Annotated in this window: 54 protein-coding genes and 1 pseudogene (1 of these 55 running past the window's edge); 19 read left to right on the top strand and 36 right to left on the bottom strand. The window is 70.1% G+C overall.

Annotated elements, in window-relative coordinates; translation table 11 throughout:
- Together BIU99_RS14630 and BIU99_RS14625 are read left to right on the top strand one after the other, a co-directional pair.
- Positions 1-312, top strand: partial view of a glycoside hydrolase family 30 beta sandwich domain-containing protein gene (locus BIU99_RS14630; protein ID WP_071261920.1) — the end only. It extends 1116 nt beyond the left edge of the window; the window shows 312 of its 1428 coding nt (coding positions 1117-1428); its start codon lies beyond the left edge, outside the window; its stop codon occupies positions 310-312.
- An 83-nt stretch (positions 313-395) separates the two neighbouring features.
- A complete protein-coding gene (locus BIU99_RS14625; protein WP_064293958.1) occupies positions 396-965 on the top strand; it encodes a dihydrofolate reductase family protein in 570 nt (189 codons plus the stop codon).
- 58 nt (positions 966-1023) lie between these two features.
- On the opposite strand, the gene BIU99_RS14620 is transcribed toward BIU99_RS14625, so the two are convergent.
- The 3 genes from BIU99_RS14620 to BIU99_RS14610 are packed head-to-tail and all read right to left on the bottom strand — an operon-like array spanning position 1024 to position 3616.
- Positions 1024-2196 carry an acetyl-CoA C-acyltransferase gene (locus BIU99_RS14620; RefSeq protein ID WP_071261918.1) on the bottom strand — a complete coding sequence of 391 codons (1173 nt, stop codon included), beginning with the start codon at positions 2194-2196 and terminating at the stop codon, positions 1024-1026.
- Entirely contained in the window at positions 2193-2885 is a 693-nt protein-coding gene (locus tag BIU99_RS14615; protein ID WP_175116649.1) for a 3-oxoacid CoA-transferase subunit B, read from the bottom strand. The genes BIU99_RS14620 and BIU99_RS14615 overlap by 4 nt, the downstream gene beginning before the upstream one ends.
- Positions 2886-2890: 5 nt before the next feature.
- On the bottom strand, positions 2891-3616 hold the full coding sequence (locus BIU99_RS14610) for a CoA transferase subunit A (RefSeq protein WP_064293955.1): 726 nt from the start codon (positions 3614-3616) through the stop codon (positions 2891-2893).
- 196 nt (positions 3617-3812) lie between these two features.
- On the opposite strand from BIU99_RS14610, the gene BIU99_RS14605 reads away from it, so the two are divergent.
- A complete protein-coding gene (locus BIU99_RS14605; RefSeq protein WP_071261915.1) occupies positions 3813-4562 on the top strand; it encodes an IclR family transcriptional regulator in 750 nt (249 codons plus the stop codon).
- Positions 4563-4730: 168 nt separating this feature from the next.
- Here the strand turns inward: BIU99_RS14605 and BIU99_RS14600 are convergent, their stop codons facing one another.
- Positions 4731-5600, bottom strand: a complete 870-nt coding sequence (locus tag BIU99_RS14600; protein ID WP_071261914.1) for an aldo/keto reductase — start codon at positions 5598-5600, stop codon at positions 4731-4733.
- A 137-nt stretch (positions 5601-5737) separates the two neighbouring features.
- Entirely contained in the window at positions 5738-6628 is an 891-nt protein-coding gene (locus BIU99_RS14595; protein ID WP_071262156.1) for a LysR family transcriptional regulator, read from the bottom strand.
- A gap of 89 nt (positions 6629-6717) precedes the next feature.
- Between BIU99_RS14595 and BIU99_RS14590 the strand changes: the two genes are divergently transcribed.
- Complete coding sequence (locus BIU99_RS14590) at positions 6718-10191, top strand: bifunctional proline dehydrogenase/L-glutamate gamma-semialdehyde dehydrogenase (protein WP_071261913.1); 3474 nt, start codon at positions 6718-6720, stop codon at positions 10189-10191.
- Between the two features lie 203 nt (positions 10192-10394).
- Here the strand turns inward: BIU99_RS14590 and BIU99_RS14585 are convergent, their stop codons facing one another.
- Positions 10395-11399 (bottom strand): aldo/keto reductase, encoded by a 1005-nt coding sequence (locus BIU99_RS14585; RefSeq protein WP_071262155.1) that lies wholly within the window; start codon positions 11397-11399, stop codon positions 10395-10397.
- 133 nt (positions 11400-11532) lie between these two features.
- Between BIU99_RS14585 and BIU99_RS14580 the strand changes: the two genes are divergently transcribed.
- Entirely contained in the window at positions 11533-11964 is a 432-nt protein-coding gene (locus tag BIU99_RS14580; protein ID WP_071261912.1) for an NUDIX domain-containing protein, read from the top strand.
- A gap of 10 nt (positions 11965-11974) precedes the next feature.
- Entirely contained in the window at positions 11975-13075 is a 1101-nt protein-coding gene (locus BIU99_RS14575) for a hypothetical protein (protein WP_071261911.1), read from the top strand.
- Here the strand turns inward: BIU99_RS14575 and BIU99_RS14570 are convergent.
- A complete protein-coding gene (locus BIU99_RS14570; RefSeq protein ID WP_071261910.1) occupies positions 13072-14229 on the bottom strand; it encodes an acyltransferase in 1158 nt (385 codons plus the stop codon). The two genes, BIU99_RS14575 and BIU99_RS14570, sit on opposite strands and share 4 nt — an antisense overlap.
- Positions 14230-14318: 89 nt before the next feature.
- Here BIU99_RS14570 and BIU99_RS14565 point away from each other — a divergent pair, with 89 nt between their 5' ends.
- Complete coding sequence (locus tag BIU99_RS14565; protein ID WP_071261909.1) at positions 14319-16055, top strand: right-handed parallel beta-helix repeat-containing protein; 1737 nt, start codon at positions 14319-14321, stop codon at positions 16053-16055.
- Positions 16056-16114: 59 nt separating this feature from the next.
- On the opposite strand, the gene BIU99_RS14560 is transcribed toward BIU99_RS14565, so the two are convergent.
- The 3 genes from BIU99_RS14560 to BIU99_RS14550 all read right to left on the bottom strand — a co-directional run bounded on the left by BIU99_RS14560 (position 16115) and on the right by BIU99_RS14550 (position 21769).
- On the bottom strand, positions 16115-18199 hold the full coding sequence (locus tag BIU99_RS14560; protein WP_369808439.1) for an ABC transporter ATP-binding protein: 2085 nt from the start codon (positions 18197-18199) through the stop codon (positions 16115-16117).
- Positions 18200-18201: 2 nt separating this feature from the next.
- Complete coding sequence (locus tag BIU99_RS14555; RefSeq protein WP_071261908.1) at positions 18202-19938, bottom strand: ABC transporter ATP-binding protein; 1737 nt, start codon at positions 19936-19938, stop codon at positions 18202-18204.
- Positions 19939-20203: 265 nt separating this feature from the next.
- Complete coding sequence (locus BIU99_RS14550; protein ID WP_071261907.1) at positions 20204-21769, bottom strand: molybdopterin-dependent oxidoreductase; 1566 nt, start codon at positions 21767-21769, stop codon at positions 20204-20206.
- A 90-nt stretch (positions 21770-21859) separates the two neighbouring features.
- Here BIU99_RS14550 and moaA point away from each other — a divergent pair, with 90 nt between their 5' ends.
- Together moaA and BIU99_RS14540 are read left to right on the top strand one after the other, a co-directional pair.
- Entirely contained in the window at positions 21860-22927 is a 1068-nt protein-coding gene (gene moaA, locus BIU99_RS14545) for a GTP 3',8-cyclase MoaA (RefSeq protein ID WP_064293946.1), read from the top strand.
- Positions 22920-23177 carry a MoaD/ThiS family protein gene (locus BIU99_RS14540; protein WP_064293945.1) on the top strand — a complete coding sequence of 86 codons (258 nt, stop codon included), beginning with the start codon at positions 22920-22922 and terminating at the stop codon, positions 23175-23177. The genes moaA and BIU99_RS14540 overlap by 8 nt, the downstream gene beginning before the upstream one ends.
- A gap of 45 nt (positions 23178-23222) precedes the next feature.
- Here the strand turns inward: BIU99_RS14540 and BIU99_RS14535 are convergent, their stop codons facing one another.
- The 5 genes from BIU99_RS14535 to BIU99_RS14515 form a co-directional block, all read right to left on the bottom strand.
- Entirely contained in the window at positions 23223-23660 is a 438-nt protein-coding gene (locus tag BIU99_RS14535) for a BLUF domain-containing protein (RefSeq protein WP_217635012.1), read from the bottom strand.
- Between the two features lie 152 nt (positions 23661-23812).
- The gene (locus tag BIU99_RS14530; protein WP_071261905.1) at positions 23813-24364 is read right to left on the bottom strand and encodes a hypothetical protein; all 552 of its coding nucleotides are present in this window, start codon (positions 24362-24364) and stop codon (positions 23813-23815) included.
- Between the two features lie 36 nt (positions 24365-24400).
- Positions 24401-27013 carry an excinuclease ABC subunit UvrA gene (locus tag BIU99_RS14525; RefSeq protein WP_071261904.1) on the bottom strand — a complete coding sequence of 871 codons (2613 nt, stop codon included), beginning with the start codon at positions 27011-27013 and terminating at the stop codon, positions 24401-24403.
- Between the two features lie 83 nt (positions 27014-27096).
- Positions 27097-27600 (bottom strand): GNAT family N-acetyltransferase, encoded by a 504-nt coding sequence (locus BIU99_RS14520; RefSeq protein ID WP_071261903.1) that lies wholly within the window; start codon positions 27598-27600, stop codon positions 27097-27099.
- Entirely contained in the window at positions 27593-27868 is a 276-nt protein-coding gene (locus BIU99_RS14515; protein ID WP_071261902.1) for a DUF1778 domain-containing protein, read from the bottom strand. The genes BIU99_RS14520 and BIU99_RS14515 overlap by 8 nt, the downstream gene beginning before the upstream one ends.
- Positions 27869-27933: 65 nt before the next feature.
- Between BIU99_RS14515 and BIU99_RS14510 the strand changes: the two genes are divergently transcribed.
- Complete coding sequence (locus tag BIU99_RS14510; RefSeq protein ID WP_071262154.1) at positions 27934-28500, top strand: dihydrofolate reductase family protein; 567 nt, start codon at positions 27934-27936, stop codon at positions 28498-28500.
- A gap of 78 nt (positions 28501-28578) precedes the next feature.
- Here BIU99_RS14510 and BIU99_RS14505 read toward each other — a convergent pair whose 3' ends face one another.
- The 13 genes from BIU99_RS14505 to BIU99_RS14445 form a co-directional block, all read right to left on the bottom strand.
- The gene (locus BIU99_RS14505; protein WP_064293939.1) at positions 28579-29007 is read right to left on the bottom strand and encodes a molybdenum cofactor biosynthesis protein MoaE; all 429 of its coding nucleotides are present in this window, start codon (positions 29005-29007) and stop codon (positions 28579-28581) included.
- Complete coding sequence (moaCB, locus tag BIU99_RS14500) at positions 29000-29992, bottom strand: bifunctional molybdenum cofactor biosynthesis protein MoaC/MoaB (protein WP_071261901.1); 993 nt, start codon at positions 29990-29992, stop codon at positions 29000-29002. The genes BIU99_RS14505 and moaCB overlap by 8 nt, the downstream gene beginning before the upstream one ends.
- A complete protein-coding gene (gene glp, locus BIU99_RS14495) occupies positions 29989-31224 on the bottom strand; it encodes a gephyrin-like molybdotransferase Glp (protein WP_071261899.1) in 1236 nt (411 codons plus the stop codon). The genes moaCB and glp overlap by 4 nt, the downstream gene beginning before the upstream one ends.
- A gap of 58 nt (positions 31225-31282) precedes the next feature.
- Positions 31283-32422 carry a ThiF family adenylyltransferase gene (locus BIU99_RS14490; RefSeq protein WP_064293936.1) on the bottom strand — a complete coding sequence of 380 codons (1140 nt, stop codon included), beginning with the start codon at positions 32420-32422 and terminating at the stop codon, positions 31283-31285.
- A 37-nt stretch (positions 32423-32459) separates the two neighbouring features.
- A complete protein-coding gene (locus BIU99_RS14485) occupies positions 32460-32837 on the bottom strand; it encodes a VOC family protein (protein WP_071261898.1) in 378 nt (125 codons plus the stop codon).
- Between the two features lie 47 nt (positions 32838-32884).
- Positions 32885-33478 (bottom strand): TetR/AcrR family transcriptional regulator, encoded by a 594-nt coding sequence (locus BIU99_RS20370; RefSeq protein WP_071261896.1) that lies wholly within the window; start codon positions 33476-33478, stop codon positions 32885-32887.
- The gene (locus tag BIU99_RS14475; RefSeq protein ID WP_071261895.1) at positions 33471-34307 is read right to left on the bottom strand and encodes an alpha/beta fold hydrolase; all 837 of its coding nucleotides are present in this window, start codon (positions 34305-34307) and stop codon (positions 33471-33473) included. The genes BIU99_RS20370 and BIU99_RS14475 overlap by 8 nt, the downstream gene beginning before the upstream one ends.
- 66 nt (positions 34308-34373) lie before the next feature.
- The gene (locus tag BIU99_RS14470) at positions 34374-34904 is read right to left on the bottom strand and encodes a PspC domain-containing protein (RefSeq protein ID WP_197478992.1); all 531 of its coding nucleotides are present in this window, start codon (positions 34902-34904) and stop codon (positions 34374-34376) included.
- A 1-nt stretch (position 34905) separates the two neighbouring features.
- Positions 34906-35229, bottom strand: a complete 324-nt coding sequence (locus BIU99_RS14465) for a PadR family transcriptional regulator (RefSeq protein WP_071261893.1) — start codon at positions 35227-35229, stop codon at positions 34906-34908.
- 40 nt (positions 35230-35269) lie between these two features.
- Positions 35270-35527, bottom strand: a complete 258-nt coding sequence (locus tag BIU99_RS14460; RefSeq protein WP_064293931.1) for a DUF6510 family protein — start codon at positions 35525-35527, stop codon at positions 35270-35272.
- On the bottom strand, positions 35527-36255 hold the full coding sequence (locus BIU99_RS14455; protein ID WP_217635011.1) for a ferredoxin reductase: 729 nt from the start codon (positions 36253-36255) through the stop codon (positions 35527-35529). The genes BIU99_RS14460 and BIU99_RS14455 overlap by 1 nt, the downstream gene beginning before the upstream one ends.
- Complete coding sequence (locus BIU99_RS14450) at positions 36252-36845, bottom strand: sulfite oxidase-like oxidoreductase (RefSeq protein WP_064293929.1); 594 nt, start codon at positions 36843-36845, stop codon at positions 36252-36254. The genes BIU99_RS14455 and BIU99_RS14450 overlap by 4 nt, the downstream gene beginning before the upstream one ends.
- Positions 36846-36934: 89 nt before the next feature.
- Positions 36935-37630: an HAD hydrolase-like protein gene (locus BIU99_RS14445; protein WP_231884265.1), complete on the bottom strand. Its 696-nt coding sequence runs from the start codon at positions 37628-37630 to the stop codon at positions 36935-36937.
- Between the two features lie 287 nt (positions 37631-37917).
- On the opposite strand from BIU99_RS14445, the gene BIU99_RS14440 reads away from it, so the two are divergent.
- Both BIU99_RS14440 and BIU99_RS14435 read left to right on the top strand, forming a co-directional pair.
- Entirely contained in the window at positions 37918-38799 is an 882-nt protein-coding gene (locus BIU99_RS14440) for a sugar phosphate isomerase/epimerase (RefSeq protein ID WP_071261890.1), read from the top strand.
- Positions 38796-39848: a Gfo/Idh/MocA family protein gene (locus BIU99_RS14435; protein ID WP_071261889.1), complete on the top strand. Its 1053-nt coding sequence runs from the start codon at positions 38796-38798 to the stop codon at positions 39846-39848. Before BIU99_RS14440 ends, BIU99_RS14435 begins: the two co-directional genes overlap by 4 nt.
- A gap of 29 nt (positions 39849-39877) precedes the next feature.
- Here BIU99_RS14435 and BIU99_RS14430 read toward each other — a convergent pair whose 3' ends face one another.
- A complete protein-coding gene (locus BIU99_RS14430; RefSeq protein ID WP_254773626.1) occupies positions 39878-41026 on the bottom strand; it encodes an ROK family transcriptional regulator in 1149 nt (382 codons plus the stop codon).
- A 207-nt stretch (positions 41027-41233) separates the two neighbouring features.
- Between BIU99_RS14430 and BIU99_RS14425 the strand changes: the two genes are divergently transcribed.
- The 4 genes from BIU99_RS14425 to BIU99_RS14410 all read left to right on the top strand — a co-directional run bounded on the left by BIU99_RS14425 (position 41234) and on the right by BIU99_RS14410 (position 45091).
- Positions 41234-42733 (top strand): glycoside hydrolase family 36 protein, encoded by a 1500-nt coding sequence (locus BIU99_RS14425; protein WP_071261887.1) that lies wholly within the window; start codon positions 41234-41236, stop codon positions 42731-42733.
- Between the two features lie 95 nt (positions 42734-42828).
- Complete coding sequence (locus tag BIU99_RS14420) at positions 42829-43791, top strand: helix-turn-helix domain-containing protein (protein ID WP_071261885.1); 963 nt, start codon at positions 42829-42831, stop codon at positions 43789-43791.
- Positions 43792-43942: 151 nt separating this feature from the next.
- Positions 43943-44704 (top strand): alpha/beta fold hydrolase, encoded by a 762-nt coding sequence (locus tag BIU99_RS14415; protein ID WP_071261884.1) that lies wholly within the window; start codon positions 43943-43945, stop codon positions 44702-44704.
- Positions 44705-44713: 9 nt separating this feature from the next.
- Positions 44714-45091: a RidA family protein gene (locus BIU99_RS14410; RefSeq protein ID WP_071261883.1), complete on the top strand. Its 378-nt coding sequence runs from the start codon at positions 44714-44716 to the stop codon at positions 45089-45091.
- Between the two features lie 104 nt (positions 45092-45195).
- On the opposite strand, the gene BIU99_RS14405 is transcribed toward BIU99_RS14410, so the two are convergent.
- The 7 genes from BIU99_RS14405 to BIU99_RS14375 form a co-directional block, all read right to left on the bottom strand.
- Entirely contained in the window at positions 45196-46263 is a 1068-nt protein-coding gene (locus BIU99_RS14405) for a LacI family DNA-binding transcriptional regulator (RefSeq protein ID WP_083397383.1), read from the bottom strand.
- An 86-nt stretch (positions 46264-46349) separates the two neighbouring features.
- Positions 46350-47234 carry a sugar phosphate isomerase/epimerase gene (locus tag BIU99_RS14400; RefSeq protein ID WP_071261882.1) on the bottom strand — a complete coding sequence of 295 codons (885 nt, stop codon included), beginning with the start codon at positions 47232-47234 and terminating at the stop codon, positions 46350-46352.
- Positions 47231-48328: a Gfo/Idh/MocA family protein gene (locus tag BIU99_RS14395; protein ID WP_071261881.1), complete on the bottom strand. Its 1098-nt coding sequence runs from the start codon at positions 48326-48328 to the stop codon at positions 47231-47233. The genes BIU99_RS14400 and BIU99_RS14395 overlap by 4 nt, the downstream gene beginning before the upstream one ends.
- Positions 48329-48380: 52 nt before the next feature.
- Positions 48381-49214 carry a sugar phosphate isomerase/epimerase gene (locus tag BIU99_RS14390; RefSeq protein WP_071261880.1) on the bottom strand — a complete coding sequence of 278 codons (834 nt, stop codon included), beginning with the start codon at positions 49212-49214 and terminating at the stop codon, positions 48381-48383.
- A gap of 2 nt (positions 49215-49216) precedes the next feature.
- The gene (locus BIU99_RS14385; protein ID WP_083397382.1) at positions 49217-50161 is read right to left on the bottom strand and encodes a carbohydrate ABC transporter permease; all 945 of its coding nucleotides are present in this window, start codon (positions 50159-50161) and stop codon (positions 49217-49219) included.
- Positions 50158-51132, bottom strand: a complete 975-nt coding sequence (locus BIU99_RS14380; protein WP_079000544.1) for a carbohydrate ABC transporter permease — start codon at positions 51130-51132, stop codon at positions 50158-50160. Before BIU99_RS14380 ends, BIU99_RS14385 begins: the two co-directional genes overlap by 4 nt.
- Positions 51132-52394, bottom strand: a complete 1263-nt coding sequence (locus BIU99_RS14375; RefSeq protein WP_071261879.1) for an ABC transporter substrate-binding protein — start codon at positions 52392-52394, stop codon at positions 51132-51134. Before BIU99_RS14375 ends, BIU99_RS14380 begins: the two co-directional genes overlap by 1 nt.
- 184 nt (positions 52395-52578) lie before the next feature.
- Between BIU99_RS14375 and uxaC the strand changes: the two genes are divergently transcribed.
- From uxaC to BIU99_RS19480, 3 genes and pseudogenes are all read left to right on the top strand, one after another.
- A complete protein-coding gene (gene uxaC, locus BIU99_RS14370; RefSeq protein ID WP_071261878.1) occupies positions 52579-53997 on the top strand; it encodes a glucuronate isomerase in 1419 nt (472 codons plus the stop codon).
- A 5-nt stretch (positions 53998-54002) separates the two neighbouring features.
- Positions 54003-55463, top strand: coding sequence for a mannitol dehydrogenase family protein (locus BIU99_RS14365; RefSeq protein ID WP_071262147.1), 1461 nt, complete (start codon positions 54003-54005; stop codon positions 55461-55463).
- 80 nt (positions 55464-55543) lie between these two features.
- Positions 55544-55685 (top strand): annotated as a pseudogene (locus BIU99_RS19480) (bifunctional D-altronate/D-mannonate dehydratase); the annotation flags it as partial.

Below are 55685 nucleotides of genomic sequence, written 5' to 3'. Positions count from 1 at the left end.
CGCTGGGGCTGGGCGCAGAACTCGCTCGTCGTCGTGGATCCCGACACCCGGGCCTTCCGCTACACGCACGAGTACTTCCTCATGCGGCACCTGGGGCACTTCCTGCAGCCGGGAGCGCAGCGGCTCGCAACGATGAGCTGGACCGGACACGAGAACCTGCTCGCCTTCCGCAACCCGGACGGCGGCGTCGTGCTCGTGATGCAGAACGACCTCGGCGAGCCGCTCCCCGTCCAGATCGTGGTGGGCGACGACGTCATCACGCCGACCCTGCCGGCCGACTCCTTCGTGACGCTCGTGATCCCGCCCGCCTGACCGTCGGTGCCGGAGCCACCCCTTGTGGGCGGTCGCCTCTGCGGCCTAGCCTCTCGCGTACCGGCACCGGCGACGGAGGACACATGGGCAGGCTCATCTATTCGGCGATCAGCTCGCTCGACGGCTACCTCGCCGACGAGGAGGGACGCTTCGACTGGAGCGCCCCGGATGCCGAGGTGCACGCCTTCGTGAACGAGCTCTCCCGGCCGATCGGCACCTACCTGTTCGGCCGACGCATGTACGAGATCATGACGTTCTGGGAGACGGCGGACGAGCTGCCGGACGAGCCTCGCGAGATCGCCGACTTCGCGGCTCTGTGGCTCGCGGCCGACAAGGTCGTGTACTCCACGTCGCTCGATGCGGTCTCGACGGCACGGACCACGCTCGAGCGATCGTTCGACCCGGAGGCCGTTCGCCGGTGGAAGGCGGAATCGGACCGCGACCTCAGCGTCGGCGGCCCGCACCTCGCAGCCGAGGCGATGGCAGCGGGGCTCGTCGACGAGGTGCAGCTGTTCCTCTCACCGGTGATCGTCGGTGGCGGCTTGCGTGCGCTGCCGGCCAACCTCCGGCGACGCCTGGAACTCGTCGACGAGCGTCGCTTCGGGGCCGGCGTCGTCCACCTACGCTACACCGTCACCGGCGAGCCCGTCTGAGGTGAGACAGTCTGTCGCGGGGATACCCCGGGAGCGACCAGATGCCTCATCTCACGGATCAGACGGCCTCGAGGATGATCGCGGAGCCCTGGCCGCCACCACCGCAGATACCGGCGGCACCGATCGAACCCGAGCCGGCGGCGGCGAGACGACGGGCGAGGTGGCCGACGATCCGCGTACCGGAAGCGCCGATCGGGTGACCGAGGGCGATCGCGCCGCCGTTCGCGTTCACGATCGCGGGATCCACGCCGAGCTCGTTCGTGGAGTGGACCGACACGGCGGCGAACGCCTCGTTGATCTCGACCGCTGCGAGGTCGCCCGTCGTGCGGGAGGTCTTCGCGAGGGCTGCGACGATCGCGTTCGACGGCTGGGCGTGCAGGCTGACGTCGGGTCCGGCGACGAGCGCGTGCGCGACGACGCGTGCGATCGGGGTGAGTCCCCGTGCCGCAGCGGCTTGCTCGTTCATGAGCACGACTGCAGCCGCTCCGTCGGTGATCTGGGAGGAGTTGCCCGCGGTGATCGTCCCCTCGCCGCCGAACGCGGGACGCAGCCCGGCCAGCGACTCGGCGGTGGTGTCGGCGCGCAGTCCGTCGTCGGTGCTCACGACGGTCGGACCCTTGCGACCAGGCACGGAGAAGGGTTCGATCTCCTCGGCCTGGACGTCCGCAGCTGCTGCGAGCCGCTGGTGCGACCCGGCCGCCCAGGCGTCCTGCTCCGGGCGTGCGATGCCGAGCGGGCCGTTGCGCTCCTCGGTGGACGAACCCATCGACCGGTGCTCGAACGCATCGGTCAGGCCGTCGTGGTCGAGGGTGTCGACGAGCTCGATGGCGCCGTAGCGCTTGCCGGCGCGCGAGCCCGACCAGGCGTGCGGGGCGAGGCTCATCGACTCCTGGCCGAGCGCGACGACGACGTCGACCTCGCCGGCGTCGATGAGACGCGTGCCGGTGACGATCGCCTCCATGCCGGAGAGGCACACGGCGTTGACGGTGATGGCGGGGACGGTGAAGGGGATGTCGGCCCCGACGGCGGACTGCCGGGCGGGGTTCTGGCCGGCGGCGCCCTGCAACACCTGGCCGGCGATGACCTGCTGGACGTCGGCGGCGTCGACCCCCGCCCGGGACAGGGCTGCGCGGATGGCGTGGGCGCCGAGCTCGGTGGCGGGTACGGACGCGAACGCCCCGTTGAACTTCACGAACGGGGTGCGGGCGTACCCGACGATGACGGTGCTCATGCGTGTGCCTCCTGAGGCGTGGCGGGTGCTGTCGGCACCTCGCCGGTGGTGGTGGGGTCGAGTTCGACGGAGAACTCCGCGCCCGTCAGGGTGCGCAGCTCGGCGACGCTCGTGTCGGGCGCGAAGGCCCGCAGGACGAGCGCCCCCTCGACGATATCGAAGACGGCGCGGTCGCTGATGATGCGGTCGACGACACCGACGCCGGTGAGCGGGAGATCGCACCGCTCGACGATCTTCGGGCTGCCGTCCTTCGCGACGTGCTCGGTGACGACCACCACCCGCGGGGTCCCGGCGACGAGGTCCATCGCGCCGCCCATGCCCTTGACGAGCTTGCCCGGGATCGTCCAGTTCGCGAGGTCACCCGCACCCGAGACCTGGAGCGCACCGAGGATGGCCAGCTGCACGTGGCCGCCGCGGATCATGCCGAACGAGGTCGCCGAGTCGAAGTAGCTCCCGCCCTCGAGGAGCGTGACCGTCTGCTTCCCGGCGTTGATGAGGTCGGCGTCCTCCTCGCCCTCGATCGGGAACGGACCCATGCCGAGCAGGCCGTTCTCGCTCTGCAGCGTGACGTGGACCCCCGGCGGGACGTGGTTCGCGACGAGCGTCGGGATGCCGATGCCGAGGTTCACGTACTCGCCGTCGCGGAGTTCGGTCGCCGCGATCGCGGCCATGTCGTCTCTCGTCCACATGATGATCAGGCTCCTGCCGGTGTCGTGGTGGCGGCCGCCGGGCGGACGGTGCGCTGTTCGATGTCCTTCACCCGCGGCGTCGCCGTGACGAGCCGCTGGACGAAGATGCCGGGGGTGACGACGCTGTTCGGGTCGAGGTAGCCGTCCTCGACGACCTCCTCGGCCTCGGCGATCGTCAGCCGGCCGGCGGTCGCGACGATCGGGTTGAAGTTCCGCGCGGTGTGCCGGAAGACGAGGTTGCCCTCGCGATCGGCGCGGAACGCGTGGACGAGGGCCACGTCGGCGACGATGCCGCGCTCGAGGACGTAGGTCTCCCCGTCGAACACCTCCGTCGGCTTGCCCTCGGCGACCGGGGTGCCGACGCCGGTCTTCGTGTAGAACCCGGCGATACCGGCGCCGCCCGCGCGCAGCCGCTCGGCGAGCGTGCCCTGCGGGGTGAACTCGACCTCGAGCTCGCCGTCGAGGAACTGCTTGGCGAAGAGCTTGTTCTCGCCCACGTACGACGCGACGACCTTCCGCACCTGTCGGTTCTCGAGGAGGATGCCGAGGCCTTTGCCGTCGACGCCCATGTTGTTGGAGACGATCGTGAGGTCGGTGGCACCCGTGTCCCGCAAAGCCTCGATGAGGTCGGTCGGGTTGCCGCTCAGGCCGAACCCGCCGACCGCGATGGTCGCTCCGTCCCGGACGACCTCGTGCAGCGCCTCGGCGGCGCTCGACCAGTGTTTCGTCATGTCACTCCCTTGTGGATGGCGTGCCGGCTTGACCACATGGTGGTGCAAGCCGATCGTCTCTCCTGTAGTCAGTCACAGCCGTCCTGCGGTGTCAAAGGTGGCATCGGGCCCGATCCCGGATTCGCTCATGACGTGGTCCCGGCTGCGGCGTAGGCTCACCATGTGGACAAGCTGATGGTGAGACGTGGCTGAGGGGATGCGCGGCGCCCAGGTCGTCTCGCGCGTGAGCCGGATCCTGAAGATCGTGTCGGAACACCCCGGTGGTGCGTCGTCTTCGGCGGTGGCCGCGGCTGCCGGGCTCACGAGGCCGACGGTGCACCGCCTGCTCGCCTCGCTCGCTGCCGAGGGCTTCCTCGACCACGACGTGCGCGCCGCCCGGTGGCACCTCGGTCCCGAGCTGTTCCTCCTCGGATCGCTCGCGGCGGAGCGGTACGACGTCGCCGAGCTCGCGCGGGAGAGCGTGCGGATCCTCGCGCACGAGAGCGGCGAGAGCGCGTTCCTGTCGGTGCGCCGTGGCTTCGAGACCGTGTGTCTGCTGCGCGAGGAGGGGAGTTTCCCGGTGCGCTCGTTCGTCCTGACGGAGGGTGTCCGCTTCCCGCTGGGGGTCGCGTCGGCGGGGCTGGCGATCCTCGCGTTCTCGAGCGACGAGGAGGTCGACGACTACCTGGGTCGCGCCGACCTCGTCGAGCGGTGGGGCGAGGCCCACGCCGCCGACCGCGTGCGCGAGCGGATCCGCGAGACGCGTGAGCGCGGGTACGCGGTGAACCCGGCGCTCATCCTCGAGGGCAGCTGGGGGATGGGTGCAGCGGTCTTCGATGCGGCGGGGAAGCCCGCCTGGGCGCTCAGTCTCACCGGGATCGAATCCCGGTTCCGGCCTGAGCGCCAGGCGTTCCTCGGTGGCCTGCTGCTGGAGCAGGCGCACGAGCTGTCGAAGCGGCTCCGCTGAGCCGGGTGGTCGGTCCCTGAGCTGCGCTGCACTTCGACAAGCTCAGTGACCGGCGGTGCGGTTCCTGAGCCTGTCGAAGGGCAGTGACCGGGTGGCCCGGTCCCCGAGCTGCACCACACCGAGCCTGTCGAAGCGCGCACTTCGACAAGCTCAGTGACCGGCGTCCGGCTACTCCGAGACGGCGGACAGCTCCTCGAACTCGTCGTCGGTGAGCTCGATCGTCGCACCCTGCAGGTTGTCCTCGAGGTGCTCGATGCTCGACGTCCCCGGGATCGGGAGCATGACGGGCGAGCGCTTGAGCAGCCAGGCCAGCGCGAGCTGCGACGGGGTCGCGTCGTGTCGCTCGGCGAGCTGCGTGAGCGGGCTGTCCTCCTTGCTGAGGGCGCCGGTCGCCAGCGGGAACCACGGGATGAAGGCGACGCCGTGTTCGGTCGACCAGTCGAGGAGGTCCTCCGAGGAGCGGTCGGTGAGGTTGTAGAGGTTCTGCACCGACGCGATCGGAGCGATCTGCTGGGCCGCCTCGACCTCGGCGACGCTGACCTGGCTGAGGCCGATGTGCCGGATCTTGCCCTCGTCCTGCAGCTTGCGCAGCTCGCCGATCTGGTCCTCGAACGGCACGGTCGGGTCGATCCGGTGCAACTGCAGGAGGTCGATGCGGTCGACGGCGAGACGGCGGAGGCCGAGCTCGACCTGCTGGCGGAGGTAGGCGGGCACGCCGGTGGGCGTCCACTCGCCGGGACCCTGTCGCGTCTGGCCGACCTTCGTCGCGATCACGATGTCGTCGTAGGGGTGCAGGGCGTCGCGGAGAAGGGTGTCGGTGACGTCTGGGCCGTAGGCGTCGGCGCTGTCGAAGAAGTTCACGCCGAGCTCGGCGGCGCGCTTGATCAGGCGGATGGCGCCGTCGCGGTCGTCGGGCTCGCCCCACACACCCTCGCCGGTCAGCTGCATCGTGCCGTAGCCGAGTCGGTTGACGGTGAGGTCGCCGCCGAGGGCGAAGGTGCCGGCGGCGGTTGCGGGGCGTGTGGTGGTGTCGGTCATGCGGGTGCTCCTTCGGAGGAATGCGGAATTCCAGCCAAGCACCGGCGGCTGGGAGGCGCACCCCCCTTGCGTTCGGTCCCCGACCCTGTCGACGGGGTCCCTGAGCTTGTCGACCGGCGATCATCGCCCGCGGGCTGTCAGGCCGCCGCGGCCTCGAGCGCGGCGCGGAAGGCGACGATCGCCGGGCGAGTGACGCCGGCCTCGCGCGCGGAGGTGAAGATGGTGCGTCGCGGGAGGTCGGGCAGGTCGACGAGGCGACAGCTGGCCGGCTCGCCCGCCCACTGGAGGTCGGGGATGAGGGCGACCGCGTTGCCGGACTCGATCAACCGGATCTGCGCCTGGAGGTCGGCGGTCTGGTAGCGGACGTCGGGCTCGAACCCCGCACGGCGACACAACTGCTCGGCGAAATGCCGTGACGCCGCTCCGTGCGGCTCCATCACCCAGGGGAGGTCGGCCGCATCCTCGATGCGCAGGACCGGGTGGATCTCGTTCGCGACCGGCGGGCACGCGAGTCGGATCGGGTCGGTGGCGAGCTGACGGCGGTCGAGCCCGGGGTGCCGCGGGGCGGCGTGGGCGGGGTACTGCTCCGCGACGACGACGTCGAAGTCGCGCGCCCAGGTCTCGGCCAGGGCGGTCTCCGGCTCGTGCTGCACCATCTCCACGCGGACGTCCGGGTGGTCGCGGCGCATGGCGCTGAGGGCCGCCGGCATGAGTGCGAGCGCCGCCGACTGGAAGACCGCGACGCGGATGGTGCCCGACACGGTCGTGAGGGACGCCCCGAGGTCGGCTTCGGCGCGCTCGAGCGTGTCGAGGAGCGCGTCCGTGTGCCCCACGAGGATCTCAGCCTGCGGGGTGAGCTGCACCCGTCGACCGACCTTCCGCAGGAGCTCGACACCGGTCTCCTGCTCGAGGACCGAGAGCTGCTGCGACACGGATGAGGGGCTGAAGTTGAGCGCGGAGGCGACCTCGGCGATCGTGCCGCGGATCTTGAGTTCGCGCAGCAGGCGGAGCCGTCGGACGTCCAGCACGGTGCCCTCCAAAACCATCGGCTCAACCGATGGATATCGTTCGAAAACCTTCGCTGTATCTTATTGGTCCAGACGCCGATACTGGCACCATGACCGACACTCTTGCATCGACGCAGCAGCTCGACCGCGATGCCCTCGCCACCGAGGCCATCGCCCTCGTCCGCCGCTGGCTCCAGACGGCCTCGACGATCCCTGCCGACGCCTCCGCGCAGCAGCTCGCCGGTGTGTTGAAGGACCCGACCGGCCTCGAGTTCACGGTCGGCTTCGTCGACGGCGTCGTGCGTCCAGAGGACCTCCGCGTCGCGGCCCGCACCCTGCAGACGATCGCCCCGAAGGTGCCCGCGTTCCTCCCCTGGTACTTGAAGGCCGCCGTCCGCTGCGGTGGTGCGTTCGCCCCGATCCTGCCCGGCGTCGTCATCCCGATCTCCCGCAAGGTGCTCCGCAACATGGTCGGCCACCTCGTCGTCGACGCCACCGACCAGAAGCTCGGCCCCGCGATCGCGAAGATCAAGACGCCCGGCACCCGCCTCAACGTCAACCTGCTCGGCGAGGCCGTCCTCGGCACGGGCGAGGCGGCACGTCGTCTCGAGGGCACCCACAAGCTGCTCGCCCGCCCCGACGTCGACTACGTGTCGATCAAGGTGTCGTCGACCGTCAGCCCCCACTCGGTCTGGGCGTTCGATGAAGCGGTCGAGCACGTCGTCACGAGCCTCACCCCGCTGTTCGAGCGTGCCGCCAAGGCGAGCCCTGCGAAGTTCATCAACCTCGACATGGAGGAGTACAAGGACCTCGACCTCACGATCGCGGTCTTCACCAAGCTCCTCGACCTCCCGCAGTTCCGCGACCTCGAGGCCGGCATCGTCCTGCAGGCCTACCTGCCCGACGCGCTCTCCGCGATGATCCGTCTCCAGGAGTGGTCGGCCGGTCGTCGTGCCGCGGGCGGCGCCGGCATCAAGGTGCGCATCGTGAAGGGCGCCAACCTCCCCATGGAGCAGGTCGAGTCGTCCCTCCACGACTGGCCGCTCGCCACCTGGTCCACCAAGCAGGACTCCGACACCAACTACAAGCGCGTCGTCGAGTACGCTCTGCACCCCGACCGCATCGACAACGTGCGCATCGGCGTCGCCGGCCACAACCTCTTCGACATCGCCTTCGCCTGGCTGCTCGCCAAGCAGCGGGGCGTCGAGCGCGGCGTCGAGTTCGAGATGCTGCTCGGCATGGCCCAGGGCCAGGCCGAGGCCGTGAAGCGCGACGTCGGCGAGCTCCTGCTCTACACGCCGGTCGTGCACCCGCAGGAGTTCGACGTCGCCATCGCGTACCTCATCCGCCGCCTGGAGGAGGGCGCGAGCCAGGACAACTTCATGTCCGCCGTGTTCGAGCTGAGTGAGAACGAGACCCTCTTCGCCCGTGAGCAGCAGCGGTTCCTCGCGTCGCTCGCGGAGCTCGACACCACCGTCCCCGCGCCGAACCGGCAGCAGGACCGCACGAAGGCCGCCGAGGCCTCGCCGGTGGACGCGTTCGAGAACACCCCCGACACCGACCCGTCGCTCCCCGCGAACCGCGTCTGGGGACGCGACATCCTCACCCGCGTCACCGAGTCGCGGCTCGGCAACGACACCGTCGCCGCGTCCATCCTCGACAGCGTCGAAGCTCTCGACGCCGTCATCGACGGAGCGACCGCAGCGGGCGCCTCGTGGGGGTCGCTCTCCGGCGCCGAGCGTGCGGTCATCCTGCACCGCGCCGGCGACGTCCTCGAGCAGCGTCGCGCCGACCTCATGGAGGTCATGGCGTCCGAGACCGGCAAGACCCTCGACCAGTCCGACCCCGAGGTGTCGGAGGCGATCGACTTCGCCCACTACTACGCCGAGCGCGCCCGCGAGCTCGATCACGTGGACGGCGCGACCTTCACCCCCGCGAAGCTCACCGTCGTCACCCCGCCGTGGAACTTCCCCGTCGCCATCCCCGCCGGCTCGACCCTCGCGGCGCTCGCCGCCGGTTCGCCCGTCATCATCAAGCCCGCCCGTCAGGCTCGCCGCAGCGGTGCCGTCATGATCGAGGCGCTGTGGGAGGCCGGTGTGCCGCGCGAGGTGCTCCGCTTCGCCCAGCTGGCCGACAACTCGCTCGGTGAGCGCCTGATCGCCCACCCGGCGGTGGAGCGCGTCATCCTCACCGGTGGCTACGAGACCGCGGAGCTGTTCCGCTCCTTCCGCCCCGAGTTGCCGCTCCTGGCCGAGACGTCGGGGAAGAACGCGATCATCGTCACCCCGAGCGCCGACCTCGACCTCGCGGTGAAGGACGTCGTCGCGTCGGCCTTCGGTCACGCCGGCCAGAAGTGCTCGGCCGCGTCACTCGTGATCCTCGTCGGTTCGGTCGCCTCCTCGCGCCGCTTCCGTCACCAGCTCGTCGACGCCGTCACGTCGCTGAAGGTCGGCTACCCGGTCGACCCGACCACGCAGATGGGCCCGATCATCGAGCCGGCGAAGGGCAAGCTGCTCGGCGGCCTGACGACGCTCGGCACCGGTGAGTCGTGGCTCGTCGAGCCGAAGCAGCTCGACGACAGCGGCAAGCTGTGGAGCCCAGGCGTCCGTGCGGGCGTCGCGCGCGGCTCCGAGTACCACCTCACCGAGTACTTCGGCCCGATCCTCGGGATCATGACGGCCGAGACCCTCGAGGAGGCCATCGCGATCCAGAACGAGATCGACTACGGCCTCACCGCCGGGCTGCACTCCCTGAACCCGGCCGAGCTGCGCCTGTGGCTCGACGGCATCCAGGCGGGCAACCTGTACGTGAACCGCGGGATCACCGGCGCGATCGTGCAGCGTCAGCCGTTCGGTGGTTGGAAGAAGTCCGCGGTCGGCGCGGGCACGAAGGCCGGTGGCCCGAACTACCTCATCGGCCTCGGCTCGTGGTCGAGCGCCGAGAGCACGGCTGAGCGCACCGTCGGTCGGTCGGCGGAGCGCCGTGGTCCGAAGCCCGCTGTCGCCTCGTTGCTGCGCGCCGCTGACGCGGTGCTCACCGCCGACGAGTTCGCGTTCCTGCGTCGGTCGGTCGCGAGCGACGCTGCCGCGTGGGCGGACGAGTTCGGGGTCGCGAAGGACGTCTCGAAGCTGACCGCCGAGCGCAACGTGTTCCGGTACGTGCCTCGTGAGGTTCACGTGCGTCTCGTCGACGGTGGTTCGGTCTCGGAGCTCCTCCGCGTCGTCGCCGCCGGTGCGACCGCAGGCGCGACCGTGCACGTGTCGTCTGCCGTCGCGCTGCCGCCGAAGCTCGTCCCGGCCGTCGAAGCCATCGCCGGTGGGATCACCGTCGAGAGCGAGGACCGCTGGTACGTGACCGCCGCCTCACTCGTCGGGACGAAGGCCGGCGCGCGCGTCCGGATCATCGGCGGGACGACCGAGGGTGTCGCCCACGCGACCTCCGGCAGCCCCGACGTCGCGATCTACGCGGGCGACGTCACCGAGGCCGGCCGCATCGAGCTGCTGCCGTTCCTCCAGGAGCAGGCGGTCTCGATCACGGCGCACCGCTTCGGCACGCCGAACCACCTCTCGGACGACCTCATCTGACCCGACTCCGCGCGGTTCACAACGCAGGAACGCCCCGGCGTGTCATCCCGACACACCGGGGCGTTCTGTATGCCACGCCGATGTCTTCCTGAGTTGTGAACCTGTCTCAGGAGAACCCCGGCGGGTCGAGTGGGTGCGGGGGCGACGCGCCGGAGCTTTCCTGAGTCGGGGACAGAGCGGGGGATCGATCGAAGGAGCGGTGGCTAGCGCAGGGTGCCGTGGACGGCGAACTCGTCGATGCGCGCGAGTTCGGCGTCGTCGAAGTCCAACCGGTGGATCGCCGCGTAGTTGCCCTCGAGCTGCTCGACCGAGCTGGCGCCGATGATCGCGGACGTGACGGTGTCGCGACGCAGCACCCACGAGAGCGCCAGCTGCGCGAGGGTCTGGCCGCGTTCCTCGGCGATCGCCTGCAGGCCGCGGGCGCGCTCGAGGTAGGTGTCCGTGATCGACTCCTCGTTGAGGAAGTGGCTCGTCGCCGCACGCGAGTCCGACGGGACCGTGCCGCCGAGGTAGCGATCGGTCAGCATGCCCTGCGCCAGGGGGCTGAACACGACGGCACCGAGACCGAGGTCGTCGAGGGTGTCGAGCAGGCCGTCCTCGACCTCGCGGGAGAACATCGAGTAGCGGGGCTGGTGCACGAGCAGCGGGACACCGTGCTCACGCAGCGCGGCCACCGCGGCGATGGTCTGCTCGGGGGAGTAGTTCGAGATGCCGGCGTACAGCGCCTTGCCCTGCTTGACCGCCGTCGCGAGCGCACCCATCGTCTCCTCGATCGGGGTCTCCGGGTCGGGGCGGTGCGAGTAGAAGACGTCGACGTACTCGACACCGATACGGCCGAGGCTCTGGTCGAGCGAGGACAGCATGGTCTTGCGCGAGCCCCACTCGCCGTAGGGGCCCTGCCACATGTAGTAGCCGGCCTTCGAGATGATGATGATCTCGTCACGGTGGGCGGCGAGGTCCTCGGCGAAGATGCGGCCGAAGGCGGTCTCGGCGGAACCCGCGGGCGGGCCGTAGTTGTTGGCGAGGTCGAAGTGGGTGATCCCGAGGTCGAAGGCGCGGCGCACGATGGCCCGCTGGACCTCGATGCTGCGACCTTCGCCGAAGTTGTGCCAGAGACCGAGGGACAGCGCAGGGAGGCGCAGTCCGCTGCGGCCCACGCGGCGGTAGGTCATGTCGTCGTAACGGGTTTCGGCTGCTTCGTAGGGCATGGTCTGCGCTTTCATCATCGAATCGTCGTGGTGCCGGAGGCAAGCGTACCGTGATCGTTCACGGCCGGGCCGGTGCGGCGTCGAGTAGCGTGAGCACGTGTCGTCCACCACGCTTCCACCCGCTGGAGAGCCAATGCCGCACCCGCGCTCCGGATGCGGGGTCGCGATCGTCCGCGAGGGTCGGATCCTCCTGCTCGAGCGCCTCCGCGAGCCCGAGGCCGGTTCCTGGGGCATCCCCGGCGGGAAGGTCGACTGGATGGAGCACCTCGAGGACGCCGTCCGCCGTGAGGCTCGGGAAGAGACCGGGCTCGAGCTCGGCTCGATCGAGCTGTTGTGCGTCGTCGACCATTTCGAGCAGGCGCTGCACCAGCACTGGATCTCGCCGGTGTACCTCGCGGAGGACACCGTGGGCGAGCCCGAACTCCGAGAGCCGGAGAAGCACGGCGGTCTCCGGTGGTTCCCGCTCGACGCGTTGCCGGAACGGGTGACCGTGTCGACGGTGGCGGCGGTCGAGGCGATCGCGCGGTCTCGGGGATCCAGGCGCCCGGGCGGCGCCCACTCGTAGACTCGGGCGCGTGACCGATCATCCGTCGTCCGACGCCCGCAACGACTTCGTCACCTTCGACGCGCTCCGTGCGGAGGCCGTCCAGCAGCCGGTTCGACGCGGAGCGGGCGCGTGGGGGTTCTTCGGCACGGTCGCGATCGTGATCGGCGCCCTGTTGATCCCGGTCGCCCTCGTGAGCACTTGGGCAGACACGATGCTCCGCGACACCGACGTGTTCGTCGACACCCTCGCCCCACTGGCCACGGACCCCGCCGTCCAGGCCTTCGTGGGGGACCAGGCGCTCGCCGCGCTGGAGAGTCAGGTCGACCTCGACGCGGCGGCTGCGGTGCCGGCCGATCTCGCGGCGACCCTCTCGCTCCCGCCGGCGATCTCGGAGGTGCTGGGTGCGATCGGTGGCGACACTGCGGATGCGCTGCGCGAGGTCCTGCGCCGGAACGTCGCCGAGTTCGCGGCTTCGCCCGCGTTCGCGACCGCCTGGACCGAAGCCCTCCGGGTCACGCATGAGCAGCTGGTCGCCGGCGTCTCCGGTTCCCAGGGGGCGGTCATCGACGTCTCGGCCGAGCAGGGCTTGGGTGTGCAGTTGGGGCCGATCGTCTCCGCGACCCGCTCGTGGCTGGTCGACGCGGGATTCGGCTTCGCGGCCGCCATCCCGGACGTCGACCGCGTGGTCGACGTCGTCCCGGCGTCGCAGGTCGCACCGGTACTCGGTGGAATCCGGGTGATCGAGACGGCGGCTGGTTGGTCGCCCTGGCTCGCGATCGGGCTCCTCGCACTCGGGGTGATCCTGCTCTGGCTGGGCCGCCGCAACCCGAGCCGGACCGTCGCCGGAGCGGCGATCGGTGTCCTCCTCGCAGCAGGCCTGACGCTCATCCTGCTCGGCGCTGCCCGACTCGCCCTCGTCTTCGCGGTGTCGGTCGCGATCCCCGGCGGCGTCGGGGACGCGGCGGCGTCGCTCCTGCTGGGCCCACCCACCGATGCGGCCTGGTCCGTACTGTGGGTGTCGCTCACCGTGGCGGTCCTCTCCTTCGTCAGCGCCGCGTTGCGGCTCCCCGAGCGCATCGCGCGGGGTGTCCGGGCGGCGCGGCGTCCGCTGGCGGGCACGAACGTCTAAGCGCCGGTGGCCCATCCGTCCGCATGGACGGCCCGGCTCGTCCGCGGTGCTGCGAGTCTGCGATGCCACGGCACCTCTACGAGCGTGTGGAGCAGCCAGGACGCGGCGAGGATCGAGCCGAACCAGACCAGGCTGATCGGGGCCCGGAGGAGGAACGGCATGCCGTCGACGGTGCTCGGCGGGATCGCCTTCGCCAGCAGGATGAGCACGAAGACGTGCACGAGGTACGTGGAGAACGAGAGCTGCCCCAGGATGCGCGCGGGGCGACTGCGCAGCACCGCGGTGGAGCGCGGGCTCGCGACCGCCAGGCCTCCGACGATGATCGCCGCGAAGGTGATCGCGGCCCAGGCTCGTGGTGCTCCGGGTTCGAGTGCGATCGCCGCCACCACCAGGCCGCTGGCGCCTCCTGCGGCGACCCACGCCGCTCGTCGGGTGACCGGGAGGGCTGCCGTCCACTCCGCCAGACAGATGCCGAGCGCGAAGCAGCACAGCACCCGGACGGCCGGGGTCGCCATGCCGTTCATGGCCGACGGGGCGATGGCGGCGGCGATCGTCGTCGTGGAGACGAGCCCGACCGAGAGGGCGATCATCGGGACCGGGCCGCGCATCCGGTCGCGGAGGGCGAGGGCGAACACCGGGAACAGGATGAACGCGAGGAATTGGGCCGACAGCGACCAGGCGGGTGGGTTCCACCAGAGTGCGTCGCCGAACCATGCGCGGGTGAGGGTGAGTTCGGCGAGGAGGCCGATGGGCGGGAACGCCCCGTCGTCCGTTGAGACACCGACGATCGCCCCGCCGACGCAGAGCAGCACGAAGGCGAGGAGCACGGTCACGTGTGCCGGGTATATCCGCGCGAAGCGGTTCCGGAGGTAGCGACCGTAGATGGGCCAGGTCCAGCGCCGATCCTGGTAGGCCCGGGCGATCGTGTACCCGCTCAAGACGAAGAACACGTCGACGGCGAGTCCGGTGTGGGCCATCGGCGCGAGCCACGAGAGCTCGGGGAGCACGGAGAACAGCCAGTCCGCGGAGTGTGAGCACACCACCCACCAGGCGGCGACGGCGCGGGCACCGGCGAAGGCGGTGTGGTCGACGCGGGGTGCCGGTCGGCGGTCGCGTCGGGGGTTTCCGGTCGCGTGGTTCTCCGGTGACGGCATGGTGCTCCTGGATGATCGGACGGCGGTGGTCACGCCGGATCTCCACTCTAGGATGCTTCTGTACCTCATGGTTCTGTACTGTGTGGACTGTGGACAGGACATCACGAAGCGACGGAACAGCTCGGTGGCGGAGGACCGGAGCTGAACCCGGACCGGTCCCGGAACCCGAACCGACGCCCGTCGAGCCCGAACCCGAACCCGATCCCGCACCGTCGGCACCGACCGGGAACGCCGACACCCAGACCGGCCCGCCCGTCGAGCTCGTCCTCGAAGGTCCCGGGATCGACCCGACCGGTGCCTCCGTCAGCACCGCCGCGGTCCTCGCCTGGTTCGCGGCCGTCCCGGCCGGCAGCACCGTGGTCGTGCGCGGCGGCGACGTCATCGCCGTGGACGCGACGATCAGGATCGACCGTCGCCTGCACCTCCGCGGGCGCGGCGAGCTCCGGTTCGTCGGAGGTGTCGAGGCGGCCCCGGCGCTGAAGCTCATCGTGTCGGGCAGCTCGGTGACCGGCGTCCGGGTCAGCTACGCGGGCCCGACGGCATCGAGCACGGGTGAGCGCAACACCGGGATCAGCATCTGGGCGAGCGACGTCCTGATCGACGGCGTCACCGTCGACGGGTTCCAGAACGGCATCGCTGTGCAACCGTCAGGTGAGTTCGAGGGCGTCGTCATCTCGGCGTGCCATGTCCTGAACATCGTCGGCTCAGGCGGAGGTCGAGGCTCCGCCTCGTCCGGGGGCGAGGATCGTGGCGACGGCATCACGGTCTGGGGTGCGCGTTCGGCGGTCGTCGGCAACATCGTCTCGGCCGCCCCCGGCACCGACGCACGGGTCGGCATCCACGCCGAGAACCTGCCCGACTTCGCGGTCGACCCCGGGTCCTGGGCCGACTCGATGGTCACGATCGAGGGCAACGTCGTCACCGGGCCGTTCCGCCGGTCCATCGCCGTGGAGGGGATGGCCCACACCGTCGTGACCGGTAACACCGTGTCCGACGCCACCTGGTGGGGACTCGCCGTCATCGACACCCGATCGGTCGCCCTGGTCGCGAACACGGTGCGCTGGACGCGGACGGCCGACGACGACCAGGGGTCCGCCTGGGGGCCGAAGCGCTGCCCGGTGATGATCTACCGCGATGCGCAGGGAACCGTGGTCTCCGGGAACGTCATCGAGATCCGCGGCGTCGCTGCTGCGGGCATCATGGCCCAGGCGGCGACACCCCCGGGCGGTTCGACCACCGTCATCGGCGCCGTCGACGCGCTCATCACCGACAACGTGGTCCGGATCGGCGGCGGCACCTGTCCGATCGGGATCGCGCTCGATCGGACCGGACAGCCCGTCGTCTCGGGTAACCGCGTCGCCGTCACGCTCGCATCGGGCTCGGTGGGCGGTGTCGTGTCGTACCTCGCCCAGGACGCGGTGGTCTCCGACAACTCCATCACCGGGGCCGCGACCTCCAACGGGTTCGGGGTGCTCCACCAGGGTGCCGGCTCGATCGTGGTCATGGGGAACCGCATCGACCGCGTCAGAGTCGCGGTCGCCGTGAACAACTGCACCGGTGGCGCGACGATCATCGGCAACACCGGACGCGAGTGCGAGTACGGCCTCGACACCTTCGGAACGACCGGGCCATCCGTGGTCCAAGGCAACCGTTGGGAGTCGGACAACACGGCACACGCGAACGCGCAGCCGAACACGAGCTACCTCTCCACCCGGCACATGGGTCTCGCGCGGCCGTACGGTGGCCAGTCCGGCGACATCCTCGTCGGGAACGGAAGGCTGTGGGTGAACGATCAGGGCACCTGGCGGTCGGCCACCCTCGGCTGAACGCGCGTCAGGCAGGCCCCGATGATCGGGAGCCCGCCTGACGCGGGGTGGGAGCCGACTCAGCTGCGCGGGGCGTGTGCCGTGTCGGACCCGCTGGCGACGGCCGCCTCGTCGATCGCCGACTGCTCCTCGCCGCCGCGGAACTGCGTGCGGTAGAGCTCGGCGTACGCGCCGTCGACCTCGAGGAGCTGCGCGTGCGAGCCCTGCTCGACGATCCGTCCGTTCTCCATCACGAGGATCGTGTCCGCGTCGCGGATGGTCGACAAGCGGTGGGCGATGACGAAGGAGGTCCGGTCGGAGCGCAGTGCCGCCATCGCGTGCTGCACGAGCAGCTCCGTCCGCGTGTCGACGGAGGACGTCGCCTCGTCGAGGATGAGCAGCTTCGGCTTCGCGATGAACGCACGGGCGATCGTGATGAGCTGGCGTTCACCGGCCGAGACGCTGCCGCCGTCCGCGTCGAGGACGGTGTCGTAGCCGTCGGGCAGCTGGCGCACGAAGCGGTCGACCATCGTCGCCTCGGCGGCCTCGACGACCTCCGCGTCGCTCGCGTCGAGTCGGCCGTACCGGATGTTCTCGCGGATCGTCCCATCGAACAGCCAGGCGTCCTGCAGCACCATCCCGACCTGCGACCGCAGCTCGGCGCGCGTCAGGGCGGTGATGTCGACGCCGTCGAGCAGGATGCGACCGCCCGTGAGCTCGTAGAACCGCATGACGAGGTTCACGAGGGTCGTCTTCCCGGCCCCGGTCGGCCCGACGATCGCGACGGTCTGACCCGGCTGCGCGGAGAAGGAGAGGTCCTCGATGAGCGGCTTCTCGGGGTCGTAGCTGAAGGAGACGCCGTCGAACTCGACGTGGCCGTCGGTGTGCTCGGGCAGGTGTGCGTCCGCGGTCTCCGGGTCCTGTTCCTCGGCGTCGAGCAGCTCGAAGGTGCGCTCGGCGGACGCGACGCCCGACTGCAGCTGGTTCGCCATGCCGGCGATCTGGCTGAGCGGCTGCGAGAACTCACGCGAGTACTGGATGAACGCGGTCGCGTCGCCGAGGGTCATCTGGCCGGAGGCGACCCGGAGGCCGCCGACGACGGCGATGAGCACGTAGGACAGGTAGGAGACGAAGGTCATCGCCGGCATGATCATGCCGGACACGAACTGCGCGCCGAACGCCGCCCGGTAGAGCTTCTCGTTGCGCTCGTCGAACTCGGCGAGCATCTCCTTGTCGCGGCCGAAGACCCGCACGAGCTCGAGGCCTGAGAACGACTCCTCGATGTGCCCGTTGAGCGAGCCGGTGTTCTTCCACTGCGCGGTGAAGAGCTTCTGTGACCGCGAGCCGATGACCCCGGCGATCAGCGCGGACAGCGGCAGTGCGATCAGCGCGATGAGTGCGAGCTGCCACGACACGATGAACATCATCGCCGTGATGCCGAGCACCGTGAGGGCCGACTGCACGAGTTGCGAGAACGCCTGTTGGAGGGCGGTCTGGATGTTGTCGACGTCGTTCGTGACACGCGACATGAGGTCGCCGCGCTGACGGGTGTCGAAGTAGCTCAGTGGAAGGCGGTTGAGCTTGCGCTCGATGTCCCGCCGGAGGTTGTAGACCACGCGCATGACGAGCCCGTTGAGGATGTACCCCTGGGCCCAGTTGAGGATCGACGCGACGATGTACATGCCGAGCACGATGATGATCAGACGGCCCAGCAGGGTGAAGTCGATCCCCTGCCCCGGGGTGATGTCCGACTTCTCGAGCATGTCGGCGTACTGGTCGTTGCCGGATGCGCGTGCCTGGTCGACGACCTGATCGAGCGTCGCGCCGGCCGGGAGCTGCGACCCCATCACGCCGTTGAAGATCGCGTCCATCGCGAGACCGAGGATCTTCGGGGCGATGACCGTGAGCACGACCGAGAGCACGACGAGCCCGACGACGATGCTCATCTTGACCTTCTCGGGGGCGAGGAGGCCGACGAGTCGCTTCGCGGAGGGCCAGAACTGCTCGGCCTTCTTCGACGGGGTGCCGCCGAACATGTCGCCGTCGGACTCACCCGGGGTGAACTCCGGTGCGAGCGCCTCCTCCTCGACCGCGTTCAGCTCGGGAGCCTGAGCGGTGTCCTTCGAGGTGCCGGAGGAGCGCTTGTCACGTGGTGAACGGGCCATGGTCACGCCACCCCTTCCACAGCGAGCTGCGATTGGACGATCTCGCGATACGTCTCGTTGGAGTCCAGGAGTTCGTCGTGGGTGCCGCGGCCGACGATGCCGCCGTCGTTCATGACGATGATGTGGTCGGCCTCGCGGATCGTCGCGATGCGCTGCGCGACGATGATGACGGTCGCGTCGGCGGTGCTGTCGCCGAGGGCTGTGCGGAGTCGTGCGTCGGTGGCGACGTCGAGGGCCGAGAACGAGTCGTCGAAGAGGTAGACCAGGGGCTTCGCGACGAGGGCCCTGGCGATGCACAGACGTTGACGCTGGCCGCCGGAGACGTTCGTGCCGCCCTGGGCGACGCCGTCGTTCAGCATCTTCGGCTTCGCGCGGACGAAGTCCTCAGCCTGTGCGACGTCGAGGGCGCTCCACAGCTCGTCGTCGGTGGCGTCGGGACGTCCGAATCGGAGGTTCGAGGCGATCGTGCCCGAGAACAGGTACGGCTTCTGCGGCACGATGCCGACGACCCCGGCGATCTGCTGCCGGGTGAGCTGCGAGACGGGGACGCCGTCGATGGTGACGTGGCCCTGCTGCGGGTCGTAGAGGCGCGGGATGAGCGAGAGGAGCGTCGTCTTGCCGGAGCCGGTCGAGCCGACGATCGCGGTGGTCTTGCCGGGCTCCGCCGTGAACGTGACGTCCGACAGGACCGGTCGCTCCGCGCCGGGGTAGCCGAAGGTGACGCCGGTGAACTCGACCCGTCCGACCGACGGCACGCGGATGTCGGTGCTCGTCGGCACGGTGAGGCTCGGCTCGGTGTCGATGACGCTCTGGATGCGCTCGGCGCACACGACCGCGCGAGGGATCATCATGACCATGAAGACGCCCATCATCACCGAGGTGAGGATCTGGAGCAGGTACTGGAGGAACGCGGTGAGGGAACCGACCTGCATCTGGCCGGCGTCGACCCGCTGGCCACCGAACCAGAGCACGGCAGCCGTCGCCAGGTGCAGGACCATCATGATGACCGGGAACATGAGGACGAAGATGTTGCCGACCTTGATCGACACGCGCGTGAGCGCCTCGTTCGCACGGTTGTACCGCTCCGACTCGAACGGCTCGCGGACGAACGCCCGGACGACGCGGATGCCGATGATCTGCTCGCGCAGCACACTGTTGATGCCGTCGATGCGGTCCTGCATCTGGCGGAACAGCGGCATGAGGAGGTAGACCAGGAACCCGACGATGATGAACAGCACCGGCACGGAGACCCACACCAGCCACGACAGCCCCGCGTCCTCGCGGAGCGCCATGATGATGCCGCCGACGCACATGATGGGTGCGGACACCATGAAGTTGAGGGTCATGAGGACGAGCATCTGGACCTGCTGGACGTCGTTCGTGCCGCGGGTGATGAGCGTCGCACTGCCGAAGCCGCCGATCTCGAGTGCGCCGAGCGAGTCGACCTTCCGGTAGAACTCCCGGCGCAGGTCGCGGCCGATGGCCATGGCGGTGCGGGCGCCGAAGTAGACCCCGCCGATGGCTGCGGCCACCTGGACGAGGCAGACGAGCAGCATCGTCATGCCGGTGGACCAGATGAAGTCCGTGTCGCCACGGGAGACGCCCTGGTCGATGATCTGGGCGTTGAGGCTGGGGAGGTAGAGGGCCGCGATCGTCGAGATGAGCTGCAGCACGAACACCGCGACGACCCAGGCCGCGTACGGCTTGGCGTGTCGGAGGGCGAGGGCGAGGAGGGCCACGTGAGGTCCTTTGTGGTTCATGTCCGCGGCGGAGCGGCCGTGCGGACGGAGGGGGGCGGAACTGGGCTGGCGCGAGACCAGTGCCTCCGACGGCAGCGCGAACCGACGGAGACCATGAAGGACGTGCCCGAGTGACGATACTCCGAGCCGGTGACACGGTGGGGTCCCGGTTCGGAATCGTGATGATCACGTCGGCGCACGCGTCGCGCGTCGGCCCAGGCTAATATACCTGTCGTCCAGAACCCGAATCGTGCGGGCGACGTGGTCAGCCGACGCCCACGCTGATGGTGTGCCATCCCTCCGCGCCGTCGGGGACGACGTCGACGGGGGTCTCGCTCTGCGTCTTGCCCGCGGCGTCGGTCGCGCGGACGGCGATGGTGTGGTCACCGGCCGGGGCGTCCCACTGGAGGACCCACTGCACCCAGGTGTCGTCGGAGATGGCGGTCGCGAGCGTCGTGTCGAGCCAGTCGCCGTCGTCGATCCGGACCTGGACGCGGTTGACGCCCGTGTGCTGCGCCCAGGCGACGCCGGCGATCGCGACGTTCCCCGCCGCGACACGTCCACCGTCACGCGGCACGTCGATGCGTGACTCCGTCTTGATGGGCCCGCGCTCCGACCAGCCGCGGTCGGTCCAATAGGCCCGAGCGTCCGCGTAGCGGGTCACCTCCAGCTCGACGACCCACTTGGTGGCGGAGACGTACCCGTACAGGCCCGGGACGACCATGCGCACCGGGAAGCCGTGCTGCAGCGGGAGCGGTTGCCCGTTCATCCCGACGGCGAGGAGGCTGTCGCGGTCCTCGTCCTGCAGGACCTCGAGCGGGGTCCCGGCGGTGAACCCGTCGATGCTCCGCGACAGGACCATGTCGGCACCGGCCTTGGGTTTCGCGCGCGCCAGCAGCTCGCGGATCGGGTACCCGAGCCAGAGCGCGTTGCCGATGAGGTCGCCGCCGACGGGGTTCGAGACGCAGGTCAGCGTGATGATCGACTCCTGCAGCGGGAGGGCGAGGAGTTCCTCGAACCCGATCTCGACCTCCTGCTCGACCATGCCGGTGATCTTGAGGCTCCAGGTCGAGGGGTCGATGTTCGGCACCTGGAGGGCGGTGTCGATCCGGTAGAAGGAGTCGTTCGCCGACACGACCGGCGTGAGCCCGTCGATGCCGAGTTCGGCTCCGGCCGGGACCGGCGGCGCGGCGACGGCGGCCGTCGGGAGCTTGAGCGCCTTCCGGATGCTCTCCACGGCGACCGCTCCGGCCGAGGCGACGCGTGCGCCGACCCCGACGACGAGGGCACCGACCGCGGTGCCGCCGAGCAGGACGAGGAAGGAGCGTCGGGGGAGTTCGGCTCGGGAGGCCCCGACGACCGGCCGGGCCTCGTCCGCGACCGTCGCGTCGTCCCAGGTGCGGAGGCGGGTCACGAGCAATCGCAGCACCAGGATGCCGACCGCCGTGCCGACGACGCTCGGGAACGCCCAGTCGAGGCCCGCGTCGGCACGGGTGATCGCTGCGACGACCGCGACGACGCCGACGAGCGCGAGCGCGATGCTCCCGACCGCCGGCCGACGCTCCTCGAGGACACCGATCCCGACGGCGAGGGCCGCGACCAGCACGCCGAGCACGATGAGCAGCACGAGCTTGTCGTCGGTGCCGAACAGGGCGATGACGAGGTCCTTCACCCAGCCGGGCACGAGGTCGATCACGAGGGAACCCACGGCGAGCAGGGGCGAGCTCGCGGGGGCGACGAACGCCGCGACGGCCTCGGCCGAGCCGAGGGTGGCGACGGCTGCGACGACGCCGGACGCACCGGCGAGCAGGGTGCGGCGGCGGGGCTCCATGTCCGTCATGCTACGCGCGCCCGCTGGGCGTTCCTCCCCGAAGCGGCTCTAGAGGGGCAAGTCGGCCGTCCATCCCCGTACCCTGGGGGGATGACCACAGTCGGGCTCGGAATCCCACGCATCGGGTCGCCGCTCAGGCACATCCCGGACGCTGCCGGGCGCCCCGACGTCGACGGCCTCATCGACCGGTTCGGCCGCGTGGCGCGCGACCTTCGGGTGTCGATCACGGAGAAGTGCTCCCTGCGCTGCACGTACTGCATGCCTGAGCAGGGGCTCCCGGCGATCGCCCGCGACGACCTCCTGACGCCGACCGAGATCGGTCGACTCGTCGAGATCGCCGTCCGCGACCTCGGCGTGCACGACATCCGGTTCACGGGCGGCGAGCCGCTCATGCGTCCCGACCTCGCGGAGATCATCGCCCGCAGCTCAGCTGTCGCCGGCGATGCGTCGATCTCCATGACGACGAACGGCATCGGGCTCGACAAGCGTGTCGACGAGCTCGTGGCCGCCGGGCTCACCCGCGTGAACATCTCCCTCGACACCGTCGACCGCGACCACTTCGCGCGGCTCACGCGTCGCGACCGCCTCCCCGCCGTCCTGGCCGGCATCGAAGCCGCCAAGCGCGCCGGGCTGACGCCGCTGAAGATCAACGCCGTCCTCATGCGCGACACACTGGACGGCGCGGTCGCCCTGCTCTCCTGGGCGATCGAGAACGGCTGCCGTCTCCGCTTCATCGAGCAGATGCCGCTCGACGCCGACGAGGCGTGGGTGCGGGAGAACATGGTCGACGCGGCTGAGTTGCTCGACGTCCTCGGCTCCCGGTTCACGCTCACCGCTCCGCACCGCGAGGACCCGTCCGCTCCCGCCGAGGAGTGGCTCGTCGACGGCGGCCCGGCGACGGTCGGCATCATCGCCTCGGTCACGCGCTCCTTCTGCGACGACTGCGACCGAACCCGGCTCACGGCCGAGGGGACGATCCGCTCCTGCCTCTTCGGCGACGACGAGACCGACCTCCGAGGCATGCTGCGTTCGGGTGTCGAGGACGTCGAGATCGCGGACCGCTGGCGCGCGGCGATGTGGCACAAGCAGGCCGGGCACCGGATCGCGTCGCCCGACTTCGTCCGTCCGGAGCGGAGCATGGGAGCGATCGGTGGCTGAGACGACGACGCTGCAGGTGCTCGTGCGCTACTTCGCCGCAGCCGAAGAGGCCGCAGGCGTGCCCGAGGAGTCCCTTCCCGCGGTCGCGACGGTGGGCGAACTGAAGTCCGTGCTGCTCGAGCGCTACGGTGACGCGATGGCCAAGGTGCTCGCTTCAGGCTCGTTCCTCGTCGACGGCGTCGTCAGTCGCGACGACGCCCGTCCGCTCGGCGCCCGGGTCGACGTCCTCCCGCCCTTCGCCGGCGGGTAGGTCGCGCATGCGCCGCGCGGATGACACCGTCCGGGCGTACGCGGTCTACGAAGCCGCCGACGGGTTGCGCTCGGAGAGTGCCCGAGTAGCGCGAAGCTGCAACCATCGGACCAGGTCCAGGACGCCTCGCGTCCGCGACCCCGCGGGATCGTCGCCGCCGCCGATCGCGTGGAATCCCGGAATCTCGTCGACCGGGTAGTCGTCGAGGCGCTCGCAGCGCATCCGCCAGTCCGGGAACTGGCGGAAGGGCACGGTCTCCTCATGGAGGACGCGCATGTCCGTGTGGCGCGCGTCACGGGAGAGGCCGTCCATGAGCGCTGAGATGGCGTCGTCGGGTCCTTCGACCACCTGGAAGAAGTCGTCGCCGCGCACGGCGAGCATGCCGGTCAGGCCGGAACGCTCGTTGTTGCCGCGACACTCGACGAGCAGCGCTTCGAGGGACGCCTGCGTCAGCGGGCTCGTCGCCCGGCTCACGTACGTCACGGACCGGACCGCTGTTTCGGAGTGCACCACGGTTCGCACAGTACACGGTCGATGGGCCGACTTCGTCCCCCCGATCAGGTCTGATCGGGGGATTCCCCTTGCCGAGGGTGTCGGGTCCTGAGCTGACGACGTACAGCGACGGTGGGGTGGGCTCAGCCCGATCGGCGGGCAGCCTGCCAAGCGCGTCGCTCGACCGCCGCCGAGCGGAACAAGAGGACGAGCGAGACGATCGCCCCCAGCACGGTCGCCACGAACGCGACGAGCGCGAACGCCTGCAGCAGCTCACCGGCCGCCGAGGACCGGCCGACGTAGGGCGGCAGTTCGTCGGACACGGTGTGCCCGATGCCGAAACCGGCGAAGAACATGGCTGGGAGTCCGAGCCAGACGAGCATCGATCCGAGCGTCGCCACGTGGACCCAGTGCGACCCGAGCCGGCTGCGCCAGCCGAGGTGGACGAACGCCGTGATGGCCGCGAGTCCGAGGAGGAACGCGACGGCGACGCTGACCAGTCCCATCGCCAGCGCGCCCGGGGTGAAGACGCCGTAGATCGTCTCAAGGCCGTACGCGCCGTCCGTCATCGCGATGGGTGCCCAGACGAGTTCCTCGATGGGGGCGAACACCAGCATGACCGCCGCGGCGAGTGCACAGACGATGACGGCGATGCGACGGGAGCGGAGATCACGGCGCGGATCGTGGACGGACACGCCCTCCACGATAGGTGCTCGGCCCCGGAGACGGGTTCACCCCGCGGCGTCGGCCGCCGATGCCGCGGGTGCCGCACCGAGCAGTGCCAGTCGCTTCGCCAGGTAGGGCGCGGTGCGGCTGTCGGGGTTTGCGGCGACGGCGTCCGGGGTGCCCGCGGCCACGATGCGTCCACCAGCGTCGCCACCGGACGGTCCGAGGTCGATCACCCAGTCGGCCGCCGCGACGACGTCCATCTCATGCTCGACCACGACGACGGTGTCGCCGGAGTCGACGAGCGCGTTCAACTGCGCCAGGAGACGACGGACGTCGGCCGGATGGAGGCCGGTCGTCGGCTCGTCGAGGAGGTAGAGGGTGTGACCGCGTCGCACCCGCTGGAGTTCCGTCGCGAGCTTGATGCGCTGCGCCTCGCCACCCGACAGTTCGGTGGCCGGCTGGCCGAGCCGCAGGTATCCCAGGCCGACTTCGAGCAAAGTGCGGAGGCTGCGTGCTGCCGCCGGGACGGCCGCGAGGAACTCGGCCGCCTGCTCGACGGTGAGTGCGAGGACGTCTGCGATCGACTTCCCGTCGTAGGTGACCTCGAGGGTCTCGGCGTTGTACCGGGCGCCGTTGCAGGTCGGGCACTTCCCATAGCTGCCGGGGAGGAACAGCAGTTCGACCGACACGAAGCCCTCACCGAGGCAGGTCTCGCAGCGACCCCCCGCGACGTTGAACGAGAACCGGCCGGCCGTGTACCCGCGCTCGCGGGCGAGGTCCGTGGCGGCGAACGCGGCGCGGACGGCGTCGAACAGCCCGGTGTAGGTCGCGAGGTTCGACCGCGGGGTTCGACCGATGGGCTTCTGGTCGACCCGGACGAGGCGGTCCACGTGCTCGAGCCCTCGCACCCGACGCACAGTGAGCGTGTCGGCGTGTCCGTCCGGCACCGTCGCCTCCGCCAGGCCGGAACCCTCGGTCGCATCGGTCTCGGTGGGCACCTCGTCGTCATCGTCCGCGGTGTCGTCCGTCGTCCGGCCGTCTGCCCGCAGGTGATCGCGCACGACGTCGCGGAGGACGCGGCTCACGAGGGTCGATTTGCCGGAACCCGAGACACCGGTGACGGCGACGAAGGTCCCGAGGGGGATCGAGGCGTCGACGCCGGCGAGGTTGTGGAGCGTGATGCCCTCCACCTCGAGCCAGTCGCGCGCCTCACGGAGTGCTCGTCGCGCGGGAGCCTGACCGTGCTGTTCGGGGAACAGGAACGGGCGGGTCGCCGAGGCCTCGACCTCGGCGAGACCCTCGACGGCCCCGCTGTAGAGCACGTCGCCGCCACCCTCGCCTGCGCCGGGGCCGACGTCGACGATCCAGTCCGCGTTCCGGACGACGTCCATGTTGTGCTCAACGACGTAGACCGAGTTGCCCGAGCGCTTCAGCTGCTCCAGCACCTCGAGGAGGGGCTCCGCATCGGCCGGGTGCAGACCCGCTGACGGTTCGTCGAGGACGTAGACCACGCCGAAGAGCCCGGAGCGCAGCTGGGTCGCGAGCCGGAGCCGTTGCATCTCGCCGGGGGAGAGCGTCGTCGTCACGCGCCCGAGCCCGAGGTAGCCGAGTCCGAGGTCGGTGAGCACGCGGATGCGCGCGAGGAGATCGGTCGTGATGGCGACGGCGACGTCGGTGCGCTCGCCGGAGAGCGTGGTCGGGAGCGCGGGCGCCGCGTCCTTCAGCTCAGTGGTGGGGCGGATGACCTCGGCGAGCTCCGTCATCGGCAGGGCGTTGAGCTCCGCGATCGTGCGGCCGGCGAAGGTGACCGCGAGCGCCTCGCGGCGGAGTCCCGTGCCGTGGCAGAGCGGGCACGGACCCGAGCGCACGAACTGCAGCACCTTGTTCCGCATCATCTGGCTCTTCGAGTCGGAGAGGGTGTGGAAGACGTACTGCTTGGCGCTCCAGAACATCCCGTTGTACGGCTTGGCGACGCGGTCTCGTTGCGGCGTGATCTGCACGACCGGCTGCTCCTCGGTGAAGAGGATCCAGTCACGGTCCTCCTGGTCGAGCTCCCGCCAGGGGCGGTCGACGTCGTATCCGAGGGCGATGGTGATGTCGCGGAGGTTCTTCGCCTGCCAGGCTCCCGGCCAGGCGGCGATCGCTCCCTCGCGGATGCTCAGCGACGGGTCGGGCACGAGGGAGTCCTCGGTGACCGTGTGTGCGACGCCGATGCCGTGGCACTCCGGGCAGGCGCCGACGGCGGTGTTGGGCGAGAAGGCGTCGGAGTCGAGTCGGGTCGTGAACCCCTCCGGGAACGTGCCGGCGCGCGAGAAGAGCATGCGGAGCGAGTTCGAGAGGGTCGTCACCGTGCCGACGCTGGAGCGCGAGCTGGGGGCGCCGCGTCGCTGCTGCAGGGCGACCGCCGGTGGCAGGCCGGAGATCGAGTCGACGTGCGGGTCGTGACCCTGCTGGATCAGTCGCCTGGCGTATGGGGCGACGGACTCGAGGTATCGTCGCTGCGCCTCGGTGAAGATGGTGCCGAACGCGAGCGACGACTTGCCCGAGCCGGAGACCCCGGTGAAGGCGACGATCGCATCGCGCGGCACGTCGACGTCCACGTTGCGGAGGTTGTTCTCGTTGGCTCCCCGGACGCGGACGAACGGGTCGGATGCTTCGGGGGCGTTTTCGGGCATCAGATCACCCTACGTCGCTCGCTGCCGTGATGCGGAGTGGTTGACGCGCCCCCACAGGTGTGCGGGCGGCGATCGACGTGCGCTCAGCCGACCAGGGTCGCGCGTGCGTCGGAGACCAACAGGTACAGGGCGCGACTCGAACCGGGAAATCGTTCGAAGCCGAATCGCTCGTAGAACGGGATGACGTCGTCGGTCAGGGCGTGGACCAGGATCGCTCGCATCCCGATGATCTCCGCCGCGCTGATCGCTTGAAGGACGGCATGCTGCAGGAGGGCGGTTCCGAGGCCGAGGCCGGTGAACTCCTGATCGATGGCGAGCCGGCCGATCAGGACGACGGGAATCGGATCGGGTGCCCGGTGCGCGAGCCGCTGCGGCGTATCTTCTCGAACGAGCGAACTCGCCGAGAGGCAGTAGTAACCCGCGACGCGACCCTCGGTCGTCACCGAGACCATCGTCTTCGACCCACCGCTGCGCTCGTTGTTCCGTGCGTATCCGCGGAGCCAGCTGTCGAGGACGTCGACGCCGCAGCGGAAGTCGGAGAGGACGTCTCCAGTAGCGAGCGGCCGTGGAGTCCGGAAGTCAGTCAACGAAGATCGTGGGTCGGTTCAGGAGGTCGCGGAGTCCGTCGATCGAACGCGCTGGGTGTTCCAGGATCGCTTCGAACTGTTCGAAGGCGGCCGCGTCCACGCGGATGTCGCGCTCACGGCGGATGACATCAGCCGCCCGTTCCGTAGCGGCGGACGTGGTGAAATCGGTGATGGACCGACCTTCGATCGCGGCGGCGGCGGCGATCGCGTCCTTCTGTGCGCTGGTGACGCGGACCTCGATGCGCTTGTCTTTCAGTGGAGATGCCATGTCGTCATTGTACGGCAATCTTCCGTACGGAGTCGATGTCGGCGGTGGACGGCAGGATCGTCCTCATGACTCGTGAACGTTCCTGGCACGGCTGCGTCTTCATCGGGGTGAGCCTCGACGGGTTCATCGCGGGGCCCGACGGCGACCTCGGCTGGCTCACGGAGCTCGAGCCGCGGGAGCATGCCGCGGATGCGCCGGGGAGGCACCCGGCTCTCGACTGGGATTCGTTCTTCCCGACGATCGACACCCTCGTGATGGGACGTACCACCTACGACACTGTGCTCGGCTTCGGCGAGTGGCCGTTCGAGGGCAAGCGGGTCGTCGTGCTGAGCACCACGCTCGAGGCCGGGGACGACCGCATCACGGTCGCCGGGACGCTCGACGAAGCGACCGCCCTGCTCGACGAGGCCGGGGCCGGCCGCGTCTACGTCGACGGAGGCAGGACCATCCAGGCGTTCCTCGGTGCGGGCCTCGTCGACGAGATCACCGTGTCCGTCGCACCGGTGCTCATCGGCTCGGGCGCCCGCCTCTTCGGCGACCTCGACGCCGACGTCCGTCTGCGGCTCCGCGGCACCCACGCGACGCCCGAGGACGGGCTCGTGCGCATCACCTACGACGTGCTGCCACGCTGACAGCTCGCTTCACCCCGAATGGTCGCCCACGCTTCGTGCGTGCGACCACTCGGGGCGAATCGAGGGCGGGCCGATCGTTCACAGACCGACCCACTCCGTCTCGCCGTCGGCCAGGTACTGGCGCTTCCAGATGGGGACGGTGCGCTTGATCTCCTCGACCAGACGCTCGCAGGCGGCGAACGCCTCGGCCCGGTGCGCGGCGGCGACGGCGGCCACGAGGGCCAGGTCGCCGACGACGAGCGACCCGACGCGGTGGGCGGCGGCGACCCGGAGGCCGGTCTCCGCGGCGACCGTCCGGCAGCAGTCCTCGAGGAACCGTTGGGCGTCGGGGTGGGCGCGGTAGTCGAGGGCGTCGACCGCCTCGCCGTGGTCGTGGTCGCGCACGATCCCTCGGAAGGCCACGAGTGCGCCGTTGGCGGGCGCCGCGACGAAGTCCTCGATCGCGTGCGCGTCGAGGGGCGACTCCGAGATGAGCGCGAGGACCTCGGGAACCGTCGACTCACTCATGCGCGCCACCTCCGGCGATCTGGGCGACGAGGTGGTCGAGCAGACCGTCGAGGACCGCGAGTCCGTCTTTGACGCCGCCGGTGGACCCCGGCAGGTTCACCACGACGGTGCCGCCGGAGACCCCCGCGAGCCCGCGACTGAGCGCCGCGGTCGGGGTCTTGGTCGACCCGAGGGTGCGGATCGCCTCCGAGATGCCGGGCAGTTCGCGGTCGAGGTGGGGCTGCGTGGCCTCCGGGGTGCGATCGCTCGGCGAGAGGCCGGTGCCGCCCGTCGTGATGAGCACCGCGGGCGCGGCGTCCAGGGCTGCCGTGATCGCGAAGTGCACGTCGGCGTCGGACACGACCGTCACCGCATCGACCGCGTAGTCGTGTTCGGACAGCCATGCGGAGATGCGGGGCCCCGTGAGGTCCTCGCGCGTGCCGGCCGCGCCGGCGGTCGACGCGACGATGACGGCCGCGGTTCGCGGACGGACCGTCCGCGCCACAGGTGCTTCGATCGGCTCCGACGCTTCCGACGCTTCCGGCGTCCAGTTCCCGCGCTTGCCGCCGGACTTCCCGAGCAGCCGGATGTCGCCGAGGACCGAGGCCGGGTCGACGGCCTTGACCATGTCGTGCAGCGTCAGGCCGGCGATCGAAGCGGCCGTCAGGGCCTCCATCTCGACCCCGGTCTGGCCGGTGGTCTTCGCCGTCGCGGTGATGACGATCGAGTCCTCGGTGAAGGCGAAGTCGAGGCTCACCGACGACAGAGCGAGCTGGTGGCACAGCGGGATGAGCTCGCTCGTCCGCTTGGCCCCCGCGATCCCCGCGATGCGCGCGGTTGCGATGACGTCCGCCTTCGGCAGACCGTCCGCCTGGACGAGCGCGATCACGTCCGGTCGGGTGGTGAAGGTCGCCGTCGCCGTCGCGACCCGCTTCGTCGTGGCCTTGTCGCCGACATCGACCATGCGTGCGCGGCCGTCGTCGTCGAGGTGTGTGAGCCCGGTCATAGTGCCCATGCTTCCACAGCGTCACCGGCGTCGAGCTCGAGGGTGTCCTCCGGGATGACAATCAGCACGTCGGAGGCCGCGAGGCCGGCCACGAGATGTGAGCCGGGGCCTGCGACCGGTTCGACCCGGCCGTCATCTCGTCGGCGTCCGCGGAGGAACTGGCGCTTGCCGGGCACCGAACGCACGGCCACCGCGAGTTCGGTCGGTACACGCGACGCCTGCGGTAGCCCGGCGACCCGGCGGAGGACCGGAGCGACGAAGACCTCGAACGAGAGCTGGGTGCTCACCGGGTTGCCGGGGAACGCGATGATCGGCACGCCCCGGTGGGCACCGAGCGCCTGTGGACCGCCGGGCTGCATCGCGACCGAGCCGATCCAGCCGCCCGATGGCCCGAGGACGTCACGGACGACCTCATGTTCTCCCATGGAGATCCCGCCTGAGGTGAGGATGAGATCGACCTCGCCGTGGAGGTCGTCGAGCAGCGCGAGCAGGACGTCGGCATCGTCGACGACGCGCGCACGAGCGGCGACCTCGGCCCCGGCTGCGACGACGGCGGCCGCCAGCGCGGTCCCGTTGGAGTCGAAGGTCTGGCCGAGCGTCGGCGTCTCGCCGGGTTCGACGAGTTCGGCACCGGTCGTGACGATCGCGACCCGCACCCGCCGACGCACCTCGACGGTCGTGATCCCGGCCGCAGCCAACACGGCGAGGTGTCGTGAAGCGAGGCGGACGCCGGCCGGCAGCAGCTCCTCACCGGCGCGGACGTCGCTCCCGCGCTCCCGGACGAACAGTCCCACCGGGCGCTCGCCGCCGTTGCGCGGACGACCGAGGACGACGGTCTCGACACCGTGGGAATCCGTCTCGACCTCGCTCTCCTCGACCGGCACGACGACGTCCGCACCCGGCGGAACGACCGCGCCCGTCATGATGCGCACCGAGGTCCCCGGCTCGAGCGGCGCCGGGTCGATCGGGCGCGCGGCGATCTCGCCCACCACCCGTAGCCGCGTCTCGTCACCCGAGAGGTCTGCTGCCCGAACCGCGAAACCGTCCATCTGCGAGTTGCGGAACAGCGGCAGATCGACCGGTGACGGCACCGTCACGGCGGTCACCCGGCCTGCGGCCTCGTCGATCGGCACGTGCTCGGCGCCGGTGTCGGTCACGTCGTTGAGGAGAGCGGCGACATCGGAGGCGTGCTGCTCGACGGTCTTCCGACTCGTGGGCGGTGGCGTCGTCATGGTGGTTCCCGTCGTCGAGGTCGGTCGGTGGGGCTGCACGGGGTGTTCGGAGCCGCGGTCAGTAGCGGGGGACGGTCGGGTCCACGAGGCGCGACCAGGCGTCGATACCACCTTCGAGATGGACTGCGGAGTAGCCGCGCTCGAGGAGCAGGCGGAGCGCTGACTCGGACCGGATGCCGTGGTGGCAGTAGACGATCACGGGCGTTTCGGGGTCGAGACCGTGGAGTGTCTCGGGGAGCGAGCCGAGCGGCATCAGCGTCGAGCCGGGCAACCGGGCGATCTCCGCCTCCCACGGCTCCCGGACGTCGAGCAGGACGGCCTCGTCGTCGCTCGCCGCCAGCTGTGGTGCGGTGATCGTGCGTCCGGCGTGTCGCGGCTCGTGGGGTGCTGCCGCTGCGGCGCTCGCCGCATCCCCTCCCGGCGTCCGGTGCAGGTGCTCGTCCAGCGACACCTGCCGGGCGCCCGCGGGGTCTCGCTCGTACCGGAGTTCGCGGAACCCGCCGCTCAGTCCGTCGAACATCGTCACGCGGCCGAGCGAGAGGGTCCCGACCCCGGTGAGCACCTTGATCGCCTCGGTCGCCATGATGGACCCGATGACCCCGACCGTGGTGGGCAGGACGCCGCCGGCCTCGCAGGAGAGCACCGAGCCGTCCGTCGGCGGGTGGGGGAACAGGTCGCGGTAGCGCGGGCCGCGGGACGACCAGCTGAGCCCGGCCTGCCCGCCGTACTGCGAGACCGCACCCCAGACGAGCGGGACGTCGGCGAGCGTCGCGGCGTCGTCGACCAGATACCGGGTCTCGAAGTTGTCGCTGCCGTCGATGACGAGGTCGATCTCCGCGTCGGCCAGGAGGCCCATGATCTCGCCGGGTCCGAGGCGGAGGCGGTGTCTGAGGATCGTCGCGTCGGTGTTGACGGCGAGGGCGCGGTCGGCGGCGGAGTCGACCTTCGGACGGCCGACGTCCGCGGTGCGATGGACGGTCTGGCGATGGAGATTGCTGAGCTCGACCGTGTCGTCGTCCACGAGGTGGATCGCGCCTTCGCCGGAACCGACACCGGCAGCGGCCAGCGCCGGGATGACGATGCTGCCGAGGCCACCCGCGCCGACGATCAGTACCCGTGCGTCTGCGAGGCGCTGCTGCGCCGCTGGTCCGAACCCGGGGAGGGCGAGCTGCCTGGCGTACCGCGCGGTCGAGGACATGCGCCGATTATCCCACCGGCACCGTGCCCGACGACCCTCAGACCGGCTTGACCGGCGTGCGCAGGAGGCAGAAGGCGTTGCCCTCGGGATCGGCGAGCACGTGCCACGACTCGTCGCCCGTCTGCCCGATGTCCGTCGGGCGTGCACCGAGGGCCAGCAGTCGCTCGAGCTCGGCGTCCTGGTCGCCGTCGGTCGGGCTGACGTCGATGTGGAGCTTCGACTTCGGCTGCGGCGGGTCGTCGCTGCGGCTGAGGATGATCGTCGGCTGCGATCCACCGAAGCCGTCCCGGGCTCCGATCTCCACCCCGTCCTCGTCTCGGTCGAGCACGACGAAGTCGAGGACCTCGCACCAGAAGCGGGCGAGCGCTTCCGGATCGCGGCAGTCCAGGACGAGTTCACTGATGCGACATGACATGTCGGCAATGTACCGGCGCGTTCCTCGTGGCGGAAGCCGTTGCGGAGCTATCGACCGTCGGACACGCCACGGTCCGTCTCGGCCCAGTCGGTCAGTGTGATCACGAAGCCACGGACGAGGCGGTCGAAGCTGCGGTCGAGGTCTCGATCGAGGCCGAAGGAGCCGGCCGCCTCGAGCGAGACGAAGCCATGAAGGGTGGACCGGAACGCGCGGATCGCGTCGATGGCGTCGTCGCCGCGAAGTTCATAGGCTGTGAGGACGTCGCTGATGACCTGGATGGCGCCGAGCGATGCCGCCGTGTCCTCCTCGTCCTCCGGCCCGGCGATCCACTGCGCGGCCGTATAGCGTGCCGGGTGCTTCAGGGCCCACTCCCGGTAGGCCCCGGCCATCACCGTGATCGCGTCCGCGCCCGAACGGCCGACGGCCGCGCGCCGTAGGACGTCGCCGAGTTCGCCCTTCGCCTGGAGGGAGATGCTCCGGCGGAGTCCGGCGAGCGAGTCGAGGTGTTTGTAGAGCGAGGGCTGCCGGACGCCGAGCCGTTCGGCGAGGGCGGCGAGGGTCAGCCCCTCGAGCCCCACTTCGTCGGCGAGTTCAGCCGCTTCGTCCACCACGCGCGTGCGGCTGAGTCCCGCCCTAGGCACGGTGCAGCGCCGACTGAAGGAAGCCGAGGACGGCCTGCGAGGTGACCTCGGGCTGTTGGGCCTGCGGGTAGTGGCCGGCGTCCTCGACGAGGACGACCTCCGCCTGCAGGGTGTCGCCCATCCAACGGGCCTCTGCCGCGGGGTCGGGGAAGTCGGGGTCCTCGGTGCCCATGATCACGAGCGTCGGAGCGCTCACGCCGGGGAGCGCAGCCTCGGCCGGGGCGTGGTCGGTCTGTCTCGTCGTCTGCGAGAAGGCCTTGCCGTAGGCGGGGCGACGCAGGCTCGCGAAGACGGCGGCGAGGTGGTCGTCGAAGTCGACCGGCTTCCGGCCCGCGTTCAACGTGGGGAGGTAGGCCTTCCAGACCCGTGCGACCCACAGCGGAGCCATCATGGCGCGGAACAAGGCGAGCATGAACCCGCTCGCCTTCGGGTTGCGGACGAAGGGCCCGACGAGCACGAGACCGGACACATCGTCGGGGTGCTCGGCGGCGACGATCACGCCCGCGCCGGCAGCGAGGGAGTTGCCGACGATGACGGCCGGGGTGCCCAGTTCGCGGATGAGGGCGTGGATGTCCGAGGCGGTCGCGACGTCGCCGTAGGACGAGAACGTCGTGTCGCTGTCGCCGTGACCACGGAGGTCGGTGGAGGCGACGCGGTAGCCGGCCTGGACGAGTGCGGGGGCGAGGAAGCGGTAGGAGGAGCGGAGCTCGCCCATTCCCGGGACGAGGACGACGAGCGGGCCGTCGCCCTGGAGCTCGTAGGCGATCTTGCCCTCGGGGCGGTCGAGGTGGCGGGTGGCGGGCCCTGTCGATGCCGGGTTCGTGTTCATGAAGCTAGTGTGCATTGCCTTTTAGCTAATGTCAATAGCTTTTACGGACCGCCTGTCGGAGCAGCCTCATCGACTCGGCACCGGCTCCGAACACTGTCGCCGATACTCGGCGACCGTGTCGACCTTCGGCAGGATGAGGAGGAGTGCCAGGTAGACGAGACCGGCGGTCCCGCCTGTGAAGAGGAGGAGGAAGAGGGCGACGGTGCGGACCCAGTCCACACGGAAGTCGCCGTACGCGGCGATGCCGGCGCACAGGCCGCCGAACCAGCTCCCTTCCCCGATGCGACAGAAGAATCGACCGCGAGCGGGATAGGCGAGGATCCGGGTCGGCGGTGCTTCCTGTTCGACGGAGCCCGTCTCCGCGAGGATCCTCGCGAGCTGTTCGTCGTCGATCGCGGCGCCAGGGGTCGTCGCCATCGATCGCAGGCGGTCTCCGAGCGCCGTCTCGAGGTCGCGTACGGTCTCGTCCGCATCGGGGTCGGTGCCGAGTGCGGCGCGGGTGTTCGACAGGTAGCGGACCAGGTGGGCGTGTGCGGCGGCCGTCAGCGGGATCGTCTCCGCATGCCCACTCAGGCTCATGTGGTGGATCTGTTCCATGTCAGTGTCCGATCGTCGTGATCATGTCGGTGAGGGAGGACCAATAGGTGCGGAAGTTCCGGAGCTGTACTCGTCCGGCTTCGGTCAGGGAGAGGTACTTGCGAGGCGGGCCGGACGTGGACTCCTGCCAGTCGTGCGCCAGGAGCTCTTCGCGTCGGAGCTTGTTCAGGAGCGGATACAGCGTGGCTTCCTGGACGGGGAAGCCGGCTTCGCGGAGCGCCGTCGCTATCTCGCCCGCATAGCGTCGCTGATGCTCGACCGAAGCGAGCACGAGGGGTTCGAGCATGCCTCGGCGGAGTGCCGCGAGCTTGCTATCTGGTTCCATGCCGGTACTGTAACACGAATCGGTACCGGGCGGGATGTCGTCAGGCGAGGTCTGTCCACCAGCGGACGCCGTCGAGGGTGACGCGCGTGGTCTCCTCGTGATGGAGGACGACGAGCAGGACGTCGTCGCAGTGTCGACAGCGCACCACCCACGCGTCCGGGGTGCCGAACACCAGCTCCGCGGCGAGAGGCGAGACGTCGCGGCACCCGAGGCACTGTGACATCGTGTCGCTCGGGTCGGTGCCGGTCAGTTCCGACAGGGTGCCGGCGAGGACGTTCCCGTCCAGATGCGAGGTCATCACGCGCCTCCGAACCGCTCGGTCTTGATACGCGCGGGATCGTGGCCGATCGCGACGAGGGTGTCGGCGACCGCCTCGACGAATCCGGTCGGTCCGCAGACGAACACCGACGGGGCCTCGTCGCCGGCGGCCTCGAGTGCCTGCAGGTCGGTCGCGACCAGACGGCCGGCGGGACGAGCCCAGCCGTCGGGTGCTCGCCGGGTGTAGATCCAGGTGACCTCGACCCCGGTCGCCGCAGCGAGCTCGTCGGCGAAGAAGGCGTCCTGCGGAGAGCGGACCGAGTACACGAGGCGGAACGGCGTCGTGCTCCCGGCCGCCTCGTGCGCTCGCACCATCGCCATGAGCGGCACGATGCCGGAACCACCGCCGATCAGGAGGACCGGCTCCGTGTCCTCGGGGCGCCAGACGAACCAGCCGCCCAATGGTCCACGCACCTCGACCTGGTCGCCGACCTCGATCGCGTCGACGAGGAACGGGGAGACCTCTCCGTCGGAGACCCGGTCGACGGCGATCTCGATGCGGTCACCGGCTTCCGCCGAGGCGATCGAGTAGGAGCGCACCGCCTGGTAGCCGTCGGGTGCGGTGAGGCGGACGTCGGCATGCTGCCCGGCGAGATTCCCGCCCCAGCCGGGAGCGTCCAGGATGAGGCTCCGCCCCGACGGGGTCAGCTGCGTCGCCGTGACAACGGTGGCCGCCTTCCAGACGTCGACATGGCCCGTGCGCCTCACGAGTACCGCTGTTCGAGCCAGGGATCACCGTAGGCGTGATAGCCGTTCTGCTCCCAGAACCCCGGTTCGTCGTCCTGTTGCATGACGAGGCCGCGGATCCACTTCGCGCTCTTCCAGAAGTAGAGGTGCGGGATGAGGAGCCTCGCCGGCCCGCCGTGCTCCGCGGCGAGCGGCTCGCCGTCGAAGCCGGTGGCGATCCAGGCCTTGCCGTCCAGGAGGTCGTCGAGTGGGACGTTGGTCGTGTAGCCGCCGTAGGAGTGGGCCATCACGAAGTCGTAGCCGCTCTCGACCTCGGCGAAGAGCGTGTCGAGGGAGACGCCCTGCCAGCTCGTGCCGAGCTTCGTCCAGCGCGTCACGCAGTGGATGTCGCGGGTGATGTCGTCCTGCTGGAGCGCCTGCATGGCCGCCCAGTCCCAACGGTGGGTCTCACCCGTCTCCGTCCGGATCTGGAACTCCCACGCATCGGTGTCGATCCGCGGCGTGGGTCCGGCGGACAGGACGGGGAAGTCCTCGGTGAGGAACTGGCCGGGCGGGAGCCGGTCGTCCTGCTCCCGTGCCCGTCCTCCGAAACCGCGTGTGAACACCGCCATGTCGACCTCCTCAGGATGGTCATCACCCTAGTGAGCGGGTGTCGGTGAAACCAGACCCTCCTGGGGCCACCAAGTGGTTCCGGCCCCGCTCAGCCGGTGATGAGGTTCGACAGCGCGTCGATCGAGTGGACGACGGCGAGGGCGCCGGTGGCCTCCGCCGGCGAGCCGTAGCCCCACTCGACGAGGATCGTCGGGATCCCGTGCGCCGCTGCGCCCTCGATGTCGTGGAGGCGGTCGCCGACGAGCACGGTGCGGGACGTGTCGACGCCGGCGGCGGTGAGGCGCCGGAGGGCCTCGCCGACGACGTCGGCCTTGCTGCTGCGCACCTCGTCCTCCGAGGCGCCGGTCACGACGGTGAAGTACTGGCTCAGACCGAAGTGGTCGAGGATCGTGTTCGCCTGTGACTCGGGCTTCGAGGTCGCGAGCCCGATCGGGATCCCGGCCTCGGAGATGCGCGCGAGCAACCCGGCGACGCCTGGGAACACCGCAGTGCCGACTTCGGCGCCCTCGATGGCGACCTGGCGGCGGTACTCGGTGAGGGCGAGCTGCGACTGCAGCGGGTCCATCCCCGCGAAGTCGCGGAAGGAGTCGAGCAGCGGCGGCCCGACCCAGCGCAGCAGGGACTCGTCGGACGGGACGGGGGCACCGACGTTCGCCAGCGTCGCCTTCATGCGGGAGATGATGCCGGGAGCCGAGTCCACGATCGTGCCGTCGAGGTCGAACAGCACGCAGGACCAGCTGCGGTGGAAGGACACGGTCGTACTGGCGAGGTAGAGATCGGTCACACGCTCCATCCTAGGGCGACCCCTCCGGCCGGGTTCGATGCCCAGCGCGGTGCGCTGACGTGAGCGCGGGCATGGCGGCGTGAGCGCGGTGGTCCGGGCGTGAGTGTGTGCGTCGCGGCCCGAGCGCGGTGCTGGCGCACGAACGCGGGTCTCCGGAGGGGCGCGCTCGAGTGCGTGCCCCGCGCTCGCGTCAGCGCACCGCGCTGGCCGCCCCACAGGGGAGGGTTGTCAACCGGTTGCCAGAGTCGTAGGCTGACAGGACCGGCAGCCCCACTGTCTGGTTCCCGATGACGAGAACGAACGCGAAGGCGGAAGCGCACGTGAATGCACAACACCCGGTGAGCTGGACCCTGTCGGGCTTCGGCGACGAGATCGACGCCGACCCCACGACGCAGATCGCCGTGCTCGAGGCGCTCGGTGCATCGCACATCGAGGTCCGGAGCGCGTGGGGCGTCAACATCATCGACCTCGACGCCGACCAGCTCGCCCGACTCGGTGCGCAGCTGGAGCGGTCGGGCATGGGTGTGTCCGCCATCGGATCACCGATCGGCAAGGTCGACGTGGCCCTCGACGCCGAGCTGGAGGTCGCCCGCCTTTCGCGAGCGATCGCCGCTGCACACGCCCTCGGGACCCCGAACATCCGCATCTTCTCCTTCTTCCGCGGCGAGGGCGTCCCGGTGGAGACCATCCGCGACGGCGTCCTGGTCCGCATGCGCCTGCTCGCCGACCTCGCCGAGCGTGAGGGGGTCGTGCTCCTGCACGAGAACGAGAAGGACATCTACGGCGACGTCCCGGAGCGCATCCTCGACCTCGTCGAATCGGTCGGATCACCGGCACTCCGTCTCGCCTGGGACAACGCGAACTTCGTCCAGGTGGGTGTCGCTCCGTTCGACGACGGCTACGCGATGCTGCGCCCCTACCTCGACTACCTGCAGGTCAAGGACGCGGTCGCCGCGAGCGGCCAGGTCGTGCCGTCCGGCGATGGTGACGGGCAACTGCGTGAGACGCTCACGGCGTTGCGCGACGACGGCTACACCGGGTTCGCCTCGCTCGAGCCGCACCTCGCCGACACCCACGCGCTCGGCGGCTTCTCCGGTCCCGCCTCGTTCGGCGTCGCCGCCCGGGCCTTCCGGAGGCTCACCGACGAGCTGGGGATCGAGCTGCGATGAGCCGCGGGCCAGCCCCCGTCCTCCGCCGCGTCGCCGTGATCGGGTGCGGTGACATCGCAGCCCTCCACCTCGCGGCGATCGGAACGGTCCCCGGCGCGCAGCTCGTGGCGGTGTGCGACGTCGACACCGGCCGGCTCGATGCGGCGATGGCCACGACGGGTGTCCCGGGCTTCACCGACCTCGATCGGCTGTTCGACGAGGCGCGACCCGACGTCGTGCACATCTGCACCCCGCACCACTTGCACGCCGACCAGGCGATCCGAGCGCTCGAGCGCGGGATCAGCGTCATCCTCGAGAAGCCCCTTGCCCACACGCGCGAGGAGGCCGAACGGCTCCTGGCCGCTGCTGAGCACAGTCGCGCGAAGATCGCGGTGTGCTTCCAGAACCGCTACAACCAGCCGGCGGAACGCGCCAAGGAACTCCTCGACTCGGGTGAGCTCGGCGCAGTGCTCGGCGCCTCGGCGGTCGTGCCGTGGCATCGGACGGCGGCCTACTACGAGGATCGCCCTTGGCGTGGTCGCTGGGCGACCGGCGGCGGCGGTCTCCTCATGAATCAGGCGATCCACACGATCGACCTCGTGCAGTGGTTGGTCGGCGACCCGGTCGAGGCGACGGGATCGATCGCCACCCGCGCGCTCGCCGAGGTGATCGAGGTCGAGGACACGGCCGAGCTCCGCATCGTGCACGCGGGAGGCGCGACGAGCACGGTCTACGCGACGGTCGCCGGGGTCGCGAACCTGCCCGTGACGATCGACGTCGTCTGCGAGCGGGGCACGCTGAGCCTCGGCGCCGAACTCACTGTCCGCTTCGCCGACGGGCGCGTCGAGACCACGGTCGAGCGCGTGACGGCCAGCGGAGCGCGTGCCTACTGGGGCGTCTCCCATGAACGGCTGATCCAGGACTTCTACGCGGGGCTCGACGAGCCGGGCGCCTTCTGGCTCCACCCCGCAGAAGCGCGGAAGGCGTTCGATGTGATCCAGGACGTCTACGACGCGGCGATCCCCGAGCGACGGTCGCCGGTCCTCGCCGCGCAGCCCGGCGGTCGCTGAGCCACGATCGGTCGTGGGTCAGCGACGGCTCAGGACGCTGCGTCCCGCTTGACGAGCAGCAGCGCCCCCGCCGGGTCGGGGAACCGCTCCACATCTCGGACGGCCGTCTGCAGGACGGTGTCGAGGTGCTGGGACGCCAGGCTGACGCCACCCATCGCCACCGCCTCCGAACCGAGCGAGGAGACGACCACGTCCGGTGGCAGCGGGCAGATCCCGCCGAGGGTGCGGATGAAGCGCGGCAGGAAGACGTCCGCGCCCGGAGCGCTGCCGCCTCCGACCACGAGGAGTTCCGGATCGAGCGCCAGGATCATGGCCGCCGCGCCGGTGGCCAGGTCGTCCGCGAACTCCTCCATCGCCGTCAGGGCGATCCGATCACCGGCGCGAGCCGCCTCGAAGATCGCTTCGCGGGACGGCCGTGGAGAGCCGAGGACCGACTCGCCGTACCGCTCGTTCAAGCGGGACCACCGGAGTTCGGGCATCTCGCCGACGATCCCTGCCGCACCGTGCACGCCGCGATGCACCTTCCCGTCGACGATGGAGGCCGCGCTGGTGCGCACGCCGCAGAGGAGGTAGACGACGTCGCGGTGGCCCTGTGCTGCGCCGACGGTCAGTTCCGCGCGGGCGCCGAGCGCGACGTCGCCCTCCACCAGGACGGCTCCGTCGAACTCCTGCTCGAACCGCTCGCGCAGGTTCAGTCCGACCCAGTCCGGCAGCCCCGTTCCGCCGAAGTGCAGCACCTCGCCGTCTCGGCCGATCGCACCCGGGGAGCCCACGGCGACGATCCACACCGACCCGCGGGTGAGGCCGAGGGTGCTGAGCACCGCATCGCCGGTCGCCAGCGCCAGGGTGATGCGCTCGGTCGCGCCCGTGTCCTCGGGCAGGCGAGCCGTGCGCTGGCCCAGGACGGCACCGGCGAGGTCCGTCACGACGGCGTGGATGTGGTTCGCGCCGATGTCGAGTGACAGGAGGTGGCCGAGTCCGGCCCGCACGCTGAAGGCGGTGGCCGGTCGGCCGATCCGGGACGCCGAGGCGCGTTGGACGGATTCGAGCCAGCCCATCTCGACGAGGTCCGTCACGATCGCGTCGATGGCCGTCCGAGACAGCCCGGACGCGTTCGCCAACTCCCGCAGGGTGAGTGGCTCCGGGAGCAGGGCGCGCAGCACACCGAGCGAGTTCATCCTCCGGAGCAACGATCGACTGCCCATCGATCCGCCCGAGGGCTCCACCATCGCCTCTCGAGGCATCCGCCATTCCCCCCTTGCGACTTTTCACGGCACGTTGCAGTATTAACTCCGCCTCCTCGACTCTACCCGCGGCAGCCCCGCGGTGGCAGGCGTGAATCCCGCGTCGATCCCGAGAGCGCCCATCCAGACAGAAAGCCGGCCATGCTGCACACCTTCACCTTCGGTGACCTCCGCGTCCCCGCGAACCTCGCCGGCGAACCGACCGCCACGAGCACCGGCTTCGTCGTGCCCGCCGGTCCGGTCGCGATCCTCCACCCCTTCGGCGACACCGGGTTCTACCGGCACGGCTGGAACTCGTGGAGCCCGAGCGGCTGGACCACCACGGACGGCGAGACCATCGGCATCAAGAACAACCCCGACCGGCTGCTCACCGCCGACGATGCGGTCAACGAGACCCCGCACCTCCACTCCGGCAGCGGTGTCGGAGCCATCGCGGGACCGGACGGCACCGTGCTGCTCATCGGGACCCTCGGGCTCGGCAACCCCAGGGTCGGTGCCGACCGCAACACGATCTGGGCGCGGAGCGAGACCGACGAAGCCGAGTGGTTCGTCACGTTCGGACCGGAGCAGCAGGCCTTCGCCGACTACGCGGCCATCCTGTCCGAACGGCTCGGGCGGCGCTCGCAGCGCGCCGGTCGCGTCTGGAGCAGTTGGTACTCCTACTACGAGGGCATCGACGAGGAGCTGGTCGCCCGCACCGTGGCCGACCTCACCGGGTACCCCTTCGACGTGTTCCAGCTCGACGACGGCTGGGAGCCGATCGTGGGCGACTGGACGGCCGGTCCGGACTTCCCGTCCGGTATGCAGGCGACGGCCGGTCGCATCGCCGAGGCCGGGTTCCGCCCGGGGCTCTGGCTCGCCCCCATGATCGCGCTTCCCGATTCCACGATCGCGCGGGAGCGCCCCGACCTCCTCGTGCAGGACGACGCCGGCCGCCCGCTGGCGACTGGCTACAACTGGAACTCCCACTACTACTCGCTCGACACCACGCAGCGGGAGGTGCAGGACCACCTCCGCGAGGTCTTCGAGCGCGTCACCGGGTGGGGTTTCAGCTACCTCAAGCTCGACTTCATGTACGCGGGGGCCGTCGCCGGTCGGCGGCATCAGGACGTCCACCGCGAGACCGCCTACCGGGACGCGATCTCGTTCATCAGGGAGACCGTCGGCGACGACGTGTACCTGCTCGGCTGCGGCGTCCCGATGATCCCGTCCATCGGGGTGTTCGACGGCGCGCGCGTGGGGCCGGATGTCGGTCCGTTCTGGGACAACGCCGAACGGGTCGGCGACCCGTCGGGCGTCGGCGCATGGAACTCGATCGTCGACTCCGTCAACCGCGTCTGGCTGAAGGACGTCTACGAGGTCGACCCCGACGCCGTCTACTTCCGCAGCGCCCGCAACCTCCTCGACCCGGACGAGCGACGCATGCTCCAGGACGTAGCGGCCATCCTCGAGTTCAAGTCGACCTCCGATCCGGTGGTGTGGCTGCACGAGAGCGAGCGAGCCGAACTCCGGCAGTACCTCACGGAGACCCCCACGGTCGAGCAGACCGGGCGGTTCACCTTCCGGCTCGACGGCCGCGAGGTCGACCTGACGGCCGTCGTGGCAGGGGAGGCCCGGTCCGACACCTCGTACATCGGGTGATGCTTGGCGCTCGCCGGAGACCCGGCCCTATCCGATAAACGAACGCCGATCCTCCAAAGATGGAGCTACCACGGACTCGTGAGATTCTGGGCAGGATGAGCGTGAATGCTGGGCCCGCGGAGCGGTTCGAAGCCGCGGGCGGCGACGTCGACGACGCGCGCGAGCTGTACCGCGAGGCATACCAGATCGGCGGGATCACCGTCGAGCCGACGGCCACCGACTTCGGATACCGCTTCACGTCCATCGGCGACGCCGACCTCGCGCTGCGCGCGTCGCAGGTTGAGGGCCGGATCACGGGCGCTTCCTTCACCCAGGACGAGTACGTGGTGACCTGGCTCACGCGTGGCGAGGGCGTGATGGACCTGCTCGGCTCGCCGATGAGGCTCCACCCTGGCGTGCCCTCGATGTTCGCGAATGACCGGCCCGCGCAGTTCGATCTCATCGACTATCGGCTCAACATGATGCACTTCGGCGGTGCGTACGTGGAAGGCGTCGCGGCGGACACCGAGGGGTCGGTGGGTCCGATCCGGTTCGACACGACGTTCCGCCCGTCGGGCGACGCCCTGCGGCGTTGGACCGAGACGGTGGCGACCGTCGCGCGCGTGATCTACGACGACGGGAGTTCCGCGGTGCTGCGCGCCGAGGCGAACCGAGCGGCCGCCGTCACGTTGCTCGAGGTCTTCCCACATCTCGCTCTGCAGCCACGGACCGATCTGGCGGTTCCTCCGAGCAGCAAGGCCCGCGCCGCCGTCGAGTTCATGGTCGCGAACGCCCACCGACCCATCGCGATCGCGGAGATCGCGGAGGCCGCCGGGCTCAGCCTGCGCAGCCTGCAGGCGGCGTTCCGCCGTGAGTACGACGTCACCGCCACGGACTACCTGCGCTCGATCCGCCTCGATCGCGTGCGGCAGGAGTTGCGGGATGCGGAACCGGGCCTGGCCACGGTCGCGGAGGTCGCCAGACGGTGGGGGTTCACTCACCTCGGTCGGTTCGCGGCCTCCTACACGACCCGCTTCGGCGAGTACCCGAGTGTCACCCTCGCGTCGAGCGCCCGCTGAGCGCCATACCCGGTCCCTGAGCGGCATCCCCGGTCCCTGAGCCTGTCGAAGGGCGGCACCCTGAAGCTGAGTGCTCCCACCAACGAGGCCTGTCCGGCGCGGGCACCCGGTACGGTGTCCGGATGACGACTGGACGATACTGCGGTTCCCCATGGGAGTAGGGGCGACGCGACGCGACGCGCAGCTCGTGCTCGACGACCTCTCCTTCCGGATCATCTCCACGACCGCCGATCGCGACCCCGGCGCGGCCCGCTTCGTCCTCGTCCACGGTGTCGGCACCTCGCACCGGTACTTCGCCCGGCTGCACGACGACCTCGCCCGTGACAGTGACACCGTCTCCGTCGACCTCCCCGGGTTCGGTGGTCAGGCGAGGCCCGTCCGCACGGTCGAGGTCGGAGAGATGGCGACGGCACTCGGGCACGCGCTGGACACGCTCGGGACCGCGCCGTTCGTCCTCGTCGGTCATTCCATGGGCGCGCAGTGGGTCGTCGAACTGGCCGCTCAGCGTCCCGATCTGGCGCGTGCCGTCGTCATCATCGGTCCGGTGACGGACCGTGACCATCGGTCGATGGTGGCGCAGGCGCTGGCACTCGCGTGGGACACGGTCGGTGAGACCATGAGCGTGAACCGACGGGTCTTCGTCGACTACCTCCGCGCAGGGCCGTCGTGGTTCCTGCGGCAGGTGCGACGGATGGTCGACTTCCCCATCGAGGACCGCATCGCCGAGGTCACCGCTCCCGTGCTCGTCGTCCGCGGCGGGAACGACCCGATCGCCGGTACGGGATGGAGTCGGTTGCTTCGTGATCGGGCGTCACACGGTTCGATGGCGGTCGTGCCCGGCCACCGGCACGTGGTGCAGCACACGGCACCACGAACGATCGCCTCGGCGATCCGTGCCTTCGTCGCCACCTAGGCTGAGGCCATGACGCGATCCACGGTGAACGACCCGCACGCTCCGAAGCCCGTCGGGCCGTATTCGCATGCCGCGGTCGCCCCGACCGGAGCGCTGTACCTGTCCGGGCAGACGCCCATCGATCCGGTGACCGGAGCCCTCGTCGACGGTGATGTCGCCGAGCAGACCCGCCGGGTGTTCGCCAACCTCGAGTCGGTGCTGACGGCCGCCGGTCGTGGGTTCGCCGACGTGGTCAAGGTGAACGTCTACCTCGTCGACACGGCCGACTTCGCGTCGATGAACAGCGTCTACGAGTCGGTCTTCTCGGCGCCCTACCCTGCGCGCACCACGGTCGCGGTCGTCGGGCTGCCGCTCGGCGCGCGCGTCGAGATCGAACTCGTCGCCTGAGGCGGTGCGTCCCTGGGCGAGAGCGGCTCCAGAGCTCATCCCGGTCCCTGGGCGACGGGCCATCCTGCCCCTGAGCCTGTCGAAGGGCTGGGCGGCGGCGGGGATCAGTCCGTGGGCGGCGGGGCGGTCGACTCGCGCATGATGAGCGTGGTCGCGAGGTCGGTGATGGTCGGAACGTCGGTGCCGCCGAGGTGCGCGAAGAGGGTCCGCACGGCGTAGGAGCCGGAGGCGATGTGCGGGCTCCGGATCGACGTGAGCGCCGGTGTCGTGAAGTCCGAACCGAAGATGTCGTCGAAGCCGATGAGGCTCAGGTGGGCGGGCATCTCGACGCCACGCGAGCGCAGCTCCAGCATGATGCCGATGGCCAGGAGGTCGTTGTACGCGAGGACCGCGGTGGCACCCGTCTCGAGCACAGCCGTGGCCGCCGCCCTGCCCGCGGCCATGTCTGGCTGCGTCGACGGCACTCGCACCGTCTCGATGCCGCGTTCGGCGCACAGCTCCCTCGTCCGGCTCCACCGATGCCGCGACATCCAGGACCGGCCGGGGCCGGAGACGAACGCGAGCCTCCGGTGACCGAGCTCCGCGAGGTGGTCGATCGCCGCGGTGAGGCCCGGGTCGACGTCGGCGACGATGCTGTCGACGTCGTCGACCTGACGGTTGATCACGACGACGGGCTTCTCCTGGCCCAGCGCGCGCACGTCGTCGGGCAGGAGCCTCGAGGTCGCGAGGATGAGACCGTCGACCGACGGCATGAGCCGCCTGGCGGTCAGCAGCTCCATCTCCGCCGACTCCTTGAACTCCGCGAGCACGAGCGTGTAGTTGCGCTCGGCGGCCTCACGCTCCGCACCGCGGACGACGTCGAAGAACATCGGGTTCGTGATGTCGGCGACGATGAGGCCGAGCGTGCCGGTGCGCCCGGTGGGGAGCGCCCGGGCGGCGGGGTTCGCCACGTAGTTGAGCTGTTTGGCGGCGTCGTGGATCTTCTGCGCCGTCTTCTCGTTGATGCGGCCAGGGCGGCTCAGCGCCCGCGACACGGTCGACGGGTTGACGCCGGCGAGCTGCGCGATGTCGTAGATCGTCGCGGCACGTTTCGTCTTCGCAGCCCCTGCCGTGGGTTCGGGTGTTGCGGGCTCGGGAGCGACCGTCTCCGCGGATGCGTCAGAGGTGCTCATGGGGCCCGCTCCTCTCGATCGCCGCCCTCGGCGACCTGAGCCATCGTACTGCCGCGGCCTCGGCGTGCGGGCTCAGGCCTGCCTGGTCAGCGGGTCGCGACATCGAGCGCGTGGCCGGCCCATTCGTACGACAAGCGGTGGGACTCGTAGACGCTCTCGACGCTCGGGAAGTCGACCTCGATCATGTAGTCGCCGTCGTAGTCCGCGGGCATCGCCGCGACGATCGCGTCGAAGTCGAGCACGCCGAGCCCGGGTTCCGCCCACAGCCGCTTCGTCTGCGACGTCTCGTGGTAGCTCAGCGCGCCGTCCGCCGCGCCGTCGAGGTGATCGGCGTAGACGTCCTTGATGTGGATGCCGCCGACGCGGTCGCGGTAGTCGGAGATCATGGCGACCGGGTCCGCTCCCGCCCAGCGGAGGTGTCCGGTGTCGGGCCCGAACCCGATGAGGTCCGGTCCGAGGGTGTCGAGCAGACTGCGGATCTCGTGCTCGGTCTCGAAGACGCCACCGACGTGCGAGTGGTGCAGGGGGCGGATCCCCTCGGCGAGCAGGACCTCGCAGGTCCGGCCGGCGTTCTCGATGGCCAGGTCGAGCCGCCCCTGGGAGAAGTCGGCGCCGATCGCCGGCGTCGCCATGCGCGCCGGGATCGCCATCGAGGAGATCATCGTCCGGTCGAGTCCGAGGGAGGCCTGGGCCGCCCCGAACGCCTTCGCAGCCTCGAGGACCTCGGCAAGGACGACCGTCTCGTCGAACGCGCTGCTGAACAGGCTGAGCGATGGTGCGAGGCCGTAGCCGCCGATCCACGTGCGGTACTCGTCCGCGGTCATGCCCTCGGGGATGTCGGCCTTCACCGCGGTGAACCCGATGCGCTGGAAGTCGGCGAAGGCCTCCTCGAACACCTCGCGGGTCTTGCCTCGCGCACTCCAGTAGGGGATGGGGTTCGCCGCCACCCGGTTCGTCCGCTGCGCGCTCATCGGGCCACCGCCGCAACGGCGTCGAGGCGGACCGGTTGGCCCGTGCGTGCGGACTCGTAGAGACCGGTGATGATCGAGATCGCCTGGCGGTTCTCGGCCAGCGTCACGCGGAGCGGCTCCTCTCCGCGGATCGCGGCGAGGACGTTCCGGTACTGGTGCAGGTGCGCGTCCGACATCTGTCCGGCGACGCTCGAGCCCGCCTGCGTCTCGTCGGCGAACTGCGCCGCCTGGTTCGTGTCCTTGCCCTGCGAGCCGAAGAAGGCCTCGGCGCGCTCCGTTCCGGCGGGAGTGGAGTGGAAGTAGGTCAGCTGGTCGTTCTCGATGACCGCGGAGCCGCGGTCGCCGTGGACCTGCAGCCGCGCGACGAGGCCCGGGTAGACGGCCGTCGAGCCGTGGATGACGCCGAGCGCACCGGATGCGAAGCGGACGACACCGACCGCGACGTCCTCGGTCTCGATGCGCTCGTGGGCGAGGAGCGCGGTGTACCCGAAGACCTCGACGGGACGTCCGAGGAGGGCGACCAGCAGGTCGACCGTGTGCACGCCCTGGTTCATGAGCGCGCCGCCGCCGTCGAGCGCCCAGGTGCCGCGCCAGTCGCCGGAGTCGTAGTAGCTCTGCCCGCGCCACCAGTCGACCGACGCGATGCCCGAGGTGATGCGCCCGAGGTCTCCGCGTTCGGCGGCGGCGAGGACGATCTCCGTCGAGGGGTCGAAGCGGTGCTGGGAGATGACGGTCACGACGGTACCGGCGCGCTCCTGCGCGGCGATGATGTCGTCCGTCCGCGAGACGGTGACGTCGGCCGGCTTCTCGATGATGACGTGCTTGCCGGCCTCGAGTGCCTCGATGGCGAGGTCGGCGTGCAGGCCGGTGGGGGTGCAGACGACGACGATGTCGGGGTCTGTCTGCGCCAGCGCCTCCGCGAGGGTCGTGAACGCCCGTCCGCCGCGCTCGGCGACGAGGGCCTCCGCCTTCGCGAGCTCCGGGTCGGCGACGGCGACGAGTTCCAATTCGTCGCGAAGCTGGTCGATGACGATGCCGTGCTGCTTCGAGATGATGCCGGCGCCGGCGATGGCGATGCGGTGCGGTCGGGACATGCGGGGGTTCGCTCCAGTTCTGTGCGTGGGGTGGGTCGGTGTCCGTGCCGGCTCAGGCGAGCTGGCGGAGGTGCGCGAGGGCGGCTTCGAGCTCCGGTTCGAAGTCCTCGAACAAGCACTCGACGGTGACGGGGCCGTCGTAGCCGCCGTCGCGCAGGGCCGTGATGAACTCGGCGAGCGGCCAGTCGCCCTGGCCGGGCGGCCGTCGTCCGGCGTCGGCGATGTGGGCGTGTCCGATGCGGGCACCGAGGGCCTGGACGACGGCGAGCGGCTCCTCCTCCAGCATGATGTGGAAGAGGTCGGCGACGACGGGCACGCGGTCGATCCCGAACTCGTCGAGGAAGGCGACCGTCTCCTCGAGCGAGTTGAGCAGGTTCGTCTCGTCCCGGTTCAATGGTTCGAGGACGATCTGCAGTCCGTTCCGCTCCGCCGTGTCGCGCGTCTCGACGACGACTTCTGCGAACCTCGCGCGGGCGGCCGTGACGTCCACCCCGACGGGGATGGTGCGCGCCGTCCCGCTCCCGAACACGATCTTCGCGCCGGGCTCCGAGACCGAACCGATGATCGGCATGACGGCGTCGAGGTACGCCGTGACGCGTTCCGCCGGGAAGTCGGGGTCGGCGAGCGACAGGTCGCCGGGGAACAGGATGGCGAACGACCCGCGTCGGACGCTCGCGTCGTAGTCGGGATGGCGCGTCCACCCGTCTCCGTCGGCGACGACGAGGTTGCCGACGATGGTCGGTTCGGCGTAGTCGGCTCCGGACGCGAACGCACCGGGGATGCGTTCGGAGGGGACGATCACGCCGTACCCGGTGAGCGGGTACCGCTGGGCGGTCGGGTTCGAGTCGGACATGTGGTTCCGTTCCGTCGTCGGTGGGATGGTCATCGCTACTTCAGGCTCCCCGAGATGAGGTCGAGGCGCCAGAACCGCTGCAGGACGAGCACGAAGATCACCACGGGGATGACGGCGACGAGCGCCCCGGCGATGGCGACCGAGTAGAGCACCGGTTCGCTACCGCCACGGTTGAGCATGAGGAACATGGCGACCGTGATGGGCGACAGCTCCGACTTCGACTGCATGATGTACGGCAGCAGGAAGTTGTTCCAGGCACCGATGAACTGCAACAGGAACACGGTCACGAGACCGGGGAACAAGAGCGGCAGGCCGATCGAGACGAAGGTGCGCCCCTCGTTCGACCCGTCCACCCGAGCCGCCTCGAGGAGTTCCTGCGGCACCGAGCCCCGCGCGAACACGTAGGAGAGGTAGATCCCGAACGGGGTGATCGAGATCGGGATGAGCACCGCCCAGTAGGTGTTCGTGAGGTTCAGCTGTGCGAAGAGCATGTACTGCGGGATCGCCAGCGTGATCGTCGGGAGCAGCACACCCGCGAGCAGTCCGACCATCACGGCCTTTTTACCCGGGAACCGGTAGAGCGCGAGCGCGTAGCCGGCGGCGGCCGAGACGGCGGTCGACAGGAGTGCGCCGCCGATCGAGTAGATGAAGCTGTTGCCCAACCAGCGCGCGAAGGAGCCGTTCTCGTACGCGAACAGGTCGGTCATGTTGTCGATGAGGCTCGAGCCGAAGGTGAACGCGCTCGTGGAGAACAGCTCGCCGGTGCTCTTCGTGGCGGCGAACACGACCCACACCATCGGGAGCAGGAAGTAGAGGACGGCGATCAGGAGCACGACCGTCGGGAGGATTCCGCCGAGCTTGTGGACGAGGCTGACGGATTCCTTCGGCTTGCGGATGCGGCCGCGATCGGCGCGGACGACGGTCTCGCGAGCGCGACGGTCCTCCTCCGCGCGTTCCGCGGTGCGTGCGGTGGTGGTCATGCGTTCCTCCGAGCTGCGAGGCGTTGCCCGCCGAGCACCAGGAGCGACAGCAGCACCGTGGCGAGGGCGAGGATGATGGATGCCGCCGACGCCGAGTTGAGGTCGTCGTGGGCGAAGGCGTCCCGGTACACCCGCATCAGTGGGAAGTAGGTCGAGCTGATGGCCGGGGTGAGGCTCGAGAGCATCTGCGGCTCGCTGTACACCTGGAGGGCGCCGATGATCGAGAAGAGCCCGGTGAGGATCGTGGCCGGCACGATGTGCGGCAGCTTGATGTACCAGGCGATGCGCGGTTCGTTGCAGCCGTCGATGCGGGCGGCGTCGATCTGCTCCTTCGGCAGCGACTGCAGCGAGGTGTACAGGATGATCGTGTTGAAGCCGATCCCGCCCCACAGCACGACGTTGATGATCGCCGTCATGACGAGGTCGCCGCGCAGCAGCGTCGGGAACTGCAGGCCGAAGGTCTCGGCGAGCTGGTAGATCGGGCTGATCTCGGGCACGTACAGGAAGCCCCACATGAGCGCCGCGATGACGCTCGGCACGCCGTACGGCAGGAAGATCGCCATGCGGCTGAACGCGCGGAGGCGGGCTCTCGGGAGGTCGAGCAGCAGTGCGAACAGCATCGCCGTGAGCATCATGATCGGCACGAGGAAGAGCGCGTACACGGCGAGGTTGCCGAGGCTCGTCCAGAATGTGGGGTCCTGGAGCACCTTCGTGTAGTTGCCGAGGCCGACGAAGACCTCCTCGCGCACGCCGTAGGCGCTCGCACCCGCCGCGGTGCCCATGAGACTGAGGCCGCCGGAGTACACGATCGGGATGACGAACACGAAGACGAACAGGACGACCGCGGGGGCGATGAGCACCCATGCGAACAGGTGGTGCGGGCGGGTCAGCGAGACGCGCCGTCTGGTGGGGACCGCGGTCGGATCGTCCTCCGTCCGACCGCGGCCCCGCTCGATGGTCGGCGCGGTCATCAGCCCGCCAGGTCCTTCTCGACGATGTCCTGCACCTTCGGGAGCACATCGGCCCACGGGCTCGTCCCCTCGATGGCGTTGCCGAGCTCGTCGGTGATGGCGGTGAAGGCCACCTGCGTGTTCGGTCCCCACTGCACGGTGACGAGCTTCGACGCGGCTTCCGTGGCGCTCGGCCAGTAGGTGGTGTCCTCGGGCATGAGCTCCGGCGGCGTGCGGTCGATCTCCTGGCCGTGGAGAGCGCCGGTGAACTTGTTGACCTCGACGAGCCCCTCGGCGCCCTCATCGGACGCGTTCAGCCAGGTGATGAACTCGAGCGCCTGGTCGTAGTGCGGGCTCTCCTTGAGGATGACGTTGGCCGAACCGCCACGGGCGAAGACCCGCGGATCGGCGGTGTCCCACTGCGGGATCTGTGCGGCCGACCAGAGCCCGACGGTGTCGGGGTACTGGTTGAGCAGTGGACCGGGAGCCCAGGCGCCGGCGATCGTGCCGAGCACCCGGCCACTCGCGGTCGCCTCGATCTGCTCGGGGCTGCCGGTCTGGTAGGTGCTCACGAGGTCGTCCTCGACCATGCCCTGCCAGAAGTCCAGGACCTCCCGCGTCTCGGCGCTGTCGATGTCGACACCCCATTGCTCGTCGGCGTAGTCCCACCACTGGGCGCCGTTCTGCAGGGCGAGTCCCATGAACTGGTCGGCGTCGATCGAGCTGAAATTGAAGAGGTAGCGGTCACCGTCGAGGGTGCGGACCTGCTCGGCGAGGGCGCGGAAGTCCTCCCAGCTCGCGGCCGGGGTGAGGCCGTACTGCGCGAAGAGGTCGTTCCGGTAGACGAAGAGCGCCGGCCCGAGATCCTGCGGGACGCCGTAGACCGTGTCGTCGAAGGACACGCTCTCGAGCACCGTGGGGGAGTAGGCCTCCTCGAGGTCCTGCTTCGCGCTGTCGAGTGGGGCGAGGACGCCGGCCGACACGTAGGTCGGCAGCTGCGTGTACTCCGCCTGCGCGATGTCGGGGCCGTCGCCGGCTCGCACCGCGCTCAGGACACGAACGGGCATGTCCGCTCCGCTCGCGGGTTGCGAGATGTTGACCTGGATGTCGGGGTTGGCCTGGTTCCACACCTCGACGCGCTTGTCGATGTTCGAGCCCCAGGCCCAGAACTCGAGCGTCACCGGGCCGTCGGACGAGTCGTCGCCGCCCGGTCCCGAGCACGCGGTCAACGCGAGGGCGAGGATTCCCGCGGTCGCGATTCCGATACGAACGCTGTTTGCCACTGCAATCTCCTTTGATAGCGGGGTCTGCTCCTCGCGTCGCTGAAGCGTTTCAGTGGTGCTGGACCACGACGGTTCCGGGCGGAAGCGGGATCAGTCTCGCAGACGGTCGTCGATCTGGCAAGCGATTGCCAGAAGGACATGGCAATCGGTTGACAGGCGGGGGTCTCCCGGTTTCAATGGAGGCGTGCCAACGACGCTGCAGAACGATCCAGACCGCCTCCTCCCCGCCGACCCGGGGACCCGCGACGTCGCCAGGGCGCTCTACCGCTCGGTCGAGGCCCTGCCGATCGTCTCGCCGCACGGACACGTGGATCCGGTGATCCTCGTCGAGGACACCCCGTTCGCGAACGCCACCGAGCTGTTCCTCCGGCACGACCACTACGTCACCCGCCTGCTGCACGCCGCCGGGTTCTCCCTCTCGGACGTCGGCGTGCCCGACCTCGCGGAGGGTGGTGCCGTCGCCGCGCCGCGGGACGCCTGGCGACGCTTCTGCGAGCACTGGCACCTGTACGCCGGCACCGCCTCCGGGTACTGGCTGAGCTCGATCCTCGGTGAGCAGTTCGGCGTCACCGAGCAGCCGGACGGAGCGAACGCCGACCGGCTCTTCGACACGATCCAGGAGGCGCTCGAAGCGCCGGCGTTCCGTCCGCGTGCGCTGTTCGACCGCTTCCGCATCGAGGTGCTCGCGACCACCGACGACCCGATGGACGACCTCGCCGCACATGCCGCCCTCGCGGCGGACCCCACCTTCAGCGGGCGCGTCCTGCCGACCTTCCGGCCCGACGCGTACCTCGATCCGACGAAGGCCGGGTGGGTGGAGCGGGTCGCGGCACTCGCCGCCTGGAACGGGACACCGGAGTCCAGCTACCGCGGGTATCTCGAGGCGCTCGTCGGGCGCCGTAGCCACTTCATCGAGCACGGGGCGGTGTCGGCCGACCACGGTGTCCCGCAGCCGCTCACGATCGAACTCGAGGAGGCGGACGCCGCGACGCTGTTCGACCGCGCGCTGTCGGGGACCGCCGACGCCGCGGACCTCGAGCGGTTCGCTGCGCACATGCTGTTCGAGAGCGCCCGGATGAGCGTCGAGGACGGCCTCGTCATGACCGTGCACCCCGGTGTCCACCGCAATCATCACTCGCCGACGCTCGCCCGCTTCGGGCCGGACACCGGCCACGACCTCCCGGTCCGCACCGACTACGTCCGTCCCCTGCGTCCGCTGCTGGAGCGGTTCGGCACGGCTCCGGGGTTCCACCTCGTCCTCTTCAGTGTCGACGAGACGAGCTACTCGCGGGAGATCGCACCGCTCGCCGGGTTCTACCCGAGTGTCTTCATCGGCGCACCGTGGTGGTTCCTCGACGCGCCCGACGCCGTCCTGCGCTTCCGGTCCGCCGTGACGGAGACAGCCGGGTTCTCACGCGGATCGGGGTTCATCGACGACACGCGGGCGTTCCTCTCGATCCCCGCCCGACACGACATGTCCAGGCGCCTCGACGCGTCGTTCCTCGCGCGACTCGTGCGGGAGGGGCGCATCGACGAGGCGACGGCCGAACGCATCATCCTCGAACTCGTCGTCGACCAGCCGCGACGGGTGTTCAAACTGTGAGCACCGTGACGACCGCGGACAGCGCTGCCGGAGCCCAGGGGGAGCAGGCGGTCCCGCCTCTGTCCCGCGCGCGGCTGCCCGAGTTCCCGTCGGCGCCGGTCCGGATCGTCCACCTCGGACTCGGCGCCTTCCACCGTGCCCATCAGGCCTGGTACACCCAGCTCGCCGACCCCGATCACGAGTGGGGCATCGCCGCCTTCACCGGCCGGAGTCCGCAGGCCGCAGTCGATCTGGACGCCCAGGACTGCCTCTACACGGTCGTCGAGCGATCGGCGGACGGCGACTCGGCGACGATCGTCGGTTCGATCGTCGAGGCGCGCGACGGTGGCGACGTCGCACGGCTCCACGACCTCCTCGCCGCCGAAACCACCGCCATCGTCACGCTCACGGTCACCGAGTCCGGGTACCGGCTCGATGCCGAGGGGAGGCCGGACACGTCGGATCCGGCGGTCGAGCACGACGTCGCCCTGCTGTCCGAGGCCTTCGTCGAGCCGGCAGACCTCCGCGACGCCCGACCGACGACGACGCTCGGCAGACTGCTCCTCGGCCTCGAAGCCCGTCGTCGTGCCGGGGCCGGTCCGATCGCGATCCTGCCGTGCGACAACATCGCCGACGGCGGTGCGCTCGTCCGTCGCGCGATGCTCGCCCTTGCCGACCGGGTCCACCCGGAGACCGCTCGGTGGATCACCGATGAGGTCTCGTTCGTCTCGTCCTCGGTCGATCGCATCACGCCGCGTCCCACGGCTGCCGACGAAGCGACGGCCGCGACGCTCACCGGATTCGCCGACGCCGCTCCCGTCGTCACCGAGCCCTTCACCGACTGGGTGCTGAGCGGCGACTTCCCAGCCGGGCGGCCGGCGTGGGAGTCCGCGGGCGCCCGGTTCGTCGACGACCTCGAACCCTATGAGCAACGCAAACTACGACTGCTCAACGGCGCCCACAGCCTCCTCGCCTACGCGGGCCCGCTGCGCGGTCTTGCGACGGTCGCCGAGGCGGTCGGCGACCAGCGGTGCCGGGCGTGGGTCGAGGAGTACTGGGACGAGACGGAGCGCCACCTGCCGGAGGGCCTCGGGCTGACGGCGTATCGCACCGCGCTCCTGGAGCGCTTCGACAACGCGCGCATCGAGCACCGGCTGCAGCAGATCGCGCTCGAGGGGGTCACCAAGCTGCGGGTGCGGATCGTGTCGACCCTCTTGGCGGAACGGGCCGCCGGTCGGCCGGGAACCGGGTCCCTGCGCGTGATCGCCGCGTGGGTGGCGGCCGTCCAGGGTGACGACCGCCCGGGTGACGCGAGCGGTGCCGCCGTCGCCGAGGTGCTCCGGTTCCAGGGTCGGGAGCGGACCGCGGCGCTCGTAGGCCTGATCGATCCCCGCCTCCTCGACTCGGAGCCGGATGACGGATCCACGCTCGTCACCGAGTTGGAGCGCCTGGTCGACGAGCTGACCGGACGCCCACGGAACCCCTGACACCCGCCACTGCAGCCGACCCGCAGTCCGTCGGAACCACCCCGGCCACATCGGCCGCAACGCACGAAGGAGTAGCACCCATGAACATCGACAAGGCCGAGGTCATCGTCACGAGTCCCGATCGGAACTTCGTGACGTTGAAGCTCACGACCGACGACGGCCTGACCGGCCTGGGGGACGCGACGTTGAACGGGCGCGAGCTGGCGGTGGTGGCGTATCTGT

Origin of the sequence: Plantibacter sp. MMLR14_011 (assembly GCF_001865025.1) — a bacterium.
GTDB classification, from domain to species: Bacteria; Actinomycetota; Actinomycetes; order Actinomycetales; family Microbacteriaceae; genus Plantibacter; species Plantibacter flavus_A.
This window is presented reverse-complemented; position numbering and strand designations above follow the sequence as displayed.

What these genes read in the sequence shown, in the direction of transcription:
- BIU99_RS14410 (WP_071261883.1), top strand. Translation starts at nt 44,714, where the DNA reads ATGACGCGATCCACGGTGAACGACCCGCACGCTCCGAAGCCCGTCGGG.
- BIU99_RS14580 (WP_071261912.1), top strand. Translation starts at nt 11,533, where the DNA reads ATGCCGCACCCGCGCTCCGGATGCGGGGTCGCGATCGTCCGCGAGGGT.
- BIU99_RS14605 (WP_071261915.1), top strand. Translation starts at nt 3,813, where the DNA reads ATGCGCGGCGCCCAGGTCGTCTCGCGCGTGAGCCGGATCCTGAAGATC.
- BIU99_RS14405 (WP_083397383.1), bottom strand. Translation starts at nt 46,263, where the DNA reads ATGAGCACCTCTGACGCATCCGCGGAGACGGTCGCTCCCGAGCCCGCA.
- glp (WP_071261899.1), bottom strand. Translation starts at nt 31,224, where the DNA reads ATGACGACGCCACCGCCCACGAGTCGGAAGACCGTCGAGCAGCACGCC.
- BIU99_RS14385 (WP_083397382.1), bottom strand. Translation starts at nt 50,161, where the DNA reads ATGACCACCACCGCACGCACCGCGGAACGCGCGGAGGAGGACCGTCGC.
- BIU99_RS14440 (WP_071261890.1), top strand. Translation starts at nt 37,918, where the DNA reads ATGACGAGAACGAACGCGAAGGCGGAAGCGCACGTGAATGCACAACAC.
- BIU99_RS14415 (WP_071261884.1), top strand. Translation starts at nt 43,943, where the DNA reads ATGGGAGTAGGGGCGACGCGACGCGACGCGCAGCTCGTGCTCGACGAC.
- BIU99_RS14465 (WP_071261893.1), bottom strand. Translation starts at nt 35,229, where the DNA reads ATGGAACCAGATAGCAAGCTCGCGGCACTCCGCCGAGGCATGCTCGAA.
- BIU99_RS14380 (WP_079000544.1), bottom strand. Translation starts at nt 51,132, where the DNA reads ATGACCGCGCCGACCATCGAGCGGGGCCGCGGTCGGACGGAGGACGAT.
- BIU99_RS14390 (WP_071261880.1), bottom strand. Translation starts at nt 49,214, where the DNA reads ATGACCATCCCACCGACGACGGAACGGAACCACATGTCCGACTCGAAC.
- BIU99_RS14430 (WP_254773626.1), bottom strand. Translation starts at nt 41,026, where the DNA reads ATGAACTCGCTCGGTGTGCTGCGCGCCCTGCTCCCGGAGCCACTCACC.
- BIU99_RS14510 (WP_071262154.1), top strand. Translation starts at nt 27,934, where the DNA reads ATGACTCGTGAACGTTCCTGGCACGGCTGCGTCTTCATCGGGGTGAGC.
- BIU99_RS14475 (WP_071261895.1), bottom strand. Translation starts at nt 34,307, where the DNA reads ATGAACACGAACCCGGCATCGACAGGGCCCGCCACCCGCCACCTCGAC.
- moaCB (WP_071261901.1), bottom strand. Translation starts at nt 29,992, where the DNA reads ATGACCGGGCTCACACACCTCGACGACGACGGCCGCGCACGCATGGTC.
- BIU99_RS14560 (WP_369808439.1), bottom strand. Translation starts at nt 18,199, where the DNA reads ATGGCCCGTTCACCACGTGACAAGCGCTCCTCCGGCACCTCGAAGGAC.
- moaA (WP_064293946.1), top strand. Translation starts at nt 21,860, where the DNA reads ATGACCACAGTCGGGCTCGGAATCCCACGCATCGGGTCGCCGCTCAGG.
- BIU99_RS14585 (WP_071262155.1), bottom strand. Translation starts at nt 11,399, where the DNA reads ATGCCCTACGAAGCAGCCGAAACCCGTTACGACGACATGACCTACCGC.
- BIU99_RS14395 (WP_071261881.1), bottom strand. Translation starts at nt 48,328, where the DNA reads ATGTCCCGACCGCACCGCATCGCCATCGCCGGCGCCGGCATCATCTCG.
- BIU99_RS14590 (WP_071261913.1), top strand. Translation starts at nt 6,718, where the DNA reads ATGACCGACACTCTTGCATCGACGCAGCAGCTCGACCGCGATGCCCTC.
- BIU99_RS14490 (WP_064293936.1), bottom strand. Translation starts at nt 32,422, where the DNA reads ATGTCCTCGACCGCGCGGTACGCCAGGCAGCTCGCCCTCCCCGGGTTC.
- BIU99_RS14610 (WP_064293955.1), bottom strand. Translation starts at nt 3,616, where the DNA reads ATGACGAAACACTGGTCGAGCGCCGCCGAGGCGCTGCACGAGGTCGTC.
- BIU99_RS14615 (WP_175116649.1), bottom strand. Translation starts at nt 2,885, where the DNA reads ATGTGGACGAGAGACGACATGGCCGCGATCGCGGCGACCGAACTCCGC.
- BIU99_RS14515 (WP_071261902.1), bottom strand. Translation starts at nt 27,868, where the DNA reads ATGGCATCTCCACTGAAAGACAAGCGCATCGAGGTCCGCGTCACCAGC.
- BIU99_RS14620 (WP_071261918.1), bottom strand. Translation starts at nt 2,196, where the DNA reads ATGAGCACCGTCATCGTCGGGTACGCCCGCACCCCGTTCGTGAAGTTC.
- BIU99_RS14525 (WP_071261904.1), bottom strand. Translation starts at nt 27,013, where the DNA reads ATGCCCGAAAACGCCCCCGAAGCATCCGACCCGTTCGTCCGCGTCCGG.
- BIU99_RS14470 (WP_197478992.1), bottom strand. Translation starts at nt 34,904, where the DNA reads ATGGAACAGATCCACCACATGAGCCTGAGTGGGCATGCGGAGACGATC.
- BIU99_RS14450 (WP_064293929.1), bottom strand. Translation starts at nt 36,845, where the DNA reads ATGGCGGTGTTCACACGCGGTTTCGGAGGACGGGCACGGGAGCAGGAC.
- BIU99_RS14625 (WP_064293958.1), top strand. Translation starts at nt 396, where the DNA reads ATGGGCAGGCTCATCTATTCGGCGATCAGCTCGCTCGACGGCTACCTC.
- BIU99_RS14435 (WP_071261889.1), top strand. Translation starts at nt 38,796, where the DNA reads ATGAGCCGCGGGCCAGCCCCCGTCCTCCGCCGCGTCGCCGTGATCGGG.
- BIU99_RS14400 (WP_071261882.1), bottom strand. Translation starts at nt 47,234, where the DNA reads ATGAGCGCGCAGCGGACGAACCGGGTGGCGGCGAACCCCATCCCCTAC.
- BIU99_RS14505 (WP_064293939.1), bottom strand. Translation starts at nt 29,007, where the DNA reads ATGAGTGAGTCGACGGTTCCCGAGGTCCTCGCGCTCATCTCGGAGTCG.
- BIU99_RS14420 (WP_071261885.1), top strand. Translation starts at nt 42,829, where the DNA reads ATGAGCGTGAATGCTGGGCCCGCGGAGCGGTTCGAAGCCGCGGGCGGC.
- BIU99_RS14550 (WP_071261907.1), bottom strand. Translation starts at nt 21,769, where the DNA reads ATGGAGCCCCGCCGCCGCACCCTGCTCGCCGGTGCGTCCGGCGTCGTC.
- BIU99_RS14600 (WP_071261914.1), bottom strand. Translation starts at nt 5,600, where the DNA reads ATGACCGACACCACCACACGCCCCGCAACCGCCGCCGGCACCTTCGCC.
- BIU99_RS14485 (WP_071261898.1), bottom strand. Translation starts at nt 32,837, where the DNA reads ATGTCATGTCGCATCAGTGAACTCGTCCTGGACTGCCGCGATCCGGAA.
- BIU99_RS14425 (WP_071261887.1), top strand. Translation starts at nt 41,234, where the DNA reads ATGCTGCACACCTTCACCTTCGGTGACCTCCGCGTCCCCGCGAACCTC.
- BIU99_RS14460 (WP_064293931.1), bottom strand. Translation starts at nt 35,527, where the DNA reads ATGACCTCGCATCTGGACGGGAACGTCCTCGCCGGCACCCTGTCGGAA.
- BIU99_RS14570 (WP_071261910.1), bottom strand. Translation starts at nt 14,229, where the DNA reads ATGCCGTCACCGGAGAACCACGCGACCGGAAACCCCCGACGCGACCGC.